The organism is Oribacterium sp. P9 (assembly GCF_046365365.1).
Classification (GTDB): Bacteria; Bacillota; Clostridia; order Lachnospirales; family Lachnospiraceae; genus Oribacterium.
The window spans coordinates 1-57,671 of sequence record NZ_JBKEIS010000009.1 but is presented as its reverse complement, the minus strand read 5'-3'; the positions used below and the strand labels follow the sequence as shown (position 1 = coordinate 57,671).

Genomic DNA, 57,671 nt, shown 5'->3' with positions numbered 1-57,671 from the left:
ATCGCGGTAAGCATTGAACATGCTCGGCGCACCGGCCGCCTGCACACCATAGACCTTGCACTCCGGACGGAGGCTCTTGATCGCGAAGGCGACACCGGAGATCAGTCCGCCGCCACCGATCGGCACGATCACCGCGTCCACATCCTCGAGCTGGTCGAGGATCTCAAGGCCGATCGTGCCCTGGCCCGCGATGACCGCATCGTCGTCGTACGGATGGATGAAGGTCATGCCCGTCTCCTTCTGGAGCTCGACGGCCTTGTCATGGGCATCGTCGTAGGTGCCCTTCACGAGGCAGACCTCTGCGCCGAGACGCTTCGTGCTCTCGACCTTCATGATCGGCGCACCATCCGGCATACAGACGACGCTCTTGATCCTCATCTTCGTCGCTGCGAGCGCGACACCCTGCGCGTGGTTACCGGCGCTGCAGGCCACGATACCGTGACTGCGCTCCTCCTCGCTCAGCTGACTGATCTTATAGTAGGCACCGCGTACCTTGAAGCTGCCGGTTACCTGCAGGTTCTCGGTTTTCAGATGGACCTGCGCGTCCGGCACGAGCCGAGGCGCCGCGATGAGGTCCGTCTTCCGCGCCACATCCTTTAAAACGAAGCTTGCATGATAGATTTTATCCAGTGTCACCATAGTATGTGCCTGCCTTTCTCTGAAAGTACTGAAAGCGTCATCGCTTTTCTGTGTTGCATCGGTGGAGCTCCGTCGATGCTGATCGGGCTCGATCGCCGATCAGCTTCGCTGCCGCGGCCGCTTCGGGCTCGATCGACTGGGCGTCGCCAGCGCCACCGATGCTCTGTTTCGAAATCTGTGGGGGATGCGCTTCCTCCGCTTCCGGGAGAAAGTTAAAAGAAAAGCCTCCGCCCCCCACAAAGTCCATAGACCCTGTAAGAGACAAAAGCTGTTACGATTTACCTTCCGCGGTACCACTCTTTTTGCTGTCTCTGATAGACAACCCCTTCGTGCAGACCCAACAGTCCGCTGGCCCTGATAACGGTGCCTGCCGTCCGCACCTACTTTACTATCCTACGGCACCCTATCGGGCCCTTTTCGGCACGGCTGCTCGCAAGGGGATAAACATCCGGTACACCGCACTGCCTCGCACCAGCCGGCAGCTCTCTGAGCGGGTAGACCGAAGGCCGATTGGCCTTGCTACAACGCATTTTTAAACTAAATTTGTGTATATGATAAAGTACAACGTCACGATTAGTAGAGGCTAACCTTCGTGGATGAGTATCATATAAATTCATAGGACGTATTCACGGAGGGGTATGCGGTTTCAGTTTTTGCACCGTAAGCTTCGTCATAAAAAGATATAATCTTTTCCCGATAGCAGACATAAGCTCTCGACCTTATCGTATTTTCGTGTATACTAGCTCAGAGTACATATATAAGGAATAAATACTATGAATGGTAATTTAACGAAGGGTCCGATCATGAAAACGCTGGTGAAGCTCGCGCTTCCGATCATGGCGTCGTCGTTCATCAGCACCCTGTACAACATCACGGATATGGCCTGGATCGGCATGCTCGGCTCGAAGGCGGTCGCCGGCGTCGGTGTCGGCGGCATGTTCACCTGGCTCTCCCAGGGCCTCGCCTCCATGGCGCGCATGGGCGGTCAGGTCCATGTGGCTCAATGCTTAGGACGCGGCGATCATGACCGCGCACATCGTTACGCGCAGACCGCCGTACAGCTGTCCACGTTGATGGGCCTCCTCTATGCGCTCGTCTGCGTCGCCTTCGTGCACCCGCTCGTGAACTTCTTCCAGCTGAGTGACGCCGAGTCCTACGCCGCCGCGATCTCCTACACCCGCATCGCCTGCGGCTTCGTGGTCTTCTCCTTCCTGAGCCTGACCCTCACCGGCCTCTATACCGCCCAGGGTGACTCGAAGACCCCGTTCATCGCGAACCTTATCGGCCTCGTCATCAACATGGTGCTCGATCCGGTGCTGATCCTCGGCCCGGGCCCGTTCCCGCGTCTCGGCGTCACCGGTGCCGCCATCGCGACCGTCACCGCCCAGGCCATCGTCATGCTGATCATGATCCTCGGCGTCCTCCGCGGCCACCAGGAAAACATCCTGAAGGGCACCCGTCTCCTCGCCCGGATGCCGCTCAGCATCCTCGAGGGCATCTTCCAGATCGGCGTCCCGACCGCCCTCCAGAGCATGGCCTACTGCGCGATCTCCATGGTCCTCACCCGCATGGTCTCCGGCTACGGTGCAGAAGCCGTCGCTACCCAGCGTGTCGGCGGACAGATCGAGTCCATCTCCTGGAACACAGCAGACGGCTTCGCCGCCGCGCTCAATGCCTTCGTCGCCCAGAATTATGGCGCTGCGAAGCATGACCGGATCCGGAAGGGCTACCTCATCTCCCTCCTCACTGTCGGACTCTGGGGTCTGCTCGTCACCGCAATCTTCATCTGCTTCCCGGGACCGCTCGCCGGCGTCTTCTTCCACGAACCGAAGGCCATCGTCACCGCGATCAGCTACCTCATCATCATCGGCTTCGGTGAAGCCTTCATGTGCGTCGAGCTCACCACCGTCGGTGCCCTCTCCGGCCTCGGAAAGACACGCCTGTGCAGCATCCTGAGCATCACCTTCACCGGCGCCCGCATCCCACTCGCGATCATCCTGAGCCGCCCGCTCGGCCTCGACGGCATCTGGTGGGCCCTCACCAGCACCTCCATCGTGAAAGGCATCCTCTTCACCGGCACCTTCCTGTGGATCACACGGAATAATCAATACTAAACACAGCATCCCCTCCGTATAGCGCGATTGACAGCATCCGAAAAATGTCTATACTTATTATTAGGAACACTTCTTAATAGCAAGTATAGTGTACGTGATTCATTTTCGTTGATTCTATGAAAAAGGAGGAAGTCTGATGGATAAGAAGGCGATGTATAAGCTAAGTTATGGTTTGTTTGTGCTGACCGCACGTGACGGTGAGAAGGATAACGGCTGCATTATCAACACGGCGATTCAGGCGGCATCGGAGCCGAATCAGCTGAGCATCTGCGTGAATAAGGCAAACTATACACATGATATGATCGAACGGACCGGGAAGTTCACCGTATCCGTGCTGAGTGAGCAGGCAGATTTCGAACTCTTCAAGCACTTCGGTTTCCAGTCTGGTCGTGATGTCGATAAGTTCGTGGATTTCACTGACTGCGCACGTGGCGCGGATGGTCTTTTCTACATTACGAAGGGGACCAATGCCTACATATCCGTCTCCGTCGCTAAGACCGTCGACCTCGGTTCACACACGATGTTCATCGGCGAAATCACCGATATGGCGGTGCTGAGTGATACGCCATCCACGACCTACGAGTACTATCAGAATCACATCAAGCCGAAGCCACAGGCGGTCGGAAAGACCGACGAGGGGCAGACGGTATGGCGCTGTCGCATCTGTGGATATGAGTACGTCGGCGAAGAGATTCCGGATGATTTCATCTGCCCGATCTGCAAGCACCCGGCCTCAGATTTCGAAAAAATCGTGAAGTAGGCATATCGACTCACGCCGCCCGTGCCCCATATAAAACAACAACCTCCTCGTCTACGACGAGGAGGTTATCAATGCTGGTATGCAACAGTCTGCTTAAAATCACGAAGTTATCGATGCTCGGCAGCGACTTTCCCGAAAGCCACTTGTAGATCGCCTGCGGATTGTTAAAGCCCATCAGGCGCTGCACATCCCGCACGGTATACCCACTCGCATCGAGCAGCTTCTTGATCTTCTTTCCGGTCTTCTCAGGTTCAATCGACAAATAGATCGGTTCCATCACTTCACCTCCGTAATCGATCTGAAATCTGCCTTTTGCAGACTCCTCCACTCACTGCCCTTTTTAAATCAGTTTACCATTATAAGGCAGATTCACAGAAAATGCACTAAACTTCTGGTTGAAAGATCGTGGGCCAATGTCTCTGCCACCGCCCTAAACTCGAGCTTAGAAGGCTCGAGTTTAGCTCTTCGGGAGCAGAGCATAGCTCTGCTGGATATCGTTCCGGAGTCTGCCTTATGCAGACTCCGCCACCACGCGGCACCGCTTCCTGCAGAACGCGATCCCGTAAAGTGTGATATCACTTCGTCCATCATTCAGCAGAAACTCCTGATAACGACGGTCCCGGATCTGCGCAAGTGCGCGTTGACACGCCTGCTCCATCGCGCTGAAATCCTTCACATATTTCAGATCCATGATGATGCCGACATCCGGATTTTCTGTCTCCACGATGATATCCGCGAAACCATCACCCGCCTCACGATTTGACTTCACCAGCCAGTCCGCATTCCCGGCAAGTATCCCCACCAGCAGATTGTGGTACGCACTTTCCTTCTCGCCATCCACCGCCTTCGTGTCAAACACACTGATGGAATTACTCAGCAAACGATTCAGATAAGCTTCCATCTCGCTCGTGTCGCCGCCCTCGATGGCTTTCCAGAATGCCGTCAGCTGCTCTGTGTTACTGAATACCGCATTTTTAAACCACTCCTGAATCTGAAAACGGAACACCTCACGAATCTCATGATTCGGAATCACGAGTTTATAGTTTCCCGCTTCCGTCCTGCCCGCCTGCGTCAGATACCCGGTCGTAAAGAGCACGCTCCACAGATTCTCTATACTGCGATCGATCTCATCATAGGTCAGATCCAGACGCAGCTGCTTCTCGATGGCCTCTCCGGCGATCAGACGCTCGATCTCGTCCCGCGTGGTTTTATTCGCCTTCGCAACGAAACGTTTTACGAGATCATTGCCACTGGTATTGATCCAGTATGCCTCCGGGCGCGCATCGATGTCATCCAGGCTACGATCCACATGGTTGATCACATCCCACGGACAGTACACATCCACGTTACCGAAGCGATAGCCGTCGTACCACTCCTTCGTCTCCGCATACTTCGATTCCAGATGATAATCCGCAAGCAGCTTCCGCACTTCCGCATCCGTAAACCCGAACTGCTCATCGAAACGCGTATCCGTAATCGACAGAATCTTAAAATTATTCAGTCCGGTGAAAATGCTCTCCTTCGAAACACGAAGACAGCCCGTCAGCACCGCGAACTCCAGCGCGTCATTCGTTTTCAATGCTTTTCCAAACAGCGTACGCATGAGCGCCACCATCTCCCGATAGTAGCCATGCTGGAATGCCTTATCGAGCGGCACATCGTACTCATCGATTAAGATGAGCACTTTCTGCTGGTAATGCTTATACAGCAGCTCCGAAAGCGCCTGCAGCGAGCCATACAGCACATCCTCCGCCATGACATACATACCGTCCTGCACCTGTGTCAATGCTGCATAAATCTTCTGATCATCCCCATCGAGCTGCGGACTGCTCTCCAGCGCACGGTGTCTCCGCGCCTCCTTCGCAATCAGCTCTACCAGCTGATATCTCGCGCTCTCAAAGCTGAGTCCCTCCACATTTTTCAGGGACAAAAAGATCACCGGATACTTCCCGAGGTGCGCCGAAACCAGCGCCTGCTTCCCCGCGATATACAGCCCATCGAAAAGGGATGCATCCGTCCCGATCTCAAAAAAGTACCGCAACATACTCATGTTCAGCGTCTTACCGAATCTCCGTGGACGCGTGAAAATACGCACTTCCCCGGAATCATTCAGAAGCTGCTCTATGAATCTGGTCTTATCAATGTAGTAATAAGCTTTCGTACGGATTTCTTCAAAGTTCTCGATTCCGATCGGCAGCTTTAAAACCTCGTTCATGTCATCCCCCTCCATGCATAACGTCTTTAGAACTATCCGGCATTTCACTTATAGTATCCGGCACTATTTTTACTATATCCGGCACTTTAACGGCAGTTTCCCGACGATTTTCTCAAATTGGCCAAACAATGTTTTGCCCATTCTTCATCCTCAAAACAAAGCGACGGATGCCCTTCGTTATACCAATCGTTTAATTCAAAGGCTATATTACGATGTATAATTATCTCCATCATGAATCGATAAACCCTACTCCGAAGGAGGCTTCCAATGCAGACATATGACAGCTACCTGGAGCGCGTTTTCGCGCTTTCATTTATGGATGCGGCTCGCATTTTCGCCACGATCAAAAAACAAATCGAAAACGATGAAGATATGACCGATTTATACCACGATCTTCTTTCACGCTCAATCGAATACGCTGCCGTACGGGCGGAATGGCAGATGATGACCACGGAAGAAAAAGGAGCGATCGACAGCAGGCGTTCCGAAATCCATAATGCCGTCATCCGGGAATTCGACATCCTGGCCCACAACCTCGAAAGGCTCGGACACGACACCAGCTGGCGTGACGAGCTCGGTGACCTCGAAAAAAATCCAGACTACCGGAAACGCATCGGAGATATGGCCTGCTACCTCGTATTGTTCGAAGGGCTGAACGCACGAACCGGGAATTGACCACACAGGGGAGTCTGCGCGAGCAGTCTCCCCTCATTTTGACCATCTGCGATGGAATCAACTTATGAAAGCAGTTCTGGTCATGAAGCAAGTTACCAGCAAGTTAAATCAGGCACTTCCTGCTCTACTGATCTTTCGAAAAAGCGCATGAAAACGTGCTTCTTTTTAAGCGCCTTTCGAAAGATCAAACACAAAAGCAAATTACCGGCAAGTTACTTCCCCAGGCTTGACTCAAATGTCCCACAGATGATCACATAGTCTTCTCCGCATATTCCTGTCCCAGTTCCTCTGCCAGATATGCGTCGCTCATGCAATGCATATCTGAAACGCCGTCATGAATCAGCTGATAAACCTGGGAATGATAAAAGAAATCCAACCCCGCATCCAGCGAAAGCCCCTGCTGTTTGGCAAAGCACTCAATGACACGACTATATTTTTTCTGAAGCAAAATTGAATTTGCTGTCATAGTTTTTCACTCCCTTCAAAATGCAGCAGCGACAGTGCCTTATCTGTGCGGAAACAGATTTGCAGGTTCGGTTTTTCATACCGCAGGCGGTTGATTGCTTCCGTCTTATCAATCAATCCGTCAAAGAACAGCTCCACAGTATTAAATACCTTATCATTGGCAACACCACCTACAACAAGATCATAATCTGTCAAATCTTTTCCGCTACGGCAGTTCAGGATAAAATCCAGCCATTCTTCGGAATAAGAATCGAACTTCAACGTTTTCAGTTCGACTTCCCGTTTTTCATCGTACTCATATCGAGAGATAATGCCGTCTTTACCACGACGCTTGAACTTGCTACACCACTTCGCCGCCTGTTCATACAGAGGCGTGGCATAGAATCCACACCCGAAGTCTACATTAAGGCGAGAATGAACTAAATCCGGTTTTTTAATTTCCACAAAAGAACCATGATAGATTATCATACTGTCACGCCCCTTTCTTTCATCACATCCAGGAGGTCGTCAACGATGTATTCACGGCTCTGCGTATGCAGTACTTCATATTCCGGCACGATGTAACCGTTCAAAATATCACTCTGTTCAGTAAATGCCTTATAAACACGCTCTGCATTCACACCCAGCTTCGCCGCTACATTTTCAATGCAAAATACAGCGAATTCCAGCTCACTGGCATTTTTGATTTTTTCATCTGTCATCATGCGTAAGCCCTCCTTTATCAGGCACTTCAAATGCTCTTTAACCGGCAGTACTTTCTCATACTTCACTTGCAAAAGTCTGCTTCCTTTTTTACTTTATGTCGCCTATTATACCATATCCGGGTATAAATCCATCTCAGATACGAGAACGAGAAGAATCCCGACTCCGAAAGCGCATCGGAGACATGGCCTGCTACCTCGTACTGTTTGAAAGCCTGAACGCACGAACCGGGAATTGACCAATATCAGAGAGCCTGCAACTGCAGGCTCTCTGCGTACTTTTTTCACTTGTTTTTTCTTTCGTCACTCCACCTGCAGGATCGAATAATATATCGCCGTCTCCCTGTCATTTATTCTTCGATCCTCATGATGGTGTCCGAAGAACCATTCCCGGTACGTCACCGTCTGTCTGAGCTCTTCAAAATATTTATTTAAAGGGTCTGCGGTGATCCCGCTTCCCAGCAGGACGAGATCCGAAATCGGTCCATCATGCGATACGATAAAATCCACCTGCATGTTATGCTTCTTGAGATTTTCAAGTCCGGCATCCATTTCGTCCTGCGTCGGCATCTCTTCCCTCCACCAGTTCTGGTTTTCGATTCTCGCGGATGAGTAATAATTTCTAACCATTTTTAGCTTTCCATAAAGGTGTGGATCATCCTTCTGTAGAATTCCGGCAGTGTAATCCTTCTCTAACTCCTCTTCGCTTGCGAGCCCGGCGATATCATGTGATCGCGCACCACCGAAAGCAAACACTGAAGTTCCGTTAAGATCGAAAATCTCTCCCCGCATCAGGTGGATGATGTGTTCTCGTACGACGTGCACATTTCCTCCATGCCAGGAACGGACCGGCAGTGCATTTAAGCGATCGAAATTTTCGTGGTTTCCATCAACGAATAAGGTTGTAAAGCTCCTATCATTCAACCAGTCAAGCCGATCGTTTTCCTCTTTGCTTTCTTTCAGCGACCAAAGCATTCCGAAATCTCCACAGATGATCACATGGTCCTCTCGTGTCATTTCGTTCTGCACAGGAAATTCATCTACTGAAAATCGGTCGGGATCTCCATGGATATCCCCGGTAATAAAAATCATAAAATCCCCTCTGTCATAAAAACCAGTTTCACTATAAAAGATGGTGTCAGCATATGAACTTGCTTGATTACTAATTCACGTCATTGATCAGGAATACCATATGTAAATATTCGGTGAAATCACATTTTGTGACATCACCGTAGTCACACGTCCATCTTTATCCCTTCCCTCAGATACTTAAACGGGAACGGTATCACTGTCAGCTGACCATAGCGTACGAACTCCACGCCCATCAACGGAAGCAGTTCCTCAAATATCAGGTCCGAACCGCCCACCGCCTCGATTTCACGGATGACAGCAGCTCTCTCCAGCTTCTGCTTCATCCCGCTTCCGATATCGCCGACACAATAGATCGCATGCGTGTCATCGATCTCAGAATAATTGATATCGACCACGCCGTGCAGATACTGCTCGCGCGCTCCCTGACTCCTCAGATATGCCTTCAGCAGTACGCCGGTATCTTCGTAGAGGCCTTCCGAGATCTTCTGCTTCAGCGAGCGGCTTCGGATCTGCCCGAGGATTTCCTTCTTTCCGTAGGATTCCTCTTCGTCGATCATCCCGATGAGCTCCTCCAGATTCTGCCGGTCCTGATCCGACAGCTTCGTGTTTTGAATCCCTCTGCATACGCTCAGCAGGCCAATGCCTCCGACCTCATCTCTTGCCGCCTCTCGTTTCAGGATGTCACCGACACGTTCGAATTCCGGCACACTATACAGTGCTGTTTTCCGGATCAGATTTCGTGCTCCATCTGCATTCTGAACCACTCCCATCACGTTTACATCATCGAAGTAATCCATGAGCTCATCGAACGCTGAGTAATTAAATAGGTTCCGCTCCATCCCGGAGATTTCGAAGCCACCATTCGGATGAATCGTCATAAACCAGTAGGTAGCCTCTGCCTTTAGATCATTCTTTTTTACGCTCTCTTTCTTTATCCCGAAAATCCAGTCTCCGGTAAATCCGAACGCCGGCCAGTCGACGAGGGAAATTTTCCCGTTCATCACATCATTTTTGATCACCATCTCCTTCAGCACATTCATAACGGCTGCATCTGCATGATAATCAAAGTTCTCCACCGTGATATGCTGAACCACGGCACCATTCGTAGAAACGGTATGCGGATCTGCTGCGGACAGTTCCTCATAGTGAGGTCGATCGTAGATGTAGCAGATATTGTAACAACGGGAACTGATTCTCTTCCCCACTGTCACCTCCACACCCGTAAGCATCTCCCGGAGCTTTTCTGCGATATCCCCAAGATACGCCTCCGAGGTCGATGACTGTACCTCATCCACGAGCCGGATTCTTTTCTCCCGTACGCTCTTCCCGATTACATCCTTAAAGGAGTCTAAATCCGCCTTTCTGAGAGGCAGCGTTTTCGTGATCGGATAAGTCTGAAAGTCGAGACGGACATATTCCGAAAGTTCCTTTTCTATGCAGCCATACAGATCATATAGAACACCGATCTTCGACATCTGAAACTCATCCCACGATGCGAAGTTCAGGAATCCGACCTGTGCGCGCTCATCCTTCAGCGGCTTCATGATGAAATTCCCGTCCGCATTGTGCTCCTGCTCACCTGCTCTTTTTAACATCTGGTGATGATTTGCGAAGCGGTATTGCGGGAAATCCCGGAACTGGCGCTTTTTATCCTTGAAGTCCATCTTTCCACGCAGGCGGATCGAGCTCATCTGATGGGCACGCAACGAGCACGCCATATCCTCGTTCACATGCACCTCTACACAGGTCAGACCCCAGTTGAAATCATCCTTATCGCGATTGATCCATTCCGGACGATAACATAAGAGTTTCCCTGTCAGGTTATTAAAACGCAGCATCGGATGTGAAGGATTATTGAGTCCATTCAGTAGAAGCTGCAGCAGGATATGCGGCTTCACCTCCTCTGCTCTGACTTCCCGGAGCGACAGCGTATCGCCCTCCTCATACGAACGAAGCATTGCGATCAGGCTGTTTTTCGTCACACTGCCTCCCGTCGTCAGGATATAAAATGTCTTTCCGCTTTCGTATGCAATCGCACGAACATCCGGCTTCTCCTCGCAGTCGAGGAACGCCGCCCCGGATGGGATGTACTGCTCCGAAGTCGACACCATGAAAATATCATAGTCTTTGTTCAGATGGTCATAGCAAAACGCAGGCACCAGTTTATTACTACGTATCGTATTTTGAACCGTATTCATCACCTCAGATATCCTTTCTTCACAATTTCTGCAATGATTTCCTCTGCCAGCGCCTGCTTTTTCCCGTCGAACAGATACGGGATTTCCACGATCCTGCCATCGTCGCTCGGCGTAATCAGATACTTCGTATCACTCATAATATTGATGATCACCGCCCGTCTGCCTCCGCATGCCGTCAGCTTCTCCATGATCTTCTCTTTTTCTGTGGATGCCATCTCTCTGTCTGTTTCTTTCCAGAACTTAAAGTCGAGGTATATTCCATCACCGGTCACCGCATCGAACTTCTCGAAAACCTTCTGATCACTGATTTCCTCCACCGTACAGCCGAGATACGTCTCCAGTATAAACTTCCCGACCACTTCACCGAGCGCACCCTTATAGATGTTATTAAACAGCGGCGGGGTCATGATATACTCGTTCTTCCGGAACTCTGTCGCATAGTGATTGTTCACGAAGTACTCTCGTAATCCCGGTATCTGTAAAAGCTCCTGCAGACGCGCCTCCTCCTGTGACACCTTCTGCGTCATGTCCATCCGAAATGATATTTCGATCTGCTTCTGATAATCTCCATGCTGTGTATAGGAGTAAGCATTCGCCGGTGCCGGCAGCCTGAAATACAGGTTCTGAAAATCCCGCATCTTCTCAAAGTCATCCGCACTGAGTGTCGGCCTCATCAGCAGCAGGCTTCGGAGTCCCTTCCAGTAGCGCATACTGTCCTCGTACCAGCCATGCGACAGAAACTGATGAATCAGCTGTGTCGTTTTCGCCGACACATTCGTCGCCAGATTCAGGAGCTTCTGCTCTTCATCCGTCTTAAATTCACTATGATACTCACGGCTTTTTTCGATGATTGCCCGAAATTCCGGATTCAGCAGTCGGTTTCCGATTCTCTGAAAATCATATTTGAGGAAGCACTCTTCATCCACCATGATATGGATCGTCTTATTTTTCTTCCCCGTCCGGCAGATCCGTCCTACCGCCTGAATCAGAACCTGCAGTGCATAATTATTGACGGACTCCGTTTGATAAAGTGCTCCTTTTCCATATATTCCTTTGCCGCTTCCGGCATAAACCTGAAATGCCTCCCGGATTCGCTTCATACCGTCTGTGCGGGCGATGTCTCCAACCTCCACCATAAACTCCACCTGATAAATAAACTTCATCAGATCCTGAATCTCGATTCCCGGTTCCACGTTCATCAGCAGATTCGTCGGCTTCTCCAGATAAATGCTGTCGAAATCTCTTTCCATCTCTCTACGGATATAGTCATTCACCGAAACCAGCTCCGCATCGTCCGGTGCTTCATACTGCATATTCTGTCCGGCCCCCAGTGTCCTGTACGAAGTGAGAACAAATCGCTTCTCACCACTCTTCAGCTCAGCCTGAATCCGTTTCTTCTCGGATTCAAAATTGTCTGTGCTCACCACGACGAAAAGCTTCTTTACATCGCACGCGATATGAAGCGCCTGTGCGAGGTACTTCGTTGCCTCCTGGATCAGCTCCAGGTTCAGTTTTCCGTAGTTGTTCTTCACGAGCTTGTTGCTGAAGCACAGGCAGGACCGCAGCGAAGCATCCGTCAGAAACGACTTTACGGCCTTCATGATTTTCAGAAAGATGGACTGATCAAAGGCATTCTGCGCTTTACTGTTCCTTAACTCCTCACAGATTTTCTCTGCAAGTTCAGAATCCTGAAACATCTCCTCGAATTCCTTCTGTACATCCTCGGCTGTGCCTGCCCCTCGGATGGCTTCCACCTCGATATTTACCTGATCATACTTCTCTGTGAAGTGCTCAAACTCCTCCTCCAGCCGATACGCATCCTCCTCCGGAAGCTCATAATACTGATCCCTGAGCGAGGTCTTCAGCCAGTTCAGATCATAGTTGCCGAGCACCGTCGGCAGTGTCGCCGTCGCAGATATGCCGATGACGCAGGCGTTCTCACAGATGGTTTTCATAATGCGTTCCGGAGATTCATTGAAATCATACAGATTGATCTCGGAATGCATGTTATGCGCCGGCTCATCCACGAAGTCATAGTAGCGGAATCCGGTCGCATAAACGGAACGGTCAAAGCGCGACAGTGACAGCTTCCCGTCCTCCGCCAGCTTGTACCGCCGGCTCATGTTCTGCCCGGAAAGAACCTGCTGCCGCAGATATCTGATTGCTTCACGAGAAAGGCGGAACTCACTCAAAACAGATCGAACCGCATCATCGTACGAATAATCGTCATCTCCCGGCTCGCGGATTTCATCCATATGGTACTTATAGTTCAGTGCCAGAAGCTTACAGCCGTATACATAGTAGTTGATACAGCCCTTGATCGATGAAAGCAGCGAAATCACGCTGTCCTTTTCGTCTTTCACCGCCTGATCCGTCAGCTGCAGCCAGTTCTGCCGCGCCTTCCCATCACGTATGATCTCGATCGCCGTATGTTTCCCTTCAAACACTGCATGGAACTGTAGGTCATTAAACAGGAAATTCCGTGCATTCTTTTCACCTGTATCCTGCATCCGATAGCTATACTGCAGATTGTACGTCTGATACGCATCGTCCATGATCTTTCTGAATCCATCCACGATGTCTTCCGGCTTTCTCGTCCCTCTGCTTTCCTCCCGACGTTTACGGTTGCTCTCCGACTCGATCGTCAGTGCCTCCGGAAACTGCTTCGTTTCAAGCGTAGACTGAATACGGTTAAACAGTGCCAGATAATCCACGCGCTCATTTACGCCCTGCCGGATAATCTGATCCAGCAGCCGTTCCTTCGTGGAATCGAACTCATCGATAAATACGATTCCTTTCCGGATGATTGGGTTATTATAAAATGTGTAGGTCGGCTCAATCAATGTAGAGTTCCCGAGAAAAAACTTATCAACCGACATAAAGAAAAGGCGTTTTTCCCGTGTCAGTGAAGCCGGATACAGCCCGGATATCCACTGAAACCTCGCATCATTTTCGATGAGCTTCAGCCGCGCCTTTGGAGAACGCGCACTCTCACGAAGCAGGCTCTCGATCTTACGCCTGAACGCCGGCTCCTGCTCCTTAGTGAAATTATCATAAACCGATGTATATGCTGTTTTCAGCGTATTCCTGTCTTTTGATTTTTCCTGGTAATTATACTTATTGATAAAGTCCGCACTGCCTGCTACTGCCTTATATTCATCCCAGTTCCTTACCTCAGATGGAATGGCTCTGCTGACATCACGATCCTTCAGCCCTGCCAGTAATGTATCTGCGTTGTTGTCAATCAGAATCGCCATACGCTCAAACTCATCCAGTCTGCCAGCTTCCTCGAAGCGCTTCCTCAGCGTCTCAAACGGAAGATTCTTCTTCATCGTCGTCAGAAAGAATATCTTTCGATCCCTGAACACATCCAGATCACAGTTCTTCAGGATAAACTCCTGAACCTTATATGTTTTTCCGAAACCTGTAGGTGACGCCAGCAGAAATAGTCCATTCTCTCTGCCTTTACAGAATTTCTCAATCACCTTATCCATCGCACGCCCTCCCTGCTACATTCAGGTCATCCATATACTAAATATTTTAAATACAAAAATCAGAGCTGTCATTCTGTCTTTAGTTTAATGCAGAATATCTGTTCATGTATATAGTGAGTGCATACAAATTTAAAAAATTACTAAGGCAGTTTGATCAATCCCACAGATCCCAGACCCACTTCCGAAGCAGCTCCATCCCCTGATCTATACAGGCCCTCTGATACTCCTGAATCTTTTTTGTTTCTTCTAAATACTTATTCCACAGATCCCGATTTGCAGGCAGCAGCGATGGAAAGTGCGCTATTCTTTTTTTCTCTTTTATTTCCTCTTCTGTCCTGAGCTTTTCGCCCAGCGTACCATAGCTGTCAGATAACGTCCAGAAGGCCTTCGCCCATTCTTCCTCGTACGGGTTGTTCCGGGTACAGGTTCTGTCGTTCGCCTCTCTGAAGCAGTGCGCCATCTCAGACAGAATCCTGCCCCACTCCTTGTCCCCTCTCTCGTTGGCTTCCTTATCCTGATTCATATTCTGCTCGTCCAGCAGCGCAGACGGAAAACCATGCCGCGTCCAGTTTAGCTCATCCAGCATATTCGGTATCACAGAGAGGAACCAGTCGTCCATCATCCATATATCCCGATCACAGTACCCATAGCGCACACGCTGATACATGTACCGCAGATTCCGCCCCCAGCGCGCCAGCTTCTCCACCGGATTTTCGAAACGCACTGTGTTCTTTTCCAGACAGGAATATTTCTGTTTTTTCATTTCATGATCTCCATAGTGCATACGCTGAGATGCGTACCGTAATATATCGTGATTCTACGATTGCGGCACACACTTGTCATTGTACTATGGGTTTAAACCGATACGTTCACCATCACTCACCTATGTTGTACGCACCGGTATCTGCTGGCTCCGCGATAAGCTTGCAGCCAGAAGCATTGGCCTATGGGCGCAAAGCATCACAAGGCTGGATCGCGGAGTCACAGAGCTCAGGTCGCATAAGACAGGACGAAGGTGGACTCTGCAGCTCTAGGGCACCGATCCCTATGACCTGGTGCAGGCTTTCATCTTTTCCAGTGCCCACGAGCGGTCGATGTACGGTCTGTCTTCATAAAGCTCGTATTCGCCTCCTGACAATTATGTTGTAGCAGAGGGATCAGGCAAAATATTGTACATGGCTCGCAAATCCTGGTCGAGACATGTTAAAATATGGAAAGCAATGACATTAAATCCAGCCCTCCGTTAAAAGTATGGATGAGAATAGTTTTTCCTTCACTGTTTACATGATACATGCCTGCGCTAATCGCTGGAATGTCGCGCCTTCACGGGTGTATCAGGCATTGAAACGGAGCGGCTGTCTGGACCGGTATCTGCTCCCGAGCTATGACATCCTCCATACACTGAGTACGGATTATGTGGTGCAGGATATCGAGGAGTATCTGGAGGAGAGGGACGTACCTGTATGAACGGAGATGTGCTCGAAAAATACTACAAAGAGGCACTGTAGTTTAAAGCCATAAAGAAACCAGGCTTGCGATGAAGCTATGAAAGATTTTTGCGTATAACCGCAATAATCTTTCATATGCTGCTTGCAAGCCAGCCCCGCTCGGGGTATGATGCTATTAAAGATTTTTGCGTATAACCGCAAAAATCATCGATAGGAGGTATGCCATATGGAAATCAAAAGAGATCGCTACCTGAATACACTCATCAGCAAGGAGCATAACGGTCTTATTAAAGTTATTACCGGTATGCGCAGATGCGGTAAGTCTTATCTTCTTTTTACGCTCTTTAAGGAGCATCTGCTGTCAGAGGGTGTAGCTGAAGATCATATCATTGAGATCGCTTTTGATGCTTTCGAAAACAGGAAGTATCGCGATCCTGATGTACTGTACCCATATCTGAAAGAGCAGATCAAAGATGATGCGATGTATTATGTACTGCTTGATGAGATACAGTTGCTTGGCGAGTTTGAATCTATTCTCAACAGCCTGATTCGTATGAAAAATGTGGATGTTTATGTGACCGGAAGTAATGCCCGTTTTCTTTCAAAAGATGTCATTACGGAGTTCCGGGGACGCGGCGATGAAGTGCATATGCATCCCTTAAGCTTCGCTGAATTCATGTCCGTCTATCAGGGTACGAAGCAGGACGGGTGGAATGAGTATATGCTTTATGGCGGTATTCCTCTGGTGCTTGAGTTTACCACCCCGGATCAGAAAATTGCGTTTTTGAAATCTCTCTTTGAGGAAACCTATATTTCAGATATCGTTGGCAGGCATCATATTCGCAATAAGGCAGAACTCGAGGACCTTTTGAATATTCTGTCCTCGGCGATCGGCTCTCTGACCAATCCGGAAAAACTGTCTGCGACATTTCAAACGGTTAAGAAAAAAAAGATCAGCACTTCGACACTCAGGCGGTATATTGATTATCTCTGTGATTCCTTCCTGATTGACAGCGCTATTCGATATGATGTGAAGGGAAAGAAATATATTGATACACCGGTAAAGTATTATTTTACGGATATGGGGCTTCGCAATGCCAGGTTGAATTTCCGTCAGATTGAAGAAACGCACAGCATGGAGAATATCATTTTCAATGAGCTGAAAATGAGGGGCTTCAATGTGGATGTAGGTGTGATCGTGCAATACGAAACCAATGGTAAAGGCAACGGCACCCGCAAACAGCTGGAAATTGATTTTGTCTGTAACCAGGGTTCTAAGCGATATTATATCCAGTCTGCTTATGCGATTCCTGATCAGGCTAAAATGGAGCAGGAACAGCGATCTCTGATGTTGACAGGAGATTTCTTCAAGCGATTGATCATCACCAAAGACACACCTGCCCCTTATTACAATGAGTCCGGCGTACTGATTATGAGTGTCTATGACTTCCTGCTGAACCAGAACAGTCTGGAATATTAATCGCTTCATGAGGTCACTTTATGGGACAGCCCCATTAAACCATCCGTCGAATGACAAATCCTGTCCGCTGCCGACCCGCGCAGCCCCGTGACTGCGCCCAGGCGTAAACATTGACAATCAAATACCGTACGAGACTTTACTATTCATGCTTGTGCATGGCTTCGGTTAAGGTTTATCGTAAATGCTTATCGGTTATCGGTTACTTCTTATCTGTGAAGGTGAAATGTTTCTAAATATTCAGGTCTGAGAACCATATCTGTTTACATTCTGTAAACGCTGTCTCGTAGAAAACCTGCAGGAAACTGCGTGCGGAGGTTCGGTTTCAAGCACAGACGGAGGGGTGTCACAGGGCACTCCTCTTCTTTTTATGCGTGGACACTTTATGGGGTCTGACCCCATCTTCCGATCTGTTCGTTACGGCAGCCTGCATTGGCAACTGAATCGGTAATCAGCTGATGCTGCTGAGGATATCAGAACCCGCAGAGGTAATCATAGAACTCCTGAATTTAACGGGTCTGATCACACGAAGAGATCCCTAAAGGTCTGTACTGCTTAATTCATACAGATATCAAGTTCCTTTCCGGAAAAAGCGATGCCAAACTTCAGCGTTCGGCTGACTCCATTTTCCTGCAGTTCTTCTTCGTAGTGATTCGTTTCGATCTGCGCCATGGCTTCTTTCGCCAGTAATTCCAGAGACTGACTGCTCAGATCCTTTTTCCATTTCATTTCCATGATGATACCAGGATACTGTTTGCTGCGTGGAATCATGCAGATATCATATCGGCCCTTGCCGGATTCTCTGTTTGACTTTATTTTGTACTGATTATCCATTAAAGCGATCAGGCCGAGCACCAGGCCATGATAAAAGCCTTCTGCACCTGCATCATGAAAACTGATGCAGTGATGCAGATAATCTGAGATAGCCTGCTGCAGCTTTTCACAGTCATTTGCATACAGGCTTTCTGCGATGCGGTTTGCAGTAGTTTTATTGATCTCGCCAGTATGCAGAAAATGCGATAATATCTCAGAGGCATATACCGCAGCGATTTCTTTGTTCGGGATCAGGACTTCGCACAGGTATGAGCCGTCAGCCTGCAGTTTCCTGCTGGAGGCTTTTAAATAGCCGGCGACCAACAGCAGGCTGTAGACATTTTCCGGATGCTGTGTCAGGGATCTGTAGATGACATTTTGATCGATTCTGGCGATCGCAGGCTTCCCCTGCAACAGAAGGTACAGCTTCTCTGTGATATCATCGGTCGCAGCATTCAGAACGTCCTCCAGGATTTCGTTTCGGCCTGTATTCGCCCAGTAGGCCTGCGGCATGCACCCATTGGCAACATAGTTAACGACAGACCATGGATTATAGATATCTCTGGTACCGAACAGGTATCCATCGTACCACGCTCTTAATTCCTGCTCTTTGTCCAGGACGCCGTAATAACGTAGCATCTCGCGTACCTCTTCCACGGTAAAGCCGAAGTACTGGTCGTAAGCGGCGTCCAGAACCGTGTTTACGGACAGATTATTCAGACCGCTGAAGATACTTTCCTGCGCGATTCGCAGGATGCCAGTCAGGAATCCATAGGACAGATTTCGGTTATCCTTGAAGGCACCCGAAAAGAAATTCCGCATGAATCCGATGATTTCCTCATAGAAATTTTTCGAATATCCCTCTTGGATCGGCGTATCATATTCATCGATGATGATAATCGGCGCCTGATGGTAATGCGCAGTCAGCATCTTCGAGAGTTGTTCCAGCGAGGCAGCGAGGTCCACCTCATCCGCGTTTCCGCTTAAGATCTGGCGGAAGAACTCCTTGTCGTAGTCCGCGATCGTGTCGTCGGTCAATATCTCCTGATGCCTGCCATACTCATCCTGTAATAAGCGCTGGATCTTCCGCACGGTGGCTGCCCATGTGTCGAATTTGACATCCTTAAAGGTCAGAAAAATGACCGGATATTTTCCCTGATATTTGCGACATGCCTCTCCGCACTTCCAGATTTTCTTATCCACGAAATACCGGCTTGTATCTTCATCAGAGATTTCGAAAAAGACGCGGAGCATATCCATGTTCAGCGTTTTACCAAATCTGCGCGGACGTGTAAACAGGGACACCAGCGGCTTTCGATCCAGAAAATCCTTGATCAGCATCGTCTTATCGACATAGTAATACTCTTCCTGCGCGCGTACATAATCTGAAATTCCGATCGGCAGCGCCTTTCGTACCGGTGCTTTCTTTCGTTTCATATAATTCCCGGAGCTCACTCTTCCATCCGCCGGCTTCACCGCATCATCCGGAATCCGCCATGATTTTCCTTCCTTAACAGCACCTGGGATCTCCCCTCTTCGGCACAGATCATTGACTGCATGGTCAGAAATTCCCCACTCGTTTGCGATTTCTTTATTCGTCTTCATGGTCTTCCTCCTTTTTAGTGGGTCGTATCCCGTATTAATGCATCTATATCATACTGCTTTTCTCCCGATTCATCAACGAAAATCCATATTTATCCCGTACTGTTTGGCATGTATCCCGTATGCTTGGTACTGATTCCACTTTATGGGGTCTGACCCCATAAACTTCTGTTTAGATCCTCTTTAGAAAAATTTAATGTGACCCCATTACGAAATTCTTAAGATCGGCATGTTAAGTCGAGGCGGTAACCTTCCCCGGGTTTTACGCTCCACTCGAAGTACGGTTTGTGCGGCTCGGCATAGCGTTCCATCAGGGCCATGATCGTGCCGCCGTGGGCGACGATGGCGATGTTTTCGCCGCTGACTTCTGGTCGTTCTTTTTTTACGTTTTCTGAACTTCCATCGTACTGCAGTTTAAAGACAATCTCTCGCTCCATGCCCGCCTCTGTTTCACTGGCTACGGATGCATCCGCTGTCTTCATCAACGTCTGGATTCTCGGCAGTACGGCGCGTTCGAAGCCGTCACACACGCGTCTCGTAAATTCGGCCTTGCTTTCACCGCCGGGGAAGGCGGTTTCGCCGCCAGAGTCGATGTAGCGCTGGTACGCGGCGCGGTGCGCGGGGTCCGGGTCCTGGTTGATTTCCTGCCAGCTCATGTATTCGAACACGCCGAAGTTCATCTCCATGAATTCCGGGACCACGATCAGCTCCGGTGCGGGGCCAGGAAACAGGCACGCTGCCGTTTCTCTGCAGCGGCGTGCGGGGCTCACGAAGACGATCGCCAGGTGAAGATTCATATCCGCCGACTTCGCCCGCAGTCGTTCTTTCTCCTCCGGCAGGAGGCCTTCGTCGGTCGCGCCGACGTAGCGGTGCTCCTGATTTCCCTTCGTCATACCATGACGGATCAGCCACAGTTTCATTTCATAATCCCTTTCTTCCACTCATCCCACACAGATGTGGTCCCTCGCATCCAGCGTTCGACATACGAATCAGCTTCCAGCACTTTCAATCGCATCCAGCGCTGACATCACGCAATTCTTCGTAATCCCTCCGTCGTTTCGTCGCACCCATACGCTTCTCTTCCGGCGACTCCCGCTTCTCTACTTGATCCTCTGCGCGATGCCGGCGACCACGCGATACACCTCGTCAGCTTCGGCGGCGATGCGGCACCCGACACGCCCCACGGCTTCCCGCCACGCGCGCTCCTCCGGGTCCAGCGGGACCACGCCGCTGCCGACCTCCGGATAGATGAGGACGAGGTCCTGCGTTTTCGCGAGATCGTCTGAAGAGGTGCTCTCCCACATCGTGACGAAGTCGCGGACAGAGGCATTGGCCTCCGCCAGGGGATCACGCCCGGCCCGTACCGCGTCGCGGATCTGCGCGGCGAGCCCGTCGATGCAGCGGACATGCGCGAACTGTGCGGCGAAGGCGTGCTTGCCCTGCGCCATGCCGCCGATGATCATAATCAGTTTCATCTTACCTCCGATTCCGGCCTTTCTTCGGCCAATGTCTTCGTCCTCTGTGTACATACCCGCTCTCGTCTTCGACGGCTGCGAAACCGCGTGAGCCAGCGGGGTGTTCAACCTCCCGATCAGTGCGTGAACGCGCTGCTGAGAATCAGGCACAGCAGGTTGCCAGCGAGGATGGCACGCTCGCAGTTGCACAGAAAATAGCCGCAGAGGTCGCCGGTCGTGCCGCCGAAGATCGGAAGGATGCGGCGGCGGTACCACCAGAAGCAGAGGCCGGCCATCAGGAGGGTCACGAGTGGGTACAGGAGCGGGGTGCCGCAGAGAAGGGTCGGCACGAAGAGGAGCACGCCGGCGGCGATGAGCTCCGCGGTGAGGATGCTGGCCACGTGGCGGTCTGCTGCATCCGCCATCGCACGAACCATGCCGTCCTTCCGCGCCTTCGGGAAGCGCACGACGCTGAGTCCGGAGAGGATGCGGGACAGCACGAAGCCCCAGCAGATGCACGGGAGGGCCTGCGCCGCGGTGTTCATGGTGGCGGTCTCGGTCCAGCAGGCGAGGACGCTCAGGATATAAAGTAGGCCGTAGATCGCGGCGAATGCACCGATGTGCGGGTCCTTCAGAATCTCGAGCTTCCGCTCCTTAGGAGCGTAGCTGTGGAGCGCGTCCTGGGTGTCGAAGTAGCCGTCGAGGTGGATGCCGCCGGTGAGCACGATCGGGAGCGCGGTGAGGCAGCTCGCGATGAAGAAGGCGTGCAGCCCGAGGCGCGTGAGGACGAGCCAGGCGAGGCCGCTCAGGAGCGCGAGGACGACGCCGACCAGCGGGAAGAAGCACATCGCGTATTTCATGCTGTGCTCGTTCCAGTCGGCCGGCGGGGTCGGGATGCGCGAGTAGGTCGCGAAGGCGATTTTCAGTGAATCGAACATAAAACTCCTTCTGAGCGCCGCCCGCAGTGGGGCGACGGAGTATCGGTGTGGTTTGTGACGGGGCGGTCAGCGTGCCCTGGGAAGCGGCGCGGCAGAGCGCCGTCGTGTTTCAGTACGCCGCTGTCTCAGGCTTTCAGCTGTACCGGGATGCCGTAAACGACTTCGGTCACCTGGTCGGCGGCGGCGCTGAGCGCCGCGGCGAGGTCGGCGAGATCGCGCAGAAAGCGGTCGGTCTCTGGCCCGTAGTCGATGCCGTCGCTGTAGAGCTCGTTGGCAACGATGATGAGCGCACCGGCCTGCTGCCTCAGCTCGAGCAGCGGGGCCACGATCTCGTGCGGATGGCCCGACGTCCCGTAGACTTCATTGGCATACAGATTCGTGAGATCCTCGAGGAGGAAGACGGCGTTGTTCAAGGCTTGCGCGCGGAGCTGCGCGATGTCCGTCGGGCACTCGATCGTCGTGTAGCCGCGGCCCGCGCGACGCTTCTGGTGCTTCGCGATGCGCGCGGCAGCGTCAGCGTCCCGCGGGGCGGGGGTCATCGTCGCGACGTAGTAAAGCGGCCCGCCGAGCTCGGTATGCAGGCGCTCCGCAAGCTGCTCCGCATATTCTGATTTTCCGGAACCGGCCCCGCCGGTGATGTAGTAAAGTCTGCCCATGTTGCTCCTGTTTTTCACTTAAATCGCTGGTACGCCTCGACGTGAATGTCATCGAAGCTGCCCATGCCGCGGTAGACCGCCAGTGCGGCGTCGAGCAGCGGCAGGAGAAGCACTGCGCCGGAGCCCTCGCCGAGGGACATATCTGCGTCGATGATGGCCCGCAGGCCGAGCGCCTCGAGTGCCTTCCGCGCCGCGCCATCCTTCGACACATGCGAGGCCAGCGTGACGTCGGCGACGGAAGCATGGATTTCAAAGTCTGGCAGCGCGTCTGCCGCGCTTTCTGCAATTCGCTTTACCTCTGGGTTCGACATCTGTTCTGGCTTCGATGCACTTACTGTGGCCACGGTTGCAGAGTTGGTGGTATCCGAAGCGTTTGACTCCGCCAGAATCCGGCTCGCGGCGAGCGCCGCTGCCGTCGAGATCGCGCCGTCGATCACGATCGGCATCTGCTCTTCGACCGCTCCGAGAAACATCCCGGCCATCGTCGCGATCTCCAGACCGCCCAGCTCGAACAGAAGCTGCTTCGCATTTTTATAGTTGACCCGGCGAAGCGCCCGTCGGACGCAGTCGCGTTTCCGCTCGAGGCCCTCGTCACTGAGGCCGGCGCCACGGCCGACCGTCTCTTCCACCGGAAGCCCGAGGTACGCCGAAAACAGCGCACTCGTCGGCGTCGTATTGCCGATCCCCATCTCTCCGGTCAGAAGGATGTCGTAGCCCTGTGCTTTCAGCTCCCGGACGAGGCGGCGGCCCAGCGCCAGTGCCCGCTCGCCCACCTCCTCTGACATCGCCGGCTCGATCGCGATATCACCGCTCCCATGCTGGAGGCAGCGATCGTTGACGCGATCTGTGCGGAGCGCCGCGGATGTAGGCATTGGCCCGGAAGAAGCGGAAATCTGTGATGAGCTGGTGGCTCTGATTTCGTCGTCTGCCGGCACTCCGGACGATCTGCTGTCACCTGCGCTGAGCATGCCGACGTCGATCGGGAAGAGGTCCACTGCGAACTGCTGCGCCAGCACGCTCGTCGTGGTCAGACCGCGCGCGAAGTTTTCAGCGACGATGCGCGTCACCGAGCTGTCCGTCTGCGTCACACCCCCGCGCACGCAGCCGTGGTCCGCGCAGAGCACCGCCAGTGCCCGCCGTGTGATGTGCGGCTGCGCCGTCCGCTCGATCATGCAAAGCTTCGTCACATGCTGCTCGAGCACGCCCAGGCTGTCGATCGGCTTCCCGAGGCTGTCCCAGTGCTGCTGCGCCAGGGAGCGGTAGTATTCTCGATCACCCGCGCACTCATGTGTGCGGGTGCCGACAGCGTCACATCCCTGGCTGCTGGTACCGGCGTACTTTTCATATTCTTCATGCACAGTATGACCGGCATGATCCATTTTCTGCTGATCGATGTCTCTCTTCATAGATTTTCTCAAGTTATTCTCTTATCTGTCGCTTTTACCACCCGGAACTCTCTCGTCACCTCTACTCTATCAGAAATTTCCCTGCTGTTTCTTCCGCCATGTCCGACAGCTGTCGAGGAAGTGGGCGAGGGCGGCGGGGTTACTCCAGTAGTAGAAGTGCGGGAAGCCGGCGGCGAGGCTATCCGTAAGGTAGATGCCTTCGTAACTGCGGGCGCTTGTCGCTGCGTGGCCGTGGCCGGCCGCGGGTTTCGTAAGCGTGCAGTCCGCGCCGTTGAAGTCGCAGTCGTAGCGGTGAAATTCATGCCCGCGCAGTACCGTACCGGCCGGGCCGAGCACGCTGTCCCGTCGGGTCTCCGCCTCGACATAGCCGAAGCGCACCAGCCGCGGCTTTCGCTCTGCGTCACCCGGCAGAACGCCGCACATCGCGACCTGCTCGATGGCCTCCTGCAGATACATGTAGCCACCGCACTCGGCGATCGTCGGAAGCCCATGCTTCACCGCCTCCGCCACGGATGCCCGCATCGAAGCATTGGCATGGAGCGCATCCCTGTAGAGCTCAGGATAGCCGCCAGACAGGATCAGGCCGTCGACCTCCGCCGGCAGTGCCGCGTCATGCAGCGGGCTGAACGGCACGAGCTCTGCGCCGAGCTGCCTAAGCAGCGCACGGTTCTCCTCGTAGGTGAAGTTGAATGCTTCGTCCTCGGACACCGCGATCCGCACGGGCTGCGGCCTATCCGGCTGCGGCTTATCTTCTTTCAGTGGTGACTCCACACCGGCGATCTCCAGCAGCCGCTCCACCTCCACGCTTTCTTCCATCTGCGCGGCGACGCGTTCCGTCCAGCGCTGGAAGTCTTCGATCTCTCCCGGCTCAACGAGCCCTAGGTGGCGGGACGGGACCTTCAGCTCCGGCAGCTCCGGCAGGTAGCCGAGGACCTCAATGCCCGGACAGTACGCTTCGATCACGCTCTTCAGGCGCGGATAGAACATCGGCGACACGCGGTTCAGGATCAGGCCGCGGATGCCGCTCTGCCTGCTGCCTGCCTTTTTCACTGGTTCAGTACGACGGCATCCATCCGACGGGCTCGCGGACCCGGAATCCCCAGTGCACGCCGGTCGGCCCGGCGTCGATCTGCCGTTCTCCGCACTCATTTTTTCCCCAAATTCCATCATCCCGCGTACGAGGGCGGCGATGCTCACACTGGCGCCCTTCGCGTCCATCACGAGGATGGTCGGGGCGTTGAGGATGTGTGCGATTTCCCAGGTCGATGCACGACTCGACACGCCGCCGAGCCCGTCATAGTACCCCATCACGCCCTCGACGAGCGCGAGCTCCGCACCGCTCTCCACCACACGTTTCGTGAAAATCCGCCGAAGCGTGGCCGCATCCGTGAAGAAGCTGTCGAGGTTTCCGGACGGCACGCCGAGCACCCGCCGGTGGAACATCGGGTCAATGTAGTCGGGCCCGCACTTGAAGCTCTGAACCTTTACGCCCCGTTTTTTCAGCACGGCAAGAAGACCACAGCTGACTGTGGTCTTGCCTGCGCCGCTTCGATCCGCGGCGATCACGATTTTCCGAAATGTATGTCTCATAGGGTTTGTGTTCTGAACGCCGCCTCAACGTCTCGAGATTCTAGTGATGGTGATCGGGTTTTCCGCGCGGTGCATGTGATAGCTGCCGCGGCGCTCGAGGCTGGTCGCCTGGATCTCCACCATCTCAAACTGGTAGTCCGTGAGCCGGCGTTCGATCTCCAGCACCTCGGCGCTGGACTCGAGGGTCACCGTATTGATGACGATGATGACATTCGGATTGATGCCGATCGCCCAGTCGACGATCGCACCAAGATTGCCCTTACTGCCGCCGATGAAGACGCAGTCCGGGATCGGCAGCGGACCCTCGTCGGAGACATTCTTCCGCTCATCCGGTGCCTGGAAGCTCTCTGTCGCGAAGCAGGTCGGGGCGATGCCGCGCACGATGCGGATGTTGTCGACCTTGAACTGGTAGCGGTTCTGCTCGAGCGTGTAGATCGCGTCCTGATCCACCTCGACAGAAATCACCTTTCCCTCCGGACAGGTCAGCGCAGCCTCAATCGACACACTGCCGGTGCCGGCGCCGATGTCATACATGATGCTGTTCTCGCGAAGAGCGAGACGGCAGAGGCTCAGCGCACGCACATCGCGCTTCGTCATCGGGATCCCATCGAGCCGGTTGAAGCGCTCATCCGAGATACCGAAGCTTCGTATGGATGCACGGAAGCCGTCATTCTCAAACAGCGCGATGGCGAGGCGGTCGAAGCTCTGATTCCGAAGCTCGCGCGGGGAGCCGACGGTAAACTTCTCATCCTCGTAGCTCAGGCGCTCGCCGACCGTGATGCGCACGTTATTGAGGCCGAACTGTACCAGCTCCTGCGCGATGATGGAGACATTGTCCTCGGCACCGAGCAGGGCGCAGACGAAACGGTTCTCGCGGATCAGCGGCACCATGTCCTTATGCAGGCCGTGCAGGCTGACGAGCTTCACGTCCGCCATGCTGATCGAGCGCTTGCTGAGGAAGTACTGGATGCTCGACACGCCGGCATAGTTCCGGATCTCGAGCTGCTCGAGCATGCGGTCGTCCTCATAATTTTCGTCGTGTACCTCCGCCATGTGCTTTTTCAGCGCTCGACGCAGCGGAATCGCGCCGGAGTACACGCTGGTGTCGCCGGTGAAGACCGCCGAGATGGTTTTCTTTTCCGGGTGCGCGAGGATGTACTCGACCATCTCCTCCGTGCGGAAGGTCTCGAACAGCTCCGGGCCGCCCTCTGCCGGCAGCGCCGCCCGTGCCGTGTTCAGCGCCCGCGTCGCCCCCATCACCACATCCGATGCCGCGATGGCATCGACCGCACTCTTCGTCAGCATATCCGGATTTCCAGGGCCTACCCCGATCAGGTTTACGATTCTCATGTCCTACCTCCATATCTGCAGCTGTCCGTCCGTAGAGACGGCAGCGTCGCTTCGATCTTCATATTATGCCGCGGTCTGCTGCTTCCGCCTGCTCTTCGCTGCGTTCGGTCGCGTTTCTCCCGCACGTCCCCACTCTTCCGATCTCGTGGATCCGTCGCAGCACCGCATCTGACTTCTCTCTATCATACCACGCCGCGTCCGGGATCGAAACCTCCTTTGGTCGGCCGACACAGATGACCTCCACACCGAGCGCGAGTGCCGCTTCACATTTCTCCGGGAAGCCGCCGGTCTCGCCCGACGCTTTCGTGACGAGGTAGCCCGCGTCGGCATACCGAAGCTGTGCGACATTCATCTCTTCAGAAAACGGACCCTGCATCAGGATGAGATGGTCCCGCCGGAAGCCGAGCACCTGACACTTCTCCAGCGCCTCCACCGTCGGCAGTGCCCGCACATAGCAGCGCGCCGCGAAATCCGGGATCTGCGTGTAGGGTGTGAGCTCCTTCGAGCCCGTCGTGATGAGGATGTTCGGACGCTGCGCCGCTGCAGAGGATGACCGGTCCGACTGTGCTAGCCACGCCGCTGCCTCCTCGATGGACTCCACCCAGTGAAACGCCGCACCCTCCGACGCACTGGCCTTTCCACCTGCACCGCTATCCTCCCGCTCCACGCGGATGCAGCGGACCCCTGCTGCCGCACACGCCGTCAGGATGTTCTCACTCACCACCGCCGCATACGGATGCGTCGCATCGATCACCAGCCGCTGTCCGGATAGCTGACATCGTTCAGCCTGCCTGCATTGCCCTGCTGATTTCGGCGATTCGGATTTCTCCAGCTCTCCGTCTGTATCATCTGGCATGAGCTTCAACTGCTGCCGGGCCGTCTCATCTGACGTGAATCCCGTCGCCTGCCTGGCTGCCTCAAACAGCGCCGTCATCTCCTCTGCGTCCAGTCGACCGACATGCACCGTGATCCCTGGCCCCGCCGGCAGCAGACTCGCCCCATACGCCGTCGTCACATACACCTCCGCAGCGATCGGCAGCCCCGAGGACTCATGCGCCGCCCACGCTCTATTCACTTCGACGATCGCTTCTGCGATCTTCCGCCCCTCGGTCGTCCCACCAAACAGAAATATATGCATCTCGCTCCTTTGATACTACACTTATGCTTCAGCTAAGCATCCAAAACGCGCTTCCGCTCATACCCGCGCGGGGTCACCATCCGCGGGCCGTCCGGCGTCTCGATGACGCGCGTCTCGCTGTTCCCGACGAAAATCGTGCTCAGCATGTCGATTTCCGGCTGTACTTCAGCGGCACTGTCTGCGGTCGCATCCTTTGCCGAGGCGCAGCCACCGCCGACATTCGCATTTTCTACCGCATCACCACACTCTCCAACCGTTACCGCAGCCGTCCCACCACTCGCGAGCCCGGCGAGCTCGTTCAGCAGGAAGATCCGGCTCTTCTGTCCGTCGCGGCCAATGTTTCGGACGTACGCACATACCCGGTCTTCCGGGAGCGTCTCCGAGAGGATCGCGCATGCCCGCTGGTACTGCGCCAGCCGCGTCCGGCTGACCGGATTATACAAGACGATGACGAAGTCTGCTTCTGCGGCGGCCTTCAGCCGCTGCTCGATCTTCGCCCACGGCGTCAGCAGATCCGACAGACTGATGACGCAGAAATCATGTCCCACCGGCGCACCCAGCACCGCACTGCCGCTCAGCACCGCACTGAGTCCCGGCACCGTCACGACCTGCACGCCCCGGTACGCATCCTCCTCGGACAGCGTATAGAGCAACCCCGCCATACCATACACCGCACTGTCACCAGACGACACAACCGCGACATTCTGCCCCTCGTGCGCCAGCCTCAGCGCTTCACGGCAGCGCGCCTCCTCGGCATGCATGCCCGACACCAAAAACCGCTTCTCCGGAAACTGCGCCTCGAGAAGCTTCACATAGGTCTGGTAGCCGACGATCACATCGACCCCCGCCAGCACCTCCCGTGCCTCTATCGTCTCATAGCACTCATCGCCGGGACCGAACCCGACCGCATATACCGTTCCGCTATTCTCTCTACTCATCACGCAATCCCCCATCAAGTGTTTTCCTCTGAAAGATACATCTGCAGGATGTTCTCCTGGTATCCGGCGACGCCCTGCTTCCGAATCAGCACCGCTGTCGTCTTCAGCAGCGAATCCTGCAAATGGTCGAGCATCTTCATCCGCCGGGCTTCGATCGGTTTTCGGGATTGTGCCGAACGATAGTCCGCTTCCGACATATGCCAGAAGACGCACTGCCCCGGCAACAGGCTCTGCTGCACCTTCTCTGCGATGCAGAGCCCCTCCGGGTCGAAATCACCAGCATAGTATACGCGGGTTCCGGCGGCACGAAGAAGCCTGAGGATCAGCCAGGCACTTAGCCGTGGCTGTCCATTCATGCACATGAGCGAGCGCGTGCGTCCGAAGCGCTCGCAGAGCACTGCATACACCACCGGATTTTCCACGATCCAGAGGGTATTATCCCGACAGCGAAGCTGCGCCCACCCAGTGATTACCGAGAGCGGTACATTCACCGGTGCGCCATCGGCAGCGAATCCTGCCATGCCAGCATGGACCAGTCCATCTCGTCCGATGGCTTCCACACCACAAAGCATCGCATAATTCGATACATCATCGAGCAGGATGCCGGCAGACAGGTACCTTGCCTGCCGCCGAAGCGACGGAATACTGTTCATCTCATCAGCTTCGACTCCCCGCTGTATCTCAAGCCACTGAAGTAAAAGCTGAAGAAGATGTGCATCGCGCGTTCCCGGATCCAGGCGATGCGGGTCTCCGAAAAGCACTGCTGCAAAGACTGGAAGATACTGATAACGCTTCTCTACACAAAGCCGATTCAGAATCTCCAGTGCCCGCACCAGTATATGCAAATCTTCTGTGAGTGCGCATAAAAGCTTGTTTTCCACCAGCTCCTGCCGTCCACTCATCAGCTGCCGGTAAAGCGCCGTCACCGCTTCTTCGGATGTGCATGTATGCGCAGTATTGTCAATCGCTCCGATGCTGGGCACATCCTCAGACGATATCGCAGGTTCTTCTTTCTCCGCCACCGCTCGCAGTTCATGCAGCAGCTGCCTCGACGCTTCACAGTCCGCATACGCTTCCTGCTGACCGATTGCTGCTTTCCAGCAGCGTGCGATGCACGCCTTTCGCCGGCTCTCTTCCTCCCGCTTTCCAGAAAGCGGTGCTCCTGCAAAGGCCTCCAGAATTTCTTCCGGCGACAGTTCTACGAAGCGGGTATGCTCAAGCGCCCGCCGGAAGGCCTGCGCAGAAATCGTCGCCGTTTTCTGATTATGATAGCTCCGCGCGAAGAAGCCCTCCAGCGCCTCCCGCTCATCCTCGCTTCGAATGTTCAGTCGGGCACTGCCACAGAAGCAGCCATAGGAGCGATACTTCTCGCAGAACTTAGAGAGCAGCCGCTCAAACACCGGCATGCTACGAAAGTACGCAAGGCACGCTTCCCGAAGTTCATCATTTTTCAAGTCGTTTACTCTCCTCTTCCATCTCTGCTGCATCCTCCATCAGCACACGAACATTTCCATTCCAAAGGAAGGAAAGCGCCGTGACGAACTTTGCATTGTTCGGGCGCACGAGCTCATAGATCGCCAGTGCATCGAGGGTATCCGCATCACCCCAGAGCACCTGGGAATTGATGATGAAATCGAAGTCGAACTCCCGCATGAGACGGAACATATCCCGGATATTTCGGTTATCGACGCCAGCGAAGGCCTCATCGAGGGATACGATCTGCGGCGCATCCGGACGGGCACCCCGATACTTCGCGGTCACCGCCGAGAACAGCGGAACATACATGGACATCGCCTTCTCACCACCAGAGAAGGTTCCGAATACCGAGTTCGTCAGCTCCTTCTGCCGCTCGCCCGGCTTCTCACAGAAGAGCTGGAACTCAAACCACTTCCGGTAGTCCAGCGCGTCCTGCATCACCTGATAGAAGGAAGCGCTTCCACCGCTGTCCTCCGCGATTCTGCGCGACTCCTCCACCTTCGAACGGAAATGCTGGCTGAGGCGTGCCGCCTCTTCCTCCTTCATGGAGCGGTAGTCCTTTCGCAGGAGCTCCACGAGCTCGGCGGTATCCAGCTGGGATTCACTCTCCGCTGTCTTACTGCGCCAGCGAAGTCGAAGCTTGAGACCGCTGGAGGTATTCATACACTCCATCTGCCGGTTCATGTTTTCGACCCAGCTCTGCGCACTGTTGATGCGGCTTCGAATCTTCCGACTCATCGTGTTCGACAGGATATCCTCGAACAGCTCCCGATCCGTCTGCTTAATCAGCTGACGCAGGCTCTCGAGCTCCTCATCGAGGATACCCGACAGCTTCTGGAACGGAATCCGACTGCCACGATAGCGCGCCTGGTAATCCAGTCGCTGTACCGGTGTTGAAAGCAACGTCTCCTGCGGACGCTTCTTCCAAAGCTCTGCAAACTGCTCGAAGGAGCTGATCTGATAATCGACCAGATAGCCGTTGCACTCAAAGTATACCTGCTGCACCTTCGTCTTCAGCGACTCGAGCTCCTCCGCAGACTTTCGGAGCTCGGCCACCGTCTCCTGCGCACTCTTGATATACACCACAGTTTTCTTTTCTTCTGCTTGCGCCAAATCCGCCACAGCATTATACGCTTCCGTGCCCACGCTATCCGATGTCGCACTTCCGCGCTCTTCCACACGCCTTTCGTCTGCCACGACCTCCTCTACCGGAAATACATAGCCAAGCTTATACTCCTCGATGTAAACCTCCTCCGCATATGTCTTTTCCGCTTCCAGCAGGATACGTGCCGCCGACAGGTTCTCGATTTTCTCCTTCGTATTCCGACATTCCGTTTCCTTCCGGCCCCGTTCGTTCTCACAGTTGCCGCGCGTCTCATCATAGTGCGCGAGCCACACGATACAGGTATCCAGTCGCTCCTGAATCGCCGCATAATCCGTGAGTGCAAGCTGCTTCTCGATAGACGCCCTGCGGTTCTCCGCATCGCGGATATCCTTTTCGAGGATGCCCTGGTCATAGCGAAGCTGCTCGAGATCGGCCTCGATGCTGTCGAGCTGATCCTGCTTCTGCCGGAGTGCTGCGACCTGATCGAGATACGATGCATGGGTAGGCACCAGTACACGGAGACCGCTCTGATATTCCATCGCCGCCTGCGAAGCCTGCACAAACACCTCCAGGCTGTTCCGGAGATACAGCCGTTCTGCAATCTTCGCCGCCTCGGTTCGATCCTCCTGCAGCGCCTGGATGAGCGCATGCACCTCTGCATCGAGCGCCTGCTTTTGCTTATTCTGAAGATCCAGCCACTTCTCCGCCTCTTCGCAGATATTGAGTGCATCCTTCAGCGCCTTTTCCTTCGGGAAGCCCTTATACTCTTCCTCGAGGCGCCCGATCCGATTCTGGAACTGCGCTGCTTCTTCCGAAAGTCTGGCGTTTTCTGCTTCCAGCTCGGTGATGCGCTCCTTTAACACACGAATCTTCTCTGCACGGTTCCGCTCTCTGGCCTGCGTGCCGATAAATCCGGCATGGTACTCCCCGCTGATCGTACCGGCCAGCACGCCGTTTCGCCAGCTGCCATTCGCGGAAATCACGGTCTCCGCATTGTCCTCCATCGAGATATGGCTGAGAATATCGGTCATCTCCATGTTCAGGAACACAGTGTTGACGCTATCGTTCAGGGTCAGCATATCGAGTGCGGTTTTTCCGAGAATCTTCCCTGCATTTTTGCGTACGAAAATATAGCGATCGCAGGCACCCGGGTCCAGCCGCAGTACCTCCTCCCGATAGTTCTCTTCAATCACCAGCGCATCCAGCAGCCCCATCTCGAGCATCGCCTCTTCGATGCGATTCCGCGTCTCGTCATCGAGCGAATCCGCGAATTCGAGCGTCTTATAAAACGCATGATACGGGATGCCGCGCTTCGTCAGTCGACGACGGTTTTCCAGCACCGCTTCACTCCGCTCCGGCTCCGGCTCACGTTCGTTCTCCCACTCGCGAAGCTCTGCCTCGCAGCCCGTCTTCTCTTCGACCAACATCCGGCTTTCCCGCTTTCGGGCTTCCAGTTCTTCCTTCAGGTGAATCCCCAGGTCCTGGAGCTGAAGGTCTACCGGACGCTTCGCCTGCGCATAATCCGCGCCTTCATCATAGCTGTCTGCGAAACGGCAGAGCCCCTGCAGTACCTCCTCCGGCAGCTTCAGCTCCTGGTTCTCGCCATGCCAGATATAAAGAGCTTCCTTCCAGCTGCTCTCTGCTTCCGTGAGCGCCGCCTCTGCCTCACGCAGCTTCCGCTCAGCGCGGTCCGCGTTATCCTGCTGCCGGGCGAGCCCGTCCCGCTTCTCGCAGAGCTTCTCTTCCCCCTTCGCGAGGCGCTGCTGCACCACGAGACCTTCCTGTATGCCCTGCTTCGTTTTCTGAAACTCCGCCTCATAGGTTTTAAAGGAAAATGCCTCGTCGATTCCCTTTGTGAGCTCATCCTTGAGGAAGCTCTGCGCCTGATAGTTCATGTACTCTGCCTGCGCAGACATATTCTCGAGGCAGTTACCGATCTCTGCGCGCTTCGTCGCTTTTTTCTCATCCAGCTGCTGAAGCTGTGCCCGGCACGCACGCTCATCATCCTGCTTCTTTTCGATCCGCGCTTCCTTCTTCGCGTGATTCTCTTGAAGCCCGGAGAGCTGTCCGACGAGCCTCTGCTCCTCCTGCTTCAGCTGGTAGGCATCGCTCTTTCCAAGCTCCTCCCGTTCCTTCTCCATCGTCGCCTTCTGTGAGGAGAGCTGCGCCAGCTCGTCGGTTAATGCTGTCAGCCTGGACTCTGCCTCAGAGAGCTTCGTCTGCTCCTCCGAGAGGGCCTGGGTGTTCGCCTTCAGGCGCTTTCCTGCCTGGTCGGCCGCGCTCGCCTTCGCATACAGCATGCTCCGGTTATAGCGATCGAAGACGCGCGCGATATGGTCGACCGCCTTTCGCGCAACCTCCTTGGTCTCCAGCTGAAGTCGGAGGGAATCCATATTCTCGATGGCCTCCGTCATTGGCCGCAGATCCTCCTCGGAGAGCCCCTGCAGCGCAGAGCTCAGGATGTCGTTGATGACGGATGGCTTGAAATCGCGGGACAGCTTCGGCGTACGGAGCTGGATAAGAAGATCAAGCATCTCCCGGTAGGCATCCGTCGTCGCAAAGCCGAAGAGCTGCTGGTTCACGAACTCGATATAATCGGCCTGTCGATCATAGACCCGTCCGCCCTCCGCGAGGCGGTTTTCGAGCTCCTTCCGGGTCAGGGTGAGCTTCTCCGCGCCACTGCGATAGAGCGAAAAATCGACGCCGACGCGCCGACCATCGAGGATACCGAAATACCACTTGTCCAGTGGCTTTCCACAGCGGGCGCGGATACCCATGCCGATCGTGAAGTAGGCTTCACTCTTTTCACGCTTAAACTCCATATAGAGATAGCCGGTCCGCTCCTCTCGCTCATCGCCCTCCTCCAGGAGATAGCCAGACATCTTACGATCACGGGAACCGAATGGATCCAATCGCTCCGGATTCGCATTACCATCGAGGAGAAGCGGAATCGCACTCTGCATCGTAACGGATTTTCCAGAGCCGTTCGAGCCGCGCAGCAGAAGCCGCCCCTTTGCAAAGCAGAATTCCTGCTCATCGTAATACCAGAAGTTGATGAGGCCGAGCTTATTCGCATGCCATCTGTTTTGTCCCATAATCTATATCCTGTCTTTCTGCGCGGCACCCGGCAGGTGGAACGCGCGATTAAATAATTCCAAATGTTGTAGGCGTGCCGGCAGGGGCCCCGGAGGACCGGCAACGGATTATGCTTCCACATATCGTCCTGCGAGCTTCGCGCAGGACGGCTCCAGGCGGAGCCGTCCGATCTCTGCGTCTCTCGAAAGGAAGGTCCAGAGCATCATCTGTGCCTTCACTTCCTTCAGGAAGTCCCCCTCCGGAAGGTCGCGGTAGACCTTCGAGAAGCGACTCAGATTTTCGCTTCGCACCTCGCGGAGCAGCGCATCGAACTCCGGCTCCTCCAGCACGATGCAGTCCCGGACATCCGTCTTCCAGACCTCACTCTGCACGCGCTTCTGGATGGCGTCCAGCACCAGTAGCAGGATATCCGACATCGTACTGGAGCCCGGGAACGCTTCCCCCAGCCCGCTGTCATCGCTTAAAAGCAGCATGGCGCCACCCTTCGAGATCTCGAGACGAAGCGAAAGCAGGACGCTTAGTTCCTCCCGCATACGGGCACCCTGATTTTTCAGATACTCATAGTCGCCCTCCGCGCCCTCGGAGCGGTACAGCCCCGGTGCAAAGAGCAGTCGTCGGTAGACGCGGTGTCGTCGCACAAGGCCCTTATCCTCATCCACCTCGTACCAGCCGGAGTTCAGGAAATCCTCCAGACCACGATAGTGCATGATGTCCTCTGAAAAGCTGCGCATGTAGTAGAGGGAAACGCCGGTATTTTCATAGAGTACATCCTTCTGCGATTCCACGAAGCTGTCCTCCGAACCATCGGTCCGCTTCAGCATCCCCTGGCTCTCCGCATACTGCAGCACGCGCACCAGCCGCCGACGCTCCTGATAGGATGTCCAATCCACGCCACCACCCGGGAGATTCCCAGCGATGAATTCCGTGAGCTGCGAAAGGATAAACTGATCCTCGGCATGCTCCTCGAGAAACATGAGCAGCATCGAAAAGAACGCATACTCCCGCGGACTTCGGAACTCCTGTATGCCCATAAACGGCTTCGGCACCGCCGGGATCCGCTCGACCTTGATGAGCAGCTGATTTTCGATCATCGGGCAGCCCAGTCGCTCCGTCACAAATTTACGGATCTCCTGCGCATGATCGCGGATCTGATAGTACAACTCCCGATCCTCCGATTTCAGTATCCAGTGCTTCGATAGCAGCGCTTCCAGTTCTTCCTGCATCCTCAGTTCTCCTCTTCAAAAACGATGCGCATTTTCGGCATCTCGAAATCACCGTCCTCGCAGTGAACCACACAGCGTTCACCCCGGCCCGCACTTTCCAGGGTGAACCGCCGTCCATCCTCGGTACGTGCCGCCCGTCCCGGATCCTCCAGCGCATCAGATACCCAGCGAAGCAGTACCTCTCTCAGCTCTCGGGTGAGGCAAGGCAATGCTGAGAAATCGATGCAGCCATCCTGCTCGAGCTCCTGCAGCGCTGCATTTCGTGCTCGCTGCGCCTCCAGAATCTGCTGCCGCATCGCTTTTTTCTCTTCGCTGTGATCCGTGATTGCACTTCGATTGCTCCGCTCTGTGCCCTTCCGGGAGCGGGATTTCAACTGCTTCCGCTCCGGCTCCAGCGCATAGGCGCTCATATTCATGCTCTGGCTGTTCGCCTCCACCTCACTTCGAAGGTGCCGCGGTGTCTCTACACCGAAGATGCATGCACTCAGCTGATGTGCTTCCGCCAGATCCTCGCAGGCGAGAAAGAGCTCCGCCACCTTGCGGTACTCTTCCCGTCGATTCGAGCCCATCGCACTCTTCTCACTCATCTCCATGGCGAAACGTGTGATGCGACGGATGATGTCATTCGTCGCATCGAACAGCTTTCCGGCCTCATTGTCCTCGCCCTCAGAGGTCTGGAACCAGCGGCGGATGCTCTCCAGCTTTCCGCGGTTATTCTCCGCGATGGTCTCCGGTGCCACCTGCTCCATCCGGGGTATCGCGGCTTCGTAAGCATTGACCTTCTCCAGCACCGCCTCACAGAGCGATGGACTGAGGACCTGCAGCAGCTCCTCGATCACGCCGACGTTCCGCTGCAGACTCGTGACGAAGTTCCGAAGATACTCGACGAGCTTATCCTTAAACAGCAGAAACTCCTGTGTATGCATCATCTCTTCCGCACGCACGCTGCTGAGGTCGCGGATGTAATCATGGTAATTCTGATTGAGACGCGTGAAATTCCGCTCGAGATCATCCCAGAAATCATAGGCCTCTGCCGGCTCGGCATCGACCATCTCCGGGAAGCGTTCGATGGCCCGCCGGATACGCTCAAGCAGGGTCGGCTCCAGGGACCCACCCTCGATTTCGAGATGCTCGAGCCGAAGGACTAGACGCTCGATTTCTACGCTGTAGGGCGACATCTGGTAGCGGTAGCGCCGGCTCTGGAACTCCTCGAGGGAGCTCACATGACGCGTGTCCTGCAGTGTTTCGAGATTATGCCAGTTTACGAGGCTCGTGAGATCCTGCTGGCACTGCTCCAGCCGATAATCGCGGAATTCCGGGAATGCCCGCAGCGCATCATACACCTCCTCCTGGTACATCCAGTTGTGAAGCTTCTCCGTATTTTCATAGAAGATACGCATGATGCAGCGATACCGATCCGTATTTTCGGTATTCAGATACTGCACCTCCGGCAGCGGCTTCAGAAGTTTTTCTGTGATCTGCACGCGTTTTGTCCTTTCCGATGGGGCACCCCATCCTCGTTTCTTTATTTAATACAAGTCATTATATCCGCAAGCCTGACAAATAAATGATCGCCTCATGAACATTCGAAAAGGTTTTGCAGTTCTTACATAGCCATTCATTTCTCTCATCTGTATCTTCCACCCCCGGCAAACCTTCCGGCAGAAGATTCTTCATCGTCTTTGCCGCATTCGTTACCGCCGTCGGATAATGCTCTGCAATTTTCTCCGTTGCTTTTTTATCACCCTTCACATATCCAGGCTCGAGTCGTTTAAGTTCTGAAATCATCTGCTCACTCTCTCCTTCACAAAACACCACGATGTACGGTTTTTGTTTTCTGAACTGGCGAGGCATCACTTCACCTCCTCGATGTCAAGGTCCGGAATCGCACCGTACTTTCCCAGCAGGTATCCCTTACGGATATTCTCTGTCGTTCTGGTTCCGAATTCGCTGATGCTGTAAAGCTCTGATGATCCATCCTCATGATTTTTGTCCGCAAAATATATCTGGTCCTTGCGAAGAAGCTCCATATTCAGAAGCTCTGTATTATGCGTTGTGAAAATCAGCTGCGCCCCCTTCGGATTTGTTTCCTTGCTCTGGAATTTTGCGACAATGTAATCAACGAGCAGCGGGTGGAGACCCTTTTCGATTTCATCCGTCAAAAGAACGCCGCCGTTCGCAAGCACAGATTCGATAGCCGGTGCAATCGACATCAACGTTCTGGTGCCATCCGATTCATCCGAAAGATCCAGTGGATAAAGCTGCCCGTTACCATGCTGATCCTTGCCCTGATGCATGGATATAGCCTTTACTTCATTCATCGCGATTTTGGCATCTGCATGCTGGGTTCTCTGCGCATTTTTAATAAACTGAACCGCCAGCCAGAATGCACGGATGACATTACTTTTTCCACCACCATTTTTTCCATAAATCGCGACACCCGGAAGAAGACTGGTTTTACTGTTATACTTGATCAGGGAATTTTTATACATTCCCAGACCGCTCGCCTCCATGGATAAAACCGCCTCGTCACGGAAAGATCTATAATTTTTAAATCGAAATTCAATCAACATCCCGCTCACCTCCACCACCAGTATAAATCCATAGTTCTAACGTTTTTATCACATTTTATGATTTTTATTGCTCAATTTTGAACGTATTAATCGGTTTCTTTCTTCTGTCGGAAGATACAGCTGTAGGATTCCTCTTTAGGTTTCCCTCTTAACTTACGTATATTCTTCGTGACCAGCGTCGTCTTGCACGCACCGGAGGAACCTGCGTATTAGCTTGCGTATATCCTTCGTCCCCCTACGCTTCCACCGCGACGGCAGTCGTCACGCTCCCGTGGATCGTCTTATGCACCAGCACCTCAGCGTGGCCGCTCCGTCCCGCGGCATAGGCCGCCGCCCGCTCGCAGACATTGGCCACCCCCGTCACCGACTGGACGAAGCTGCTGCCCGCGAAGGCCCCCTCCACCGTCCGAAGCTCCTCCGCCGTGTAGGTCACGAACGGCACGCCGCTTTCGTAGCTGTACGCGAGGATCCCCGCCTCCTGCTTCTTCAGGTCGATGCTCGCAAGGGCCACCACCGCGCGTGGGTCAATGCCGGCATCCTCGAGGCAGGTGGCGACTGCCGCTGCGACCTCGGCCTGCGTCACGCCCTTCCGCGCACCCAGACCCACATGAACCCGCTTCGCGATGAGGCGGAGGCCTGTAGCCTGGTTCAGCAGCTTCGTCCGGTAGCTGATCACGATGTCGGCGCGGTCGATCTCCTGCGCCGGGACAAGCTCTGCCTCGTGGCGGGCCGGGCGCTGCACGAGACGCTCCATCGGGATGTCCGAGTAGATCCGCAGCTTCTCGCCGCGAAGAACCTTCGCGCTCACCTCCTTCGCCTTTCGGAGATCCGTAAGGAGGAAGCCGTTTTCCTTTGCGAAGGTATCTACCGCGAAGGCACTCTCCGCGTCCGTCGCCGTCGTGATGATGGGCTCCGCCTCGATCAGCGACGCCGCCGTGCGGGCCAGTGCATTGGCTCCACCCAGGTGACCGCTCAGCAGTGAGATCACGTAGCGCCCCGCCTCGTCGATGACGAGCACCGCCGGATCCACGGCCTTCCCACAGATAAACGGCGCGATCGCACGCACCGCGATGCCCGTCGCCCCCACGAAGATGATGGCGTCGCACGGATGCCTAGTACCGGCGTCTCTAGTCCTTGCATCCATCTCACAGGCACCAGATTTTTCTGATTCGAAGCCATGCTCAAGTCCACCAGCACCGAGGGCGCAGATCTCCGGCTTTTCTTCGAAATCGGACAACGAAACACGCTTTCCGTCTGTATCGTCTGCCGGCTTCGTGAACCACTCCCCGACGATGTCCTGCAGGCTCCGCGGATCGGAAATCGCCGGCAGCGCCTCCGTCTTCGCATGCAGCTCGATACGTGGCGGCTGTGAAACCTCCTTAGACGATCCCCTGTACGACAAATGCAAATCCTCAGAAAGACCTGCGGCCTGTTGCCCTCCGACAGCTGCCCGGGAGACATCCTGATCGACAGCAGGATCTGAACGCCATAAGGCCTGCTGCCCTCCGGCAGCTCTCTGGGAGGCATCCTGATCGACAGCATTGGCTGAACCTAACGTATCCGACGCCGTGATCCAGCGCGTGCGCAGCTGCTCCGCCAGCCGATATCCCTTTTCTGTAAATGCGATCATCTGAATATTCATCGATATCCTCGCTGCTTTCTTCTATACTGAATTCACAAATTCTATACTACGCACGTCACATCGTTCGCATGCTGTTTCCACTCGCTCATAGCACGCACTATCATAGCTTATTTCGACGATGCCGATGTACTCCCCTGTCGAAACGCAGTCGTGAAGCCCGGGTCGTAGAGCTTCGAGGCTTCGTAGATCGTCGCGTCGCAGATGGCGCGGCCGACGATGATGAGCGCTGGCTTGAGACGCCCGGCCTCGTTGCGCGCCTCCGGAGTTTCGAAGGCCTCCGGCAGCTTCGCGAGCGTCGTGCGTACCACGCGCTCGTCCGGCCAGGATGCACGGAATACGACCGCGGTCGGCGTATTCTCCGGATAGCCACCGGCGAGAAGCTCGGTCTTCACCTTGTCCGCGAGGGTTGCCGACAGAAACAGCACCATCGTCGCCTGATGCGCGGCGAGCTTCGCGAGCTGCTCCCGCTCCGGCACCGGCGTCCGCCCCTCTGCACGGGAGATGATCACCGTCTGCGTCACGCCCGGCAGGGTATATTCCGTCTGAAGCGCGGCGGCTGCACCACAGAACGCACTGACGCCGGGACATACATCGTAGTCGATGCTGTGCGCCTTCAGAAAATTCATCTGCTCCCGGATGGCACCGTAGAGCGAGGGGTCACCCGTGTGGAGGCGGGCAACATTGGCCCCCGACTGCGCGGCCTCGAGATACAGCGCGCAGACCTCGTCGAGATTCATATCCTTCGAATCATAGATGCGCGCATCCGGCCGGCACTCCTCGAGCAGCGCCGGATTTACCAGCGAACCCGCGTAGATCACGATCTCCGCCTCGCGGAGAAGCCGCGCGCCCTTCCGTGTGATGAGCTCCGGATCGCCCGGACCCGCCCCGATAAAATGAACCATACTTGCCTCGTTTCTTTATGTGATAGAAGTCATTATATACGTACGTTTGACAAAAAAATGATCAGCTCCTGGGATTTGAGAAAGTTTTCAGTCCCTGCAGCGCCATTTTTCATCATTCATTTTGACACCTGCCATTTTAGCATAAAATGTATACACTTCGTGAAAATATAAAAAAGTATGGTGACAGTGTTACTGTTCACTCGTGGCTCGGCCTCCGGCTGCCGTCCGCCGAGCCGCGCCTTGACTTACCTACGTTTGAACAGTAACGTGACAGTTCAGGCAAGCAGGCAGGGGCCCCGGCGGGGCGGCAACGGTTTTTCCTTCACCCGAGCGCCACGTCCAGCACCATCATCACGCTGAAGCCGGCGGCGAAAAGCAGGGTCCCGACATTCGAGTGGCGGCCCTGCGACATTTCCGGAATCAGCTCCTCCACGACGACATACAGCATGGCACCGGCGGCGAAGCTGAGGAGATACGGAAGCAGCGGAACGATGAGCTGCGCAGCGAGGATCGTCAGCACCGCACCGATCGGCTCCACGACGCCCGACAGCACACCGCCGAGGAAGGCCTGCCGCTTACTCGCCCCCTCCGCGCGAAGCGGCATCGAGATGATCGCCCCCTCCGGGAAGTTCTGAATCGCGATACCGAGCGAGAGCGCCAGCGCACTGGCCGCCGTGATCTGCATGCTCCCCGACAGGAAGCCCGCGTACATCACGCCGACCGCCATGCCCTCCGGGATATTGTGGAGCGTCACCGCCAGCACCATCATCGTCGGCCGCTTCAGCCGCGTCTTCGGTCCCTCCGCCTCACTGCTGCCGACATGCATATGCGGAATCAGGTGATCCAGCACCAGCAGAAACAGCACGCCGATCCAGAAGCCGACGAAGGCCGGCACGAAGGACAGCTTCCCCCAGCCTGCCATCTGCTCGATCGCCGGAATCAGCAGACTCCAGATGGATGCCGCCACCATGACCCCCGCCGCGAAGCCGGCCAGCGCCCGCCGCACCAGCTCCCCCAGCGCCCGCTTCATGAAAAACACACACGCCGCCCCGAGACTCGTCCCCAGAAACGGAATCGCGATACCGATCACTGCATTCATTTCGTTCGTCATTTCTACCCTCCCTTTTATCCATCGGATGTGCTGCGTAGCGCCGCCATCGTCGCACACGCGTATATATCGGATAGGCGCGCGGAAACCGATGTTCACGTTCTGCCATCGTCGCGTATATATATATATATATATATCCTGTCCAGATAGTTAGTTTATATTAACTTTTTGGCAAATGCCACTGTTTTCTACCATTTATCTAATCTGGCCTGATTTTGAAGATATTGGATATGCTTTTTGTCTGGAAGCGTTGGAAGAAACTGGAAATTATCCAATTTTCTAAGATTTCAAAAATACTGGATATCAGACGCTTTATTTCATAAGAGAGCTCTGCTCCCAGGTATCCAGCTTTTAGGAAAAAAGCGATTATTGGATATGCCTTCAACGAAATGCTTCACCGAAGCTCCAAATACATATCCACTTTTTTGAAAAGCAACGGCTATTCGATAGTACGCATATATGCGTATATTTCATTTCACAGAAAACTATCCAATAAGTGTCCTATTTTGAAATCGTAGATATTTTTGCCCCACTCTCAAAAATGATAAAACTTGTTATAAATATCCATTATCTCAAAAACCGACAGCTATTGGATAGTGCCACCGATTTTCATTTATTATGGCCGCGCTGCCCATGAAAAACCCGCTCAACATTACTGTTCAACCGTAGTTAAGTCAAGGAGACGGCAGACGAGTGGAGTGGCTCGGCTGCTGTCCGCCGGGCTACGTCTGAACAGTAGTCGCTGAACATTACGAATCTATGAAGAATTCTGCCTTCACTGGCTTTTCCCCATCGAACTCGCTACAATGAAATCAGTAAATCAATCGAATCCTGCATGCCTTCGAACGCACCTTACTTTTTGAAACCTCAACGAAAGGAGTTTCCCATGACCCACCCGAAAAAATCTCTGAAACGAACCCTTTTCTTCACCTATCTGCTGCTCGCTTCTTTCGCATGTAAGCTCAGCGCCTTCGCCGGTGTCGCCGGGCGTGGCATCGATCCGTCCGTTCTCGAGGCCAATGCCTCCGGCCCAGGCGCACATACCGATGGCGCTTCTGCCTTGCCCGCCACCACCCAGAGTGCCACGTTGACTGCCGGTCAGGTGATAAATCAGACAGGCAGCAGTCCGGCCATGGTAGAAGCGACGGGCGCAACCGCAAATGCATCATCTGATTCCGGCGCGCCGACCGGCATCCCAGAGACGCAGCCGGTGCAGTCACTGCTTCCGCCGACCGAAGAAGAAATCGCGAACTACTTCCAGGGCGCCTACGTCACCGGTGATTCCGTCGCCTACGGCTTCCAGCTCTACGCGAACCGCCAGAAGGGAAGCAGCGCGATCCTTCAGAACCTCGGCTTCCTCACCCGTGGCAGCTTCTCTGCACACAACGCCTTCATGGCCATCTCGAAGAAGTCCGTGCATCCGACCTACCAGGGCGCGCAGCACTTCATCTGGGATTCGCTTCAGATGGTCGGTGCGAAGCATGTCTTCATGTTCTTCGGTCTCAATGACCTGAATATCGGCGGCGTTGACAGCACGGTCGACTACTACGTCCGCCTCATCAACCAGATTCGGGCCGTGAATCCGGACATCGCCTTCACCATCATCAGCACGACCCCGATGTACCAGGGCTCAGAAAAGGGCAAGCTCACCAACGCAAATATCGATGCGCTGAACGCACGCATGCAGGCCCTCTGCACAGAAAACGGCTGGGGCTACCTCGACATCGCCTCTCACCTGAAGGCCGCCAACGGCACCCTCGCCGCGCAGTACTGCTCCGACCACTACGTCCACGAAACCAACGCCGCCTACGCCATCTGGCTCCAGTGCTTCCACGACTACGCACAGGAAAAACTGCTCGCTGAAAAGCTCGACACACAGACGAAGGCCTGAAAAACGAAAGATGCCAACACAGAATGGAAATCCGTGTTGGCATCTTTTTCATTTTATCAACTTTTGATGCAGCAAAATCCTTCCAGCAGCCGCGCCGCGCCCGCGGTTTCCCCGACACGCCCGAAGCGCTCCGAATACACGATCACGCCGAAGTTCATCTGTCCGCGGATCCGATGCGCCATGTGCGCTTCGATCTCCCCCATGATGGAGGCCATCACCGGCACCCGCAGCCCCATCTCTTCGAGCCGCGTCAGCATCTCCTCGGTCGTCGTCGCCTTCCGCATCGCCGCCACCTGCGCCCGCGTACCGCCGCACAGCGCGAGATGCGCCGCGAAAATCTCCCAGCGCCCGTCCGCCACGCGACTGTGTGTGTTCATGATGCCCGCCGCGAGCTTCACCAGCTTTCCGACGTTTCCGACCAGCAGAAAATCCGTCGCCCCATAGGACACCGCGAGGTCGATTGCCTCGCCGATGTAGTTCGAGACCTCGACGACCGGCACCCCGCGGAGCCCCAGCTGCTGCTCGACGTAGCGCTGTCCGTAGTTCCCCGGCACAGCCAGGATCCGCCGCGCGCTTCGGCCAATGTCTCCATCATCCTTCCGCCCGCTTCCTGTCAACTCCTTCTGTTCGCCATGCGCTGCGGGCGACTGTAGCTGTCCCACAGCTTCATCTGCTGCCGTCCGTTCTTCGGAAGTTTCCGTTTTCTGGTCTGCGGACACCTCTTCCTTCCGCAGCGTCTGCGTCTCCGAAACAGCGGCATCCTCCATCGCGAGCACCTGCCGGATCGAGGTTTCGATCGTCGCGACGATCGCGGCCTCCGACATCGGCTCTACGATGCCGGTCGTCCCGAGGATTGAGATACCACCCTCGATGCCGAGCATCGGATTAAAGGTCCGCTGTGCGAGCTCCGCGCCCGCCGGCACCGAAATCGTGATCAGATAGCAAGGCTTCTCCGATCGTTCTGATTTTTCATTTCCTTCATTCAGCCACTTCGATCTGATGTATTCAGCATCCGGTTTTCCATCCACATGTTTCAGCTTGTTTTCCATCTCGAGGGATGGTGTACATCCCTCGGTCCGACGCTTCTCGTCATCCTCGAACGCGTCCAGCACCTGCTGCACCGCGTCAAAGATCATCTGGCGCGGCACGCGATTGATCGCGCTCTGCCCGACCGCCTGCTCGAGCCCCGGCTTCGTCACCCGGCCGACCCCCACGCCACCGGTGAGATACAGCCGCCCGTCCGCAGACGCAAACGCGCCTTCTGGCACGACCACCACATCACAGACCTGAATATACGCCCGGATCTCCGTGCCGTTCGTGACATCCGGATCATCGCCGGCGTCCTTTCTGGTCGCGAAGCCGCCATCCGCCGTCGGATACACCGCAAGCGTCACCCGCTGATCAAACGATCTCGAGTCACTTTCCGCGGATCCCACCCGCTGCAGCGGTGACCGTCCATCGCTGTTCTGCTGCGTTCCACGATTCGCTCGATTATCTGCGATCTCCGCATGAAGCTTCGCTGCAGCGACGTCCACCTGCACGCTCTTCCTGCTCTCCGGCAGTCGCACGGTCACCTCCGACCGGACCTGTCCGGTGAGGAGCCGCAGCATCGCAGCCTGCGCGCACGCCGCTGCGCAGGTGCCGGTCGTCAGCCCGCAGCGAAGCTTCTTCTGATTTTTGAAAACAAATTCGTTCATATCACGCATCCTGTCCGTTTCTGCTTCACTTACCACGGGCCATCGATCGCACTTTTTCCCGACTTACGCACCCTGTCTTTTCGGCATTCCCTCGGCAACGCCTGCTCACAGCCGGGTGCGCTCCTCCGCGCGTCCGTACAGCAGCCGGAATTCCTCCGCACTGATGTCATAGAGCGGCGCGATGATCTCCTCGCGGAAGATCTCCTCCGGTGTGCCGCTGTGCCCGGCATGGCCGTCCTTCACGGTCAGCAGCTGATCCGCGAGCAGCCGTGCGAGCTCGATCTCGTGAAGCGACGCCACGATCGTCATCCCGGCCTGTGACTTCGCCCGCAGCACCCGAAGAAGCTGCAGCTTATAGTGGATGTCGAGGTAGCCGGTCGGCTCATCGAGGATGAGAAGCTTCGGGTCCTGTGCCAGTGCCCGCGCGAGCAGCACCCGCTGCTTCTGTCCGTCACTCAGCTCCCGGAAATCCCGCTCCCGAAGCTCCATGACATCCATGGCCTCCATCGCGTCCTTCACCTGCACTTCGTCCTCTGCATCGAGCCGCCCCAGTCGCCCGGTATATGGATAGCGACCGAGCGATACCACATCCCGCACGGTCATGAGCTCCGGCTTCGCCCGATCCGTCAGCATGACCGCGAGCTCCCGCGCGAGCGCCTCCCCGGAGTAGCGCTGCAGATCCCGGCCATCCAGTGTCACGGTCCCCTGCATCGGCAGAAGCGCCCGGGACAGCGTCCTCAGCACGGTCGACTTCCCCGCGCCATTCGGCCCGATCAGCACGAGGATCCCGCCCCGCGGCACTTCGAAGCTGAGCCCGTCCAGCACGACCTTCCCATGATAGCCCGCTATCACATCGCGCACAGCCATGTGATGCGCTCCAGCCATCGCTGCCCCCGTGCTTTCCGTCGCCAAACTGCGCAACACATCGCCCGTACCATCTTCCATCACAGAAGCGTCCTTCCCAGCCGCATCGATGGTCCGCATTTCCTGCACTCGCTGTTCCTTTTTTCGATTCTGTTCGCGCATCATCTCCCCCTCTCCTGCAGCAGCATCCAGATGACGACCGGCGCGCCGATCAGCGAGGTGACGGTCGAGATATTGAGCTCGGTCGGGCTGAGCCATGTGCGCGCCAGGAGGTCGCAGGCCGCCGTGAACGCCGCGCCGCCGAGGAATGCTGCCGGTATCAGCACGCGTGGCTCCGAGGTACGGAGCAGGCGTCGCATGATGTACGGGGCCGCCACGCCAACGAAGCTGATCGGGCCGGCGAAGGCGGTGACGGTCGCCGACAGGATACTCGAGAGCAGGATGAGGATCGTGCGGAAGCGCCGGACATCGACCCCGAGGGAGCGCGCGTAGCCCTCCCCGAGCCGGAACGCGCCGATCTGCTTCGACATCGCAAAAATCAGCGCCATCGTCACGCCCACGACCGCGAGCGACACGCGCACATCCTGCCAGTCCGCGCCCGAAAACGAGCCGAGCGACCAGCCGTGCAGGTTCACGATGTCCGCGTCCTCCGCGAAGGTGATGAGGAAATCGGTGATCGCACTCGCGACGTAGCCGATCATGATGCCGCCGATCAGAATCGACGCCATGTGCTGTACGCGCTTCGAGATCAGGAGGATGAAGCCGGTCGACAGGAGGGCGCCAATGAAGGCGGCCACGACATTGATGGCTGCGCTGGTGGTGCGGAGCCTGGTCAGGGTGAGCAGCATCGACAGCGTGACGGTCAGCTTCGCACCACTCGAGATGCCGAGAATGTAGGGCCCGGCGATCGGATTTTCGAAGAAGGTCTGGAGCAGGAAGCCGCTCAGCGCGAGCGCACCGCCGAGGATCATCGCGAGGCAGACGCGCGGCAGGCGGATGCGCCAGAGGATGGTCTGCGACACGAGATCCGCGCGCAGTGCGACCGTACCGACGGAGACATTGGCATAAAAAATAAGAAGAAGCACGAAAAAAAGGCATGCGAATACGATCACATACCGCCGCGTGCGTCTTCGGTTTTCCCGCTGAAATTCACTCATCCGCGCGTCCCTTTCTGTATACAGCATCGTTTGATGGCTTTCAGTATACTCGATTTTCGTTTACGCAACCTTTTTCAGGAAATGCATGTCATCCTGGTCCTGCAACATCCGGCTGACATCTTCAGCGAAGTCCGCCATACGGTCGCTCAGCTGGTAGAAGTCCTTGTCGGTCGTGTAGACATGGCCCTCCTTTACGGCCTTAAAGTCCACGAAGAGCGCATTCTTTCCGAGAAGCTCCCGGATGGAGCTGAGCGGGCGGTCGAGGGTTGCGGAGTAGATGAGGTAGTCGGCATCCTTACAGCTGCTGTAGAAATCCTCAAGGGAAACCGTAACGTTGCTCTTCCGACTGCCACTGAGGCTCGACATGTCCGGCGCAAGGTAACGCGCACCGGCAAGCTCGAGCAGCTCCGGGATGTAGTCATGCGGCTGCCGCACCTGGATCTGCCCGAAGGAGTTCACATAGAAGTAGACGACCGTCGGACGCTGATCCGCTGTCGTATCTGTACCGGCACGCCCACTGCTGGTTTCGGTAGACGACGCCTCGTTTTTCGAGTTCCTGGAAGTTTTTGTTTCTGATTTTTCTGCAGACTTCCCACTCTGAGAAGCTTCACCAGACGACGTCTCCGCATCCTTCTGTATCGCACGGATGCGGTCGCGCTCCGTCTGATACCACTGCTGCGCCTCCTCTTCGTGGCCGAACAGCGCGCCGTACACACGGATCCACTCGAGGCGGCCGAGCACGTGCGGCTCGTAGCTGGAGTAGTCGATGTAGACCGGGATGCCGAGGGCACTCAGCTTTTCGATGACCTCCGGTGAGCGGTAGATCATCGTGGATTCCAGCGCGAGGTCACAGCCCTCCCGGAGCAGCGTTTCATAGTCCGGCTCCGAGTACCTGCCGGCGAAGAGCATCGAGCCTGCCTTCATCGCAGTGCGTGCCTCGTCCACGTACCAACCCTCCTCCCGGAGACCGGAAAAGCGGATCTGGCTGACCGCGCCGAGATCACAGAGCGGGGCCATAACCGCACTCGCCGCTACATACGTCGTCGTGAGCGGCTGCTGCAGCACTGTCAGCTCCAGCGCATCGCCCTTCTTTTCCTTATTCGCGCTGTTCTCCTCCGACGCCCGCGCCGTGAAGTGACCGTTTTTTTGATCGACGCCCTGTTTTGAGCCGGACTTCGCCGCCTTCTTTTCACTTGAATTCTTCTCGGAATCCGCTTGCGCTGAGGCCTTCGGCTCAGCTATTTCCGATGTCTTGTCGGCTGCCTGCGGATCTTCCGGCGCGATCAGGTAGCGGTGCAGGCCCCCGGCGGTTTCCAGCAGCTGGTACTTCGCGCCGGATGCATCCTCATAGACGCTCAGACGGAAGTACTCTGCCACATCGTTCTTCTCAGACGAAACGAACCTGAGTCCGTCGATCTCCGGTGCCGCTGACCAGTGGACACTGCTTTCCCCCACCGTACCGGAGGCGCCAGCGGTTTTCGTGCTCGTCTCTGCCAAGGCGGTCGTGCGGTTTCCACTTCCTCCGGCGCTGCCGGAAGTTTCCGCATCTGTCACCTGCGTGGTGGCCGACTGCATTGTCCGATTCACCTCGTCGCTCGGCAGGGGATGCGCCTCGGCCATCGACGCGTCCGCCATCGGAAGCAGCGCGCTGCCGTCGAAGCTCAGCTGGTACTCGATTTCGTACGGCTTCGACATCGCGGTCGTATCGGCGAGCACCGGGATGGCCGTGTTGAGCGCTGACACCGGGATCGTCATCGCGGAGTGTCCGGCAGCGTCGGTGAAGGCGTCGTAGCGGACGCCGTCGAGCTTCATGTAATCATAGCTTGCGCTCGACCAGTGGATGTCTGCCGTCGCCTGCCCTTCCTTTACATAGAAGCCCGTCGGCGAGCTGATCGACGCGCGGCCGGAGCCCCCCGTCATCGACACCCGGATCCAGTAGCTGCCATCCGGGATCTCGGAAAGCTCGGAGAACGACAGCAGGCCGGCCGCGGTCACGCTGGTGCCGGAAAGCTGCGCACCGGACGACGACTTGTCAGTATCAGCAGCAGATGACGATTCCCCCGATACTTCTGCTTTTCCCACGACCTGCGCTGATTTCGTCACAGCCACATCCGCGGCCCCTGGACGGGCACCGCATCCGGAAAGCAATAGCAAGAACACAACCATGACTACAGCGAGCATGCGCCGCGCTGTCCTCCGATCTCTGCTGCTGTTATTCACCTTCTGCTGATTTTGCATGGTCATACCCCCGCGATGTCCTGCGTCAGGTCCTCATGTGGGCGATCGCCGTGCAGCCGGCCTTCGAAGTAGTGCTTCCGGCACAGTGCCACGTAGGATTCATTGCCACCCAGCATAACCTGTGCACCAGTGCGCACGATCTTTCCGTCGCTGAAACGCGTGTTGAAGTGTGCCTTCTTGCCGCACCAGCAGAGCGTCGGGATCTCCTCGAGCCGGTCCGCCAGCTCACAGAGGCGCTGCGAGCCCGGGAACAGCCGGCTCTGGAAATCCGTCATCAGGCCATAGCAGATGACCGTAATCTCCCGCTCGTCGACGATATGCGCGAAGGCCTCGACCTCCTCCGGACGCAGGAACTGCGCCTCGTCGATGATGATGACGGTTTCCTTCACGAAATCGATCGTCTCGAGCCGCTCGAGAAAACTCGACACCAGCTCGCACTCCGCGTGCAGCCCGATGCGTGACTTGATCTCACTCTTCCCATCACGCGTGTCCGTCGCCGGCTTCAGAAGATACGGCACATAGCCCTTCTCCAGATAGTTGTAGCGCACCATCAGTGCATTCGCCGTCTTACTGCTGCCCATCGCACCGTAGCGGAAAATCAGTTTTGCCATAACACTCTCCCTTACAAATATACTGCGTCTACTATAGCGGTCCCAGCCTCCAAATACAAGAAGCGCTCCCCACAAAAAGAACGGCCTCCATCACCGAAGACCGTTCTGATCATAAAGCGTAATCCACACATCACGCGAAGCGTGCGTAGTAACTCGTCGCGTCCGCATATCCGTTCGTCCGGAGCACGATGTTCAGTACGCGCTCCGCACAGCTTCGGATGTCCGCCTCGCTGAGCCGTCCCTCCGCATACGCCTGCTCGATATTCTCGAGGTCAGAGGTCGCACCTGGCATGATGAGGTCGTTGCCCGCCGCCACGCAGCCGGCTGCATCTGCTCCACCGAAGTCCAATGTTGTCGCCCAGTCGGTCATAATCACGCCCTGGAAGTGCCACTCCCGCCGCGCGATCTCCGTGCAGAGGTCGGCATTGTTCGCACTGTGCACCCCGTTGATCTCGTTGTAGCTCGTCATGATGCACATCGGCTGGCTCTCCTTGATCGCGATCTCGAAGCCGCGCAGGTAGATCTCACGCAGTGCCCGCTCGGACACGACGGCATCGACACCCATGCGGTTGTTCTCCTGATTATTGCAGGCGAAGTGCTTCACCGTCGTGCCGACACCTGGAAGCGTCTGCACGCCCTTCGTGATCGCCGCCGCCATCTTTCCACTGAGCAGCGGGTCCTCTGAATAGTACTCGAAGTTTCGTCCGTTCAGCGGATTCCGCTGGATATTCATGCCCGGTGCGAGCCACCAGGCGACATGGAACTCCTCCATCTCGATGCCCGTCGCGCGGCCCACCGCCCCGAGCAGCTCCTCATTCCAGGTCTGCGCGAGGTTCGTGCCCACCGGCCATGCCGTCGTGAACTGGTACCAGCGCTCATACTTCTCCGGCTCAGCCGGTTCCGACGCGAAGAAGCCGTTCTCGAAGTTCGCCTCGATGCCGGTGCTGAGCTTCTCGCCCGTCGCCCGCTCCACGAGATACGAGCGGCTCAGGCGCAGGCCCGCCGGCCCATCCGCCATCGAGATCCCCGGCACATGAAGGAGCTCCTCCAGGGAGCGGCTGGTCTCGCCCGCCGTTCCCGGCACCCGCTGCCCCGCGGAGCCGAGCGCCGACGCATGCATGTCGAACTCGCCCATCAGGAGCGGGATCAGGTCCTTCACCTCGAGCGCACTGGCGATTGCATGCGCCATCCGGTCGAGGTCATCCTGTGCATTTCGGAACACCGGCTCCTCGCCCGGCGCCCACACGGTCTCTCCGAGCGCCTGCGTCCAGCCCAGCTTCCCGCAGAGTCCCGCGATCCGCTTCCCCTGCTGCGCCGCCTGCTTCATCGTCGCCCAGGTATCGCTCCAGGCCTGCGTCTTCCGGCGGAGGCTCTCCACCGGCGCCGCGCACTCATGGAAGTCCGCGTCCTTCACCGGACAGATGTGCGGCACGATCTCCAGCACCTTCTCCTCCGCGACCTCGACCACGCCCGCGAGCTGCAGCCGGCTCTCCTCCGAGCTGCTGCCGACGAAGATCGCATAGCGACCGGCCTCGATCACCCACGCGCCATGCGCCGCATCGTAGTCCGTACGGAAGCTCGCGAGCGCGCGCCCGTCCACATGGAGGGTCATCGTCTCCTGCTCGCCCGGTGCGAGGAGCCGCGTCTTCCGGAAGGCCACGAGGCGCTTATATTCCTTCGCCTCGACCTTCGCCTGTGCCGACGCCTTCACGCCTGCGCCGCCATCTCCAGCATCTTCGGTCAATGTCTCCGCCGGTTCCCCAGATGCCGCTGCCTTCACGCCATCCTCACCGGAAATCACTGCCGGCTGCGGGCAGGCCGCATAGACCTGCACGACCTCCTTTCCGGCATACGGATTTCCGGTATTCTCGACGGTCACCGGGATGTACAGTCCATCCGCTGCGGCCCGCGGTGCCTCCGCCGTGAGGACGAACGAGGTGTAGCTCAGGCCATGACCGAAGTGATAGCGCGGCGTCACCCCGAAGGAATCGAAGTAACGATAGCCGACATAGATGCCCTCTTCATAGCGTGAACGCGCAAGCAACGCGTCCCGGTCGATCGTCTCCGCAGCGCCGTAAGCATTGTCCTCGTCGAGCTGCGCGCGGACATCACTGAACTCCATCGCACCCGGATAGTCCATATAGCGCTTCGCCCAGGTCGCGGTCAGCTTCGCCGACGGATTCACGAATCCGAGCAGGATGCGCGCACAGGCGTTACCACCCTCCTCACCGGCCTGCCCCATGAAAAGGATCGCCTTCACCTCCGGCATCGCCTCGAGCACCGTAAGATCGATCGGCGCACCGGCATTGATCACGATGACGATCTTCTCGACCAGGGTCGCGAGCACGCGGATATCCTCGAGCTCGTGATCCGTGAGGTAGTAGTCGCCCTTTGCGAGATAACGGTCGCTGCCCTCGCCGGCCACGCGGGAAATCACGTAGACCGCCGTCTTCGCATCCTGCACATCCGTGTCCTCGATCGGACGCCCCTCCGGCATCTCGAAGGCGTGGCTCGTATAGGTATCGAAGAAAAGCTGCCCGTCGGTGGTGCCGCCGCACTCGTCGAGGATCTGCCTCTTCCACGCCTGCCGCGCGAGCTCATAGCGCTCCTCATAATCCTCGATCCAGTCCTTGCTCGTCACCCGCACACGTGCGAGCGTGAAGCCGTCATAGATCGACACACTGTGCCGCACATTCACATCACCGGAGCCGGTTCCACCCTTGATCGTGAGCCCCGCACCTGCACCGAACAACGCCACCGGAATCCCGGTCGGAAGCGGCAGCACCCCGTCGTTTTTCAGAAGGACGATGCTCTCCTCGGCCGCCTCCCGCGCGAGGATGCGATGCCGCTGCTCCCGCTCGGAAATCTCCTCGGATGTCGTTCCAGTTCTCGTAAATTCATTTATTTTCATTTCGTTTCCTCCTGATATCTCGCGGCCATCTCCGCGATGTCTGTTCGCAGCTTCTCGCGAAGCTCCGCCGGCTCGAGCACCGTCACGTACTTGCCATACTGGAGCGCCCAGTACTCCATCGCCTCCAGATTACAGCGGAGGCGGACATCCATCATCCCGTCCTCGTACTGCTCGACGATCTGGAAGTCCTTTCCGAACCAGTCATAGAGCATATCCATACTGCGCTGACTCGTCCGAAGCAGCACCGTCACCGACTCGCCGGAGAACATATAGACATGCTCCGCCATGTGCTTCGGCAGGTCGAGGCCATGCTCCATGCCCTTCACCTCCCGCGCCGGCTTCCGCTCCTCGTCGAGGATCTTCATGTTCGTCATCTTATCGATGCGGAAGTGCGAGATCGTGTCATACTTATCATAGTTGCCGACGAGATAGAAGTTTCCGTTCGACATCACGATCTGATAGGGATTATAGATGTACGGCTCCTTCCGCCGCGGATGCATCCGCCGATCCGTCCCGTAGCTGTTGTAAATGAAGGAAAGCTTCTGCTTTCGTTCGATCGCCTCATCGATCAGGTCGAGGTTGATCATCGCCTGCTTGTTCTCCGTATGCTGGAGCGTCGTGATATTGGCGAGATGCGTGAAGCGCGGCTTGAAGTGTCGGCTGCTCTCATCGACCAGCTTGTCGATCAGCTGCTTCGCCTGTGCCTTCGTCAGAAATTTCGAGAAAACCACCGAGTTGATGAGCATCTGCAGCTCCGCATCATCGAAGGTCCGGGACATCAGCCGATAGCCCTTCTCCGTATCGATATCGAAGCCGTACTCGATGAGACAGTCGATGTTGTTTCGGACCGAACGCCGGTCACACACCACCCCGTAGTTCTCCTTCAGAAGCTGCAGCACCCGCTGCTGCGTAAGTGCATGCTCCTCATCCGAATAATCCTTCAGGACCTCAAGTATCAGCAGATTCAGATTTTTCTTACCGCCACCGTCGTACATAGCCCTACCTCCCGAACACAAAATCTCTTTTTATCCTATCATAAAAGCAGCGCCTGCACGACTGCGTTTCGCCATTTTCGCTCATTCGTTGTTACCGAGCAGAAGCCTCCGCACCATACGGCGCGGGGGCTTTTGCTTTATAGGATAGGAAAAAGTGTAGTTAGCGTGTTAATCATCCATGAGAGGGCCGCGCGAAGCGCGGAGAGGCTCGTGGATGCCCCCAGGCGGCGAGGCTGTTTTTTCGCAATAAGCGAAAAAATCAAGCGACGATGCCTGCGCCGAAGGCGCATTATCATGGCATCGTCTCTTTGCACTAATCCATGAGAGGGCCGCGCGAAGCGCGGCCCTCTCATGGATTAATGTTCAGATTAAACAGCGACCTTTACCACTACCTTGCGGACGAACTCTGGTCCTTCTGCAGTGCAGGTACGTGGCTTATGTGCATCCTCCGGTGCAACGACGATCATGTCGCCCGGAAGCAGCAGTACGGTACCGCTGAGTGCCGGCTCCTCATAGAACTTGAGATCATTCTCCGGATGATCCTCCTTCAGTACGAGACCATCGCGCTTGCAGTAGCCGAACTGCTCCTTGCCGGAGATCACATACTGGATGTCAAAAAATTTATCGTGGGTCTCGAAGAAGCCCTCATTTGCAGGGAAGCTGGTGTACTCCTGTACATTTGCAGTCACGCCCTCGCATACCGGATAGCTTCCGACCGCTGTGTGATCGAGGTCGGTCTCTGCCAGCCACTTATAGGCTGCCTGAAACTTCTCATCGAGGTAGTTATACTTGGTTGAAAGATTTAATGGTGAAAAAAACATAGTAAACTCCTTCTCACATTCAGATGTGATTACTTCTTCTCTTCTTCCTGCATGTTGTCGAGTACGCAGGCTGCGGAGATGTCCTTCGTTTCCATCTTACCGGCGGCGAGATCGAGACACTGCTGCCAGATCTGCTCATCGACCACGACGCCCTCACGGAGGTTACGCTCACGGGTCGCAGCGGTACGCTCACCAGGGCAGGTTACGTGACCACCCTCGTGATCCGGCTCCGTCGCATCTGCAGCGGCTACACGATCATCGAACTTCGCCTGGATCTCCTCTTCATCACCGAAGAGATACGGATCATATGCGATGAAGATCTGGCAGCAGCCGGTGCAGCTTCCACGACCCTCACGGTCCATATCCGCACCTGTCTTACCGTTCGCCATCGCAGCGGCTGCGAGGTCGAGGGCGATCGCCATACCGGTACCCTTCCAGTAACCGGTCGGAAGGATACGTCCGCTGGCCTCGATCGCACCCGGATCGCTGGTCAGATTACCATCCTTATCGAAGCCGCCCGGATATGGAAGCTGCTTACCAGCGAGACGATATACGCCGAGCTTACCGTATGCATACTGGCTCATCGCCATATCGAGGACGATCGGGCCGCTCTTCCGCGGAATCGCGATACAGAACGGGTTATTACCGACGCCCGGCTTCTTCGAGCCCCACATCGGCATACAGCTCTCGGTGTTGGTCCAGCTGATACCGATGAAGCCGGCCTGTGCTGCCTGCCATGCATAGGAACCACCACGCATCCAGTGGGTCGTGTTCTTCAGTGCGACGCAGCCGATACCATGTACCTTTGCAAGCTCTACGGCACGATCCATGCAGAAGGTAGCATTCAGTGTACCGATGCCGAGGTGACCATCGTAGTTCTCGACTGCACCCTTCGCACCAACCAGCTCCGGCTTCGCCTTGATATCGACCCAGCCCTTCTGAACATACTCCGCAAAACGAGGTACACGATTGAGGCCGTGGCTCTCGATACCCTCGAGGCTGCTCTCGGTATGGATCTCTGCGCACTGCTCTGCCTGCGCCTCTGTTAAACCGAGGTTCAGAAATGCCTTCTTGACCGTTGCCTTCACCGTTTCTACAGGTACACGAATACTCATAATTAACTCTCCTTTTCTTAATCGTCAAGCTTTTCGCATTAATATATCAGTTGTTTTTCATTGGTGCTAGCATAGCACAGTTTACAGATGCATTTCAAGGCATATTTGACTGATTTTTCTATATTTATCTTTTTAATCACCAAATATTTTATGCGATTTTTGTATACATCATCTTGAAAAGCACCCGTTGCACTGATATATTAGTTATATTGAATCTCATGGAAGGAGTCCTGCACATGAACCTGATCATCCCATCTCCATATAAAAACGAAAACAACCGCGCCTACGCTTCCCGCGTATTGCGTTCGAATATCATGACGCTCCGGCTCAAGCCGGGGGAGTCGCTGAACGAGATCGAGCTCGCGTATGCGCTCAGGATGAGCCGTACACCGGTGCACGAAGCATTGACCACCCTGCAGAGCGAGTGGCTGGTCGACATTTTTCCGCAGCGCGGAACCCGGGTCAGCCGCATCGATCTGACACTCGTCAAGGAGGGCCACTCGACCCGCCTTCTGCTCGAGAGTGCACTGCTCCGGGATGTCGCCGGAAAGATCGACCGCAGTCAGATCCAGGAGCTGATGGAGTGCATGCGGAAGCAGAATGCCCTGATCAGCCACATCGAGGACTCAGTGGACGAGATCATCCAGCTAGACGACGAGTTTCATCGTATGATGTACTACTTCGGCGGCCGCTCTCACACCTGGCTCGCGATGCGCGGCCTCGTCTCCCACTACGATCGCCTCCGCTACCTCGATGTCTTCGAGGGCAGATGCGATTTCACCCGCGTCAACCGCCAGCACCGCGAGTTCTGTGACTATCTCCTGCTCGGCCTCCCGGATGATGTCTGCGCCGAGACGAAAATCAGCGAGCACCTGACCAGCTTCCGCGGCAATCTCATGGATACGATCGAGCGGCATCCGGATTACTTCACCGTCAGTGAAACATAAGACGCTCACTCCACCACTCCAAAGATCAGCTGCATTACGGCAGGAGCCCGGCCCACCACTTTATGGGGTCTGACCCCAATGTCGTCAACCCAACGTCAACTTAAGATTGGTTGCTAGAAGGATGATATCACAAAGG

Annotated in this window: 45 protein-coding genes (1 of these 45 running past the window's edge); 7 read left to right on the top strand and 38 right to left on the bottom strand. The window is 55.6% G+C overall.

Going from position 1 to position 57,671, the window contains the following annotated elements:
* Nucleotides 1-639: the 5' portion of a threonine/serine dehydratase gene (locus tag ACK8P7_RS07055; protein ID WP_410043516.1), read on the bottom strand. The gene continues 180 nt to the left of window position 1, outside the view; 639 of the gene's 819 nt are visible here — the first part of the coding sequence; its start codon is at nucleotides 637-639; its stop codon lies beyond the left edge, outside the window.
* A gap of 773 nt (nucleotides 640-1,412) precedes the next feature.
* On the opposite strand from ACK8P7_RS07055, the gene ACK8P7_RS07050 reads away from it, so the two are divergent.
* Complete coding sequence (locus ACK8P7_RS07050) at nucleotides 1,413-2,753, top strand: MATE family efflux transporter (RefSeq protein WP_410043515.1); 1,341 nt, start codon at nucleotides 1,413-1,415, stop codon at nucleotides 2,751-2,753.
* Between the two features lie 136 nt (nucleotides 2,754-2,889).
* Complete coding sequence (locus ACK8P7_RS07045) at nucleotides 2,890-3,513, top strand: flavin reductase (RefSeq protein WP_410043514.1); 624 nt, start codon at nucleotides 2,890-2,892, stop codon at nucleotides 3,511-3,513.
* Nucleotides 3,514-3,523: 10 nt separating this feature from the next.
* Here ACK8P7_RS07045 and ACK8P7_RS07040 read toward each other — a convergent pair whose 3' ends face one another.
* Both ACK8P7_RS07040 and ACK8P7_RS07035 read right to left on the bottom strand, forming a co-directional pair.
* A complete protein-coding gene (locus ACK8P7_RS07040) occupies nucleotides 3,524-3,790 on the bottom strand; it encodes a helix-turn-helix domain-containing protein (protein WP_410043513.1) in 267 nt (88 codons plus the stop codon).
* Between the two features lie 234 nt (nucleotides 3,791-4,024).
* Nucleotides 4,025-5,728 carry an AAA family ATPase gene (locus ACK8P7_RS07035; RefSeq protein ID WP_410043512.1) on the bottom strand — a complete coding sequence of 568 codons (1,704 nt, stop codon included), beginning with the start codon at nucleotides 5,726-5,728 and terminating at the stop codon, nucleotides 4,025-4,027.
* 267 nt (nucleotides 5,729-5,995) lie between these two features.
* Between ACK8P7_RS07035 and ACK8P7_RS07030 the strand changes: the two genes are divergently transcribed.
* Nucleotides 5,996-6,403, top strand: a complete 408-nt coding sequence (locus tag ACK8P7_RS07030; RefSeq protein ID WP_410043511.1) for a hypothetical protein — start codon at nucleotides 5,996-5,998, stop codon at nucleotides 6,401-6,403.
* A 250-nt stretch (nucleotides 6,404-6,653) separates the two neighbouring features.
* Here ACK8P7_RS07030 and ACK8P7_RS07025 read toward each other — a convergent pair whose 3' ends face one another.
* The 7 genes from ACK8P7_RS07025 to ACK8P7_RS06995 all read right to left on the bottom strand — a co-directional run bounded on the left by ACK8P7_RS07025 (nucleotide 6,654) and on the right by ACK8P7_RS06995 (nucleotide 15,116).
* The gene (locus tag ACK8P7_RS07025; protein ID WP_410043510.1) at nucleotides 6,654-6,869 is read right to left on the bottom strand and encodes a DUF3791 domain-containing protein; all 216 of its coding nucleotides are present in this window, start codon (nucleotides 6,867-6,869) and stop codon (nucleotides 6,654-6,656) included.
* Nucleotides 6,866-7,336, bottom strand: coding sequence for a DUF3990 domain-containing protein (locus ACK8P7_RS07020; RefSeq protein WP_410043509.1), 471 nt, complete (start codon nucleotides 7,334-7,336; stop codon nucleotides 6,866-6,868). Before ACK8P7_RS07020 ends, ACK8P7_RS07025 begins: the two co-directional genes overlap by 4 nt.
* Complete coding sequence (locus ACK8P7_RS07015) at nucleotides 7,333-7,572, bottom strand: DUF3791 domain-containing protein (protein ID WP_410043508.1); 240 nt, start codon at nucleotides 7,570-7,572, stop codon at nucleotides 7,333-7,335. The genes ACK8P7_RS07020 and ACK8P7_RS07015 overlap by 4 nt, the downstream gene beginning before the upstream one ends.
* 300 nt (nucleotides 7,573-7,872) lie before the next feature.
* On the bottom strand, nucleotides 7,873-8,661 hold the full coding sequence (locus ACK8P7_RS07010) for a metallophosphatase (protein WP_410043507.1): 789 nt from the start codon (nucleotides 8,659-8,661) through the stop codon (nucleotides 7,873-7,875).
* A 143-nt stretch (nucleotides 8,662-8,804) separates the two neighbouring features.
* Nucleotides 8,805-10,859 carry a hypothetical protein gene (locus tag ACK8P7_RS07005; RefSeq protein ID WP_410043506.1) on the bottom strand — a complete coding sequence of 685 codons (2,055 nt, stop codon included), beginning with the start codon at nucleotides 10,857-10,859 and terminating at the stop codon, nucleotides 8,805-8,807.
* Nucleotides 10,859-14,353, bottom strand: coding sequence for a hypothetical protein (locus tag ACK8P7_RS07000; protein WP_410043505.1), 3,495 nt, complete (start codon nucleotides 14,351-14,353; stop codon nucleotides 10,859-10,861). Before ACK8P7_RS07000 ends, ACK8P7_RS07005 begins: the two co-directional genes overlap by 1 nt.
* 154 nt (nucleotides 14,354-14,507) lie before the next feature.
* The gene (locus ACK8P7_RS06995; protein WP_410043504.1) at nucleotides 14,508-15,116 is read right to left on the bottom strand and encodes a hypothetical protein; all 609 of its coding nucleotides are present in this window, start codon (nucleotides 15,114-15,116) and stop codon (nucleotides 14,508-14,510) included.
* 488 nt (nucleotides 15,117-15,604) lie between these two features.
* Between ACK8P7_RS06995 and ACK8P7_RS06990 the strand changes: the two genes are divergently transcribed.
* Both ACK8P7_RS06990 and ACK8P7_RS06985 read left to right on the top strand, forming a co-directional pair.
* A complete protein-coding gene (locus ACK8P7_RS06990) occupies nucleotides 15,605-15,820 on the top strand; it encodes a DUF3791 domain-containing protein (protein WP_410043503.1) in 216 nt (71 codons plus the stop codon).
* Between the two features lie 207 nt (nucleotides 15,821-16,027).
* Entirely contained in the window at nucleotides 16,028-17,281 is a 1,254-nt protein-coding gene (locus tag ACK8P7_RS06985; RefSeq protein ID WP_410043502.1) for an ATP-binding protein, read from the top strand.
* A gap of 552 nt (nucleotides 17,282-17,833) precedes the next feature.
* Here the strand turns inward: ACK8P7_RS06985 and ACK8P7_RS06980 are convergent.
* The 19 genes from ACK8P7_RS06980 to ACK8P7_RS06890 all read right to left on the bottom strand — a co-directional run bounded on the left by ACK8P7_RS06980 (nucleotide 17,834) and on the right by ACK8P7_RS06890 (nucleotide 42,291).
* On the bottom strand, nucleotides 17,834-19,696 hold the full coding sequence (locus ACK8P7_RS06980) for an AAA family ATPase (protein ID WP_410043501.1): 1,863 nt from the start codon (nucleotides 19,694-19,696) through the stop codon (nucleotides 17,834-17,836).
* A 215-nt stretch (nucleotides 19,697-19,911) separates the two neighbouring features.
* Complete coding sequence (locus ACK8P7_RS06975; RefSeq protein ID WP_410043500.1) at nucleotides 19,912-20,613, bottom strand: histidine phosphatase family protein; 702 nt, start codon at nucleotides 20,611-20,613, stop codon at nucleotides 19,912-19,914.
* A 180-nt stretch (nucleotides 20,614-20,793) separates the two neighbouring features.
* A complete protein-coding gene (locus tag ACK8P7_RS06970) occupies nucleotides 20,794-21,168 on the bottom strand; it encodes a bifunctional adenosylcobinamide kinase/adenosylcobinamide-phosphate guanylyltransferase (protein ID WP_410043499.1) in 375 nt (124 codons plus the stop codon).
* Between the two features lie 116 nt (nucleotides 21,169-21,284).
* Nucleotides 21,285-22,085 (bottom strand): adenosylcobinamide-GDP ribazoletransferase, encoded by an 801-nt coding sequence (locus ACK8P7_RS06965; protein ID WP_410043498.1) that lies wholly within the window; start codon nucleotides 22,083-22,085, stop codon nucleotides 21,285-21,287.
* A gap of 125 nt (nucleotides 22,086-22,210) precedes the next feature.
* Complete coding sequence (locus ACK8P7_RS06960) at nucleotides 22,211-22,759, bottom strand: bifunctional adenosylcobinamide kinase/adenosylcobinamide-phosphate guanylyltransferase (RefSeq protein ID WP_410043497.1); 549 nt, start codon at nucleotides 22,757-22,759, stop codon at nucleotides 22,211-22,213.
* Nucleotides 22,756-24,159 (bottom strand): nicotinate-nucleotide--dimethylbenzimidazole phosphoribosyltransferase, encoded by a 1,404-nt coding sequence (locus ACK8P7_RS06955; protein ID WP_410043496.1) that lies wholly within the window; start codon nucleotides 24,157-24,159, stop codon nucleotides 22,756-22,758. The genes ACK8P7_RS06960 and ACK8P7_RS06955 overlap by 4 nt, the downstream gene beginning before the upstream one ends.
* 57 nt (nucleotides 24,160-24,216) lie before the next feature.
* Nucleotides 24,217-25,737 carry a cobyrinate a,c-diamide synthase gene (locus ACK8P7_RS06950; protein ID WP_410043495.1) on the bottom strand — a complete coding sequence of 507 codons (1,521 nt, stop codon included), beginning with the start codon at nucleotides 25,735-25,737 and terminating at the stop codon, nucleotides 24,217-24,219.
* A gap of 24 nt (nucleotides 25,738-25,761) precedes the next feature.
* Nucleotides 25,762-27,087, bottom strand: a complete 1,326-nt coding sequence (gene cbiE / locus ACK8P7_RS06945) for a precorrin-6y C5,15-methyltransferase (decarboxylating) subunit CbiE (protein WP_410043494.1) — start codon at nucleotides 27,085-27,087, stop codon at nucleotides 25,762-25,764.
* Between the two features lie 58 nt (nucleotides 27,088-27,145).
* On the bottom strand, nucleotides 27,146-28,225 hold the full coding sequence (locus tag ACK8P7_RS06940) for a precorrin-6A/cobalt-precorrin-6A reductase (protein WP_410043493.1): 1,080 nt from the start codon (nucleotides 28,223-28,225) through the stop codon (nucleotides 27,146-27,148).
* Nucleotides 28,226-28,257: 32 nt separating this feature from the next.
* Entirely contained in the window at nucleotides 28,258-29,163 is a 906-nt protein-coding gene (locus ACK8P7_RS06935; protein ID WP_410043492.1) for a precorrin-3B C(17)-methyltransferase, read from the bottom strand.
* A 14-nt stretch (nucleotides 29,164-29,177) separates the two neighbouring features.
* Nucleotides 29,178-30,617 carry a TIGR02679 domain-containing protein gene (locus ACK8P7_RS06930; RefSeq protein WP_410043491.1) on the bottom strand — a complete coding sequence of 480 codons (1,440 nt, stop codon included), beginning with the start codon at nucleotides 30,615-30,617 and terminating at the stop codon, nucleotides 29,178-29,180.
* The gene (locus tag ACK8P7_RS06925) at nucleotides 30,607-34,839 is read right to left on the bottom strand and encodes a TIGR02680 family protein (protein WP_410043490.1); all 4,233 of its coding nucleotides are present in this window, start codon (nucleotides 34,837-34,839) and stop codon (nucleotides 30,607-30,609) included. Before ACK8P7_RS06925 ends, ACK8P7_RS06930 begins: the two co-directional genes overlap by 11 nt.
* Nucleotides 34,840-34,947: 108 nt before the next feature.
* On the bottom strand, nucleotides 34,948-36,063 hold the full coding sequence (locus ACK8P7_RS06920) for a TIGR02678 family protein (protein WP_410043489.1): 1,116 nt from the start codon (nucleotides 36,061-36,063) through the stop codon (nucleotides 34,948-34,950).
* 2 nt (nucleotides 36,064-36,065) lie between these two features.
* Complete coding sequence (locus ACK8P7_RS06915) at nucleotides 36,066-37,547, bottom strand: TIGR02677 family protein (protein WP_410043488.1); 1,482 nt, start codon at nucleotides 37,545-37,547, stop codon at nucleotides 36,066-36,068.
* A 58-nt stretch (nucleotides 37,548-37,605) separates the two neighbouring features.
* The gene (locus ACK8P7_RS06910; RefSeq protein ID WP_410043487.1) at nucleotides 37,606-37,917 is read right to left on the bottom strand and encodes a hypothetical protein; all 312 of its coding nucleotides are present in this window, start codon (nucleotides 37,915-37,917) and stop codon (nucleotides 37,606-37,608) included.
* Nucleotides 37,917-38,636, bottom strand: coding sequence for an AAA family ATPase (locus tag ACK8P7_RS06905; protein ID WP_410043486.1), 720 nt, complete (start codon nucleotides 38,634-38,636; stop codon nucleotides 37,917-37,919). Before ACK8P7_RS06905 ends, ACK8P7_RS06910 begins: the two co-directional genes overlap by 1 nt.
* A 235-nt stretch (nucleotides 38,637-38,871) precedes the next feature.
* Entirely contained in the window at nucleotides 38,872-40,266 is a 1,395-nt protein-coding gene (locus ACK8P7_RS06900) for a cobalt-precorrin 5A hydrolase (protein ID WP_410043485.1), read from the bottom strand.
* A gap of 119 nt (nucleotides 40,267-40,385) precedes the next feature.
* Entirely contained in the window at nucleotides 40,386-41,180 is a 795-nt protein-coding gene (gene cobM, locus ACK8P7_RS06895; RefSeq protein WP_410043484.1) for a precorrin-4 C(11)-methyltransferase, read from the bottom strand.
* 322 nt (nucleotides 41,181-41,502) lie between these two features.
* A complete protein-coding gene (locus ACK8P7_RS06890) occupies nucleotides 41,503-42,291 on the bottom strand; it encodes a ZIP family metal transporter (protein WP_410043483.1) in 789 nt (262 codons plus the stop codon).
* Nucleotides 42,292-43,174: 883 nt separating this feature from the next.
* On the opposite strand from ACK8P7_RS06890, the gene ACK8P7_RS06885 reads away from it, so the two are divergent.
* Nucleotides 43,175-44,179, top strand: coding sequence for an SGNH/GDSL hydrolase family protein (locus ACK8P7_RS06885; RefSeq protein ID WP_410043482.1), 1,005 nt, complete (start codon nucleotides 43,175-43,177; stop codon nucleotides 44,177-44,179).
* Between the two features lie 56 nt (nucleotides 44,180-44,235).
* Here the strand turns inward: ACK8P7_RS06885 and ACK8P7_RS06880 are convergent, their stop codons facing one another.
* From ACK8P7_RS06880 to yiaK, 9 genes are all read right to left on the bottom strand, one after another.
* Nucleotides 44,236-45,876, bottom strand: a complete 1,641-nt coding sequence (locus ACK8P7_RS06880) for a cobalt-precorrin-5B (C(1))-methyltransferase (protein ID WP_410043481.1) — start codon at nucleotides 45,874-45,876, stop codon at nucleotides 44,236-44,238.
* A 105-nt stretch (nucleotides 45,877-45,981) separates the two neighbouring features.
* Nucleotides 45,982-46,905, bottom strand: a complete 924-nt coding sequence (locus tag ACK8P7_RS06875) for an ABC transporter ATP-binding protein (protein WP_410043480.1) — start codon at nucleotides 46,903-46,905, stop codon at nucleotides 45,982-45,984.
* On the bottom strand, nucleotides 46,902-47,897 hold the full coding sequence (locus tag ACK8P7_RS06870; protein WP_410043479.1) for a FecCD family ABC transporter permease: 996 nt from the start codon (nucleotides 47,895-47,897) through the stop codon (nucleotides 46,902-46,904). Before ACK8P7_RS06870 ends, ACK8P7_RS06875 begins: the two co-directional genes overlap by 4 nt.
* A 60-nt stretch (nucleotides 47,898-47,957) precedes the next feature.
* Entirely contained in the window at nucleotides 47,958-50,000 is a 2,043-nt protein-coding gene (locus tag ACK8P7_RS06865) for an ABC transporter substrate-binding protein (RefSeq protein ID WP_410043478.1), read from the bottom strand.
* Between the two features lie 137 nt (nucleotides 50,001-50,137).
* Complete coding sequence (locus tag ACK8P7_RS06860; protein ID WP_410043477.1) at nucleotides 50,138-50,746, bottom strand: thymidine kinase; 609 nt, start codon at nucleotides 50,744-50,746, stop codon at nucleotides 50,138-50,140.
* A gap of 130 nt (nucleotides 50,747-50,876) precedes the next feature.
* Nucleotides 50,877-53,657: a glycoside hydrolase family 3 protein gene (locus ACK8P7_RS06855; protein WP_410043476.1), complete on the bottom strand. Its 2,781-nt coding sequence runs from the start codon at nucleotides 53,655-53,657 to the stop codon at nucleotides 50,877-50,879.
* Nucleotides 53,654-54,652: a helix-turn-helix transcriptional regulator gene (locus ACK8P7_RS06850; RefSeq protein ID WP_410043475.1), complete on the bottom strand. Its 999-nt coding sequence runs from the start codon at nucleotides 54,650-54,652 to the stop codon at nucleotides 53,654-53,656. The genes ACK8P7_RS06855 and ACK8P7_RS06850 overlap by 4 nt, the downstream gene beginning before the upstream one ends.
* A gap of 368 nt (nucleotides 54,653-55,020) precedes the next feature.
* Nucleotides 55,021-55,473 (bottom strand): YhcH/YjgK/YiaL family protein, encoded by a 453-nt coding sequence (locus ACK8P7_RS06845; protein ID WP_410043474.1) that lies wholly within the window; start codon nucleotides 55,471-55,473, stop codon nucleotides 55,021-55,023.
* 29 nt (nucleotides 55,474-55,502) lie between these two features.
* Entirely contained in the window at nucleotides 55,503-56,588 is a 1,086-nt protein-coding gene (gene yiaK / locus ACK8P7_RS06840) for a 3-dehydro-L-gulonate 2-dehydrogenase (protein WP_410043473.1), read from the bottom strand.
* A gap of 236 nt (nucleotides 56,589-56,824) precedes the next feature.
* Here yiaK and ACK8P7_RS06835 point away from each other — a divergent pair, with 236 nt between their 5' ends.
* Complete coding sequence (locus tag ACK8P7_RS06835; RefSeq protein WP_410043472.1) at nucleotides 56,825-57,535, top strand: GntR family transcriptional regulator; 711 nt, start codon at nucleotides 56,825-56,827, stop codon at nucleotides 57,533-57,535.
* The last annotated feature ends 136 nt before the right edge of the window (nucleotides 57,536-57,671 follow it).

What these genes read in the sequence shown, in the direction of transcription:
- ACK8P7_RS07050 (WP_410043515.1), top strand. Translation starts at nt 1,413, where the DNA reads ATGAATGGTAATTTAACGAAGGGTCCGATCATGAAAACGCTGGTGAAG.
- ACK8P7_RS07045 (WP_410043514.1), top strand. Translation starts at nt 2,890, where the DNA reads ATGGATAAGAAGGCGATGTATAAGCTAAGTTATGGTTTGTTTGTGCTG.
- ACK8P7_RS07040 (WP_410043513.1), bottom strand. Translation starts at nt 3,790, where the DNA reads ATGGAACCGATCTATTTGTCGATTGAACCTGAGAAGACCGGAAAGAAG.
- ACK8P7_RS07035 (WP_410043512.1), bottom strand. Translation starts at nt 5,728, where the DNA reads ATGAACGAGGTTTTAAAGCTGCCGATCGGAATCGAGAACTTTGAAGAA.
- ACK8P7_RS07030 (WP_410043511.1), top strand. Translation starts at nt 5,996, where the DNA reads ATGCAGACATATGACAGCTACCTGGAGCGCGTTTTCGCGCTTTCATTT.
- ACK8P7_RS07025 (WP_410043510.1), bottom strand. Translation starts at nt 6,869, where the DNA reads ATGACAGCAAATTCAATTTTGCTTCAGAAAAAATATAGTCGTGTCATT.
- ACK8P7_RS07020 (WP_410043509.1), bottom strand. Translation starts at nt 7,336, where the DNA reads ATGATAATCTATCATGGTTCTTTTGTGGAAATTAAAAAACCGGATTTA.
- ACK8P7_RS07015 (WP_410043508.1), bottom strand. Translation starts at nt 7,572, where the DNA reads ATGATGACAGATGAAAAAATCAAAAATGCCAGTGAGCTGGAATTCGCT.
- ACK8P7_RS07010 (WP_410043507.1), bottom strand. Translation starts at nt 8,661, where the DNA reads ATGATTTTTATTACCGGGGATATCCATGGAGATCCCGACCGATTTTCA.
- ACK8P7_RS07005 (WP_410043506.1), bottom strand. Translation starts at nt 10,859, where the DNA reads ATGAATACGGTTCAAAATACGATACGTAGTAATAAACTGGTGCCTGCG.
- ACK8P7_RS07000 (WP_410043505.1), bottom strand. Translation starts at nt 14,353, where the DNA reads ATGGATAAGGTGATTGAGAAATTCTGTAAAGGCAGAGAGAATGGACTA.
- ACK8P7_RS06995 (WP_410043504.1), bottom strand. Translation starts at nt 15,116, where the DNA reads ATGAAAAAACAGAAATATTCCTGTCTGGAAAAGAACACAGTGCGTTTC.
- ACK8P7_RS06990 (WP_410043503.1), top strand. Translation starts at nt 15,605, where the DNA reads ATGGATGAGAATAGTTTTTCCTTCACTGTTTACATGATACATGCCTGC.
- ACK8P7_RS06985 (WP_410043502.1), top strand. Translation starts at nt 16,028, where the DNA reads ATGGAAATCAAAAGAGATCGCTACCTGAATACACTCATCAGCAAGGAG.
- ACK8P7_RS06980 (WP_410043501.1), bottom strand. Translation starts at nt 19,696, where the DNA reads ATGAAGACGAATAAAGAAATCGCAAACGAGTGGGGAATTTCTGACCAT.
- ACK8P7_RS06975 (WP_410043500.1), bottom strand. Translation starts at nt 20,613, where the DNA reads ATGAAACTGTGGCTGATCCGTCATGGTATGACGAAGGGAAATCAGGAG.
- ACK8P7_RS06970 (WP_410043499.1), bottom strand. Translation starts at nt 21,168, where the DNA reads ATGAAACTGATTATGATCATCGGCGGCATGGCGCAGGGCAAGCACGCC.
- ACK8P7_RS06965 (WP_410043498.1), bottom strand. Translation starts at nt 22,085, where the DNA reads ATGTTCGATTCACTGAAAATCGCCTTCGCGACCTACTCGCGCATCCCG.
- ACK8P7_RS06950 (WP_410043495.1), bottom strand. Translation starts at nt 25,737, where the DNA reads ATGAGACATACATTTCGGAAAATCGTGATCGCCGCGGATCGAAGCGGC.
- cbiE (WP_410043494.1), bottom strand. Translation starts at nt 27,087, where the DNA reads ATGAGAATCGTAAACCTGATCGGGGTAGGCCCTGGAAATCCGGATATG.
- ACK8P7_RS06940 (WP_410043493.1), bottom strand. Translation starts at nt 28,225, where the DNA reads ATGCATATATTTCTGTTTGGTGGGACGACCGAGGGGCGGAAGATCGCA.
- ACK8P7_RS06935 (WP_410043492.1), bottom strand. Translation starts at nt 29,163, where the DNA reads ATGAGTAGAGAGAATAGCGGAACGGTATATGCGGTCGGGTTCGGTCCC.
- ACK8P7_RS06925 (WP_410043490.1), bottom strand. Translation starts at nt 34,839, where the DNA reads ATGGGACAAAACAGATGGCATGCGAATAAGCTCGGCCTCATCAACTTC.
- ACK8P7_RS06920 (WP_410043489.1), bottom strand. Translation starts at nt 36,063, where the DNA reads ATGCAGGAAGAACTGGAAGCGCTGCTATCGAAGCACTGGATACTGAAA.
- ACK8P7_RS06910 (WP_410043487.1), bottom strand. Translation starts at nt 37,917, where the DNA reads ATGCCTCGCCAGTTCAGAAAACAAAAACCGTACATCGTGGTGTTTTGT.
- ACK8P7_RS06905 (WP_410043486.1), bottom strand. Translation starts at nt 38,636, where the DNA reads ATGTTGATTGAATTTCGATTTAAAAATTATAGATCTTTCCGTGACGAG.
- ACK8P7_RS06900 (WP_410043485.1), bottom strand. Translation starts at nt 40,266, where the DNA reads ATGATCGCATTTACAGAAAAGGGATATCGGCTGGCGGAGCAGCTGCGC.
- cobM (WP_410043484.1), bottom strand. Translation starts at nt 41,180, where the DNA reads ATGGTTCATTTTATCGGGGCGGGTCCGGGCGATCCGGAGCTCATCACA.
- ACK8P7_RS06890 (WP_410043483.1), bottom strand. Translation starts at nt 42,291, where the DNA reads ATGACGAACGAAATGAATGCAGTGATCGGTATCGCGATTCCGTTTCTG.
- ACK8P7_RS06885 (WP_410043482.1), top strand. Translation starts at nt 43,175, where the DNA reads ATGACCCACCCGAAAAAATCTCTGAAACGAACCCTTTTCTTCACCTAT.
- ACK8P7_RS06880 (WP_410043481.1), bottom strand. Translation starts at nt 45,876, where the DNA reads ATGAACGAATTTGTTTTCAAAAATCAGAAGAAGCTTCGCTGCGGGCTG.
- ACK8P7_RS06875 (WP_410043480.1), bottom strand. Translation starts at nt 46,905, where the DNA reads ATGATGCGCGAACAGAATCGAAAAAAGGAACAGCGAGTGCAGGAAATG.
- ACK8P7_RS06870 (WP_410043479.1), bottom strand. Translation starts at nt 47,897, where the DNA reads ATGAGTGAATTTCAGCGGGAAAACCGAAGACGCACGCGGCGGTATGTG.
- ACK8P7_RS06860 (WP_410043477.1), bottom strand. Translation starts at nt 50,746, where the DNA reads ATGGCAAAACTGATTTTCCGCTACGGTGCGATGGGCAGCAGTAAGACG.
- ACK8P7_RS06855 (WP_410043476.1), bottom strand. Translation starts at nt 53,657, where the DNA reads ATGAAAATAAATGAATTTACGAGAACTGGAACGACATCCGAGGAGATT.
- ACK8P7_RS06850 (WP_410043475.1), bottom strand. Translation starts at nt 54,652, where the DNA reads ATGTACGACGGTGGCGGTAAGAAAAATCTGAATCTGCTGATACTTGAG.
- ACK8P7_RS06845 (WP_410043474.1), bottom strand. Translation starts at nt 55,473, where the DNA reads ATGTTTTTTTCACCATTAAATCTTTCAACCAAGTATAACTACCTCGAT.
- yiaK (WP_410043473.1), bottom strand. Translation starts at nt 56,588, where the DNA reads ATGAGTATTCGTGTACCTGTAGAAACGGTGAAGGCAACGGTCAAGAAG.
- ACK8P7_RS06835 (WP_410043472.1), top strand. Translation starts at nt 56,825, where the DNA reads ATGAACCTGATCATCCCATCTCCATATAAAAACGAAAACAACCGCGCC.